The following is a 57,671-nucleotide window of genomic DNA, read 5'->3' as shown; positions in this document are numbered from 1 at the left end:
TACGTGGCCTTGCGGGGCATCCTGCGGCCCGCCGCGTGCACCGCCAGGACGTCGGCGTAGGCCACCGGGGCGAGCAGGACCACGGCGTCCGCGTCGTGCGGTGCCGGGCGGCCGGCCGGGAGCGGGTGGACGTGCGGGCCGTCCGGGTCGACGTCGAGCGCGTCGGCGAACAGGACGCGCTCGACGATCTCGTGGTCGATCACCGGGTCCGGCCAGGCCTGCTTCGGGAGCGGGATCCGCAGCACCGCCGAACCCGCGTGGACGACGACCTCGCCCGGCACCGGGACGGCGTGGTCGTCGAAGCGGACGTCGAGGCCGGCCGCGCACCAGCGCGACACCAGCTCCTCCGGGCCGAAACCGGTGCCCGTCAGCACCCGGTTGATCGCGCCGATCCGCAGCTGCGGGCCCGCTGTGACCAGGGCGAGGAGTGCGCCGTGGCCGGCTGCCGCGGCCGCGGCCACGCGGTGGTTGCCATCCGCGACCAGCAGGTCGGCGCCCGCGACCGCGGCCAGCAGCCGGTCCTGCAGCGGCCCGGCGGGCACCGCCCACAGCTCGTGCCGGCGGCCCGCGGCGTCCGAAGTGGACAGATCGGGCAGGCCGAGGCCGGCGCAGGCGCGTTCGACCTGCTCGGTCAGCAGGTCGCCGCCGGTGGCCGGGACGAGCAGCGCGGCGCTGGTCGCGCAGCCCAACCCGGCCAGCACGGCGGCCCGCTCGGCGACGACGTCCGGGTAGACGTCCTCGGTGTGCCGCACCCGCGCGGTGCCGTCGTCGGTCACTGCGGCCGGGTCGACCAGGCAGAGCAGGCCGGACGCGACGCCGTCCGGGCCCTCGATCCGGTACGGCGCGACGAACCGCCGCATCGGCCGGTAGTAGCGCTTGCGGAGCCGTTCGAGCATGGCCCGGGCGATCGGGACGGCCGCGGTCTGGTCGAGCCCGTGGGCCAGCGCCGCGGGCGTGCGGGCCGGGTGCTGCACGGCCAGCAAGGTGTCCGCGGCGCCGGGAGCGGCCAGCGCGGCGATCACTTGGTCGGGCTCGGCGAACTCGTCGACGTCGGGGCCGGGGACCGCGTCGCGGACCACCCATCCCTGCTCGATCGGCCGGATCCAGTCGCTCATCCTCCCATCTTCCGCGCCGGGGACTGTGACGGAAATTCGCTGGGGTGCGGACCACCGCGATGGAATGCTTAGGACTGCAAAGCAGTTGACTCCGGTCATGGCCACCCCGAGGAGCACGCCACCGATGACGACCCCGGCCCCCACCAGCGTGAAAGGGGTCGGCTTCCGGTCCGAACGCGGCCCGGTGCTGATCGCCGTCATGCTCAGCACGGCGCTGGTCGCGCTGGACAGCACGATCATCGCGACCGCGGTGCCCTCGGTGGTGCGCGACCTGGGCGGGTTCTCGCAGTTCCCGTGGCTGTTCTCGGTCTACCTGCTGACCCAGGCGGTCACCGTCCCGCTCTACGGCAAGTTCGCCGACGTGCTCGGCCGCCGTCCGGTGATGTTCTTCGGTATTGCGGCGTTCCTCGTCGGCTCGGTGCTGTGCGGGGCCGCGTGGAGCATGCCGGTGCTGATCGCCGCCCGCGCGGTGCAGGGCATCGGCGCGGGCGCGATCCAGCCGATGTCGATGACGGTCATCGGCGACCTCTACACGGTGGAGGAGCGCGCGCGCGTGCAGGGCTACGTCGCCAGCGTGTGGGGCGTCGCCTCGGTCGTCGGGCCGACGCTCGGCGGCGTCTTCGCGGAGTACCTGGACTGGCGCTGGATCTTCTTCATCAACCTGCCGCTCGGCGCGATCGCCGCGCTGATGCTGCACCGGAACTTCGCCGAGCGGGTCGAGCGCAAGGCGCACAAGGTCGACTACACGGGCGCGGCGCTGCTCACGGTCGGCTGTTCGCTGGTGATCCTCGGCCTGCTGGAAGGCGGCGTCGCCTGGGGCTGGGGCTCGCTGCCGAGCGTGGCGATCTTCGTGGTCGGCGCGCTGCTGCTGGTGGCGTTCGTGCTGGTGGAGAAGCGCGTCGCCGAGCCGGTGCTGCCGCTGTGGGTGTTCACCCGGCGGGTCCTGGTCGGCGGCAACCTGGTCGCGGTGGTCGTCGGCGCGGTCCTGATGGGCCTGACGTCGTACCTGCCGACCTACGCCCAGGGCGTCCTGGGCGCGGGCGCGCTGGTGGCGGGCTTCGCGGTGGCGGCGCTGACGGTCGGCTGGCCCCTGTCGGCGTCCCTGGCGGGCAAGATCTACCTGAAGATCGGCTTCCGCGACACGGCGTTGATCGGCAGCGTGTTCGTCATCGCGGGCGGCGTCCTGGTGGCGATGCTGAACGCGTCGTCCTCGATCTGGGCGGCGGCGTTCGCGGCGTTCGTCCTGGGCATCGGCCTGGGGTTGTCGTCGAGCCCGACGCTGGTGGCGGTCCAGTCGGTGGTCGGCTGGGACCGGCGCGGCGTGGTGACGGGCACGAACCTGTTCAGCCGCTCGCTGGGCAGCGCGGTGGGCGCGGCGGTGTTCGGCGCGATCGCGAACGCGACGCTGGCGTCGCGGTTCGCGAACCCGCCGGCGGACGTGGCGGGCAAGCTTCCGCCGTCGGTGGACGCGACGAGCCTGGTGCTGGGAAGCCACGAGGACACGCCGGTGACGAGGTTCGTCCGCGGAGCGCTGGCGGACGCCACGCACTACGTGTTCATCGGGCTGCTGGTGGTGGCGGCGCTTTCGGTGGTGGCCCTGCTGCTGATGCCGCGGAAGACGGAGCAGCTGGAGTTCTAGTTCTGCAGCGGCACCAGTTCGGACTGGAACTTCTCCAGGAACCCGTCGAAATCACCGTGCCCCGGCCGGATCACGAACTTGCTCAGGCCCGACTCGATGTGCTGCTCCACCAGCCGTCGCGCCTCGGGCCAGCTGGTCGCGATCAGGTCCGTCACCGGTACTCCCGGACGACGGCGCGCCGCCACCGCGGTCAGCTCCGGGGAGAGCCCGTGGTCCGCCACCGCCAGGCTCAACCCGAAGTGGTCCTCTTCGATCTCCCGCCCGGCTTCGGATGCCGCCCGCTGGATGGCCAGACGGGCCGCGAGGGACTCCGCCGGCGTGTGGAAGCTGCCCAGCCAGCCGTCGGCGAGGCGGCCCGCCCGGGCCAGGGCCGCCGGGGCGGTTCCGCCCAGCCAGACGTCCAGGGGCTTCGCCGGACGCGGGCCGAGGGTGACGCCCTGGACCTGGAAGAACTCGCCCTCGAACGTCACGTCGTCTTCGTCGAGCAGCCGACGCAACAACGTCAGGGACTCGTCGAACACCGCCGCGCGGCGGCCCTCCGGGACCGGGAACAGGTCGTGCTCGGCCTTGCGCGCCGGACGCAGGCCGAACACCGGGAGCACGCGCTTCGGCGCCAGGCCGGCCAGCGTGAGCAGCTGCTTGGCGACCAGGACCGGGTGGCGACCGGGCAGGATCGCGACGCCCGTGCCGACCTTCAGCTTCGACGTCCGCGCCAGCGCGTGCGCCATGCCGATCATCGGGTCGACTTCCGGCGAGTAGACCAGCTCCGACAGCCACAGCGAGTCGACGCCCGCCGCCTCCAGCCGCTCCGCCAGCCCGGCGAACTCCGCAGGCCCGGAACCCTGCGCCGGTGCGACGCCCAGCCTGATCTTCAGCACGACTGCCCCCTAGCTCGACTGAAGAGGACAACGCTCCGGGACGGCGGGGGCATTCCGCCGGAACTCAGGCCGTGGCGGCGATGACCCGGCCCAGCGCGGCGTGCAGCGCCTCCAGCTCACCGAGGTCCATGCCCAGCTCTTCGACGACACGGTACGGGATCTTCTCGGCTTCGGCCCGCAGCGCGCGACCTTGGTCCGTCAGCTCGACCGTCAGCCGGCGCTCGTCGGACCGGCTCCGGGCGCGCGTGACGTAGCCGAGCGCCTCCAGGCGCTTGAGCAGCGGCGACAGCGTCGCCGGCTCGTGGCGGAGCGACGCGCCGAGGTCCTTCACCGACCGCGGCGACCGCTCCCACAGCGCGAGCAGCACCAGGTACTGCGGGTGGGTCAGGCCGTGCGGCTCCAGCAGCGGGCGGTAGATCGCGATCACGCTGCGCGAAGCCACCGACAGCGCGAAACACACCTGCCGGTCGAGCTTCAGCGGGTCCTCGCCCAGGTCGATCATGCCCCGATCCTACCGTGTCGCTGGTCGCACTAATGATTAGTGCACTAACGATTAGTGTACTCTGAGCCTCATGGAACGACCTGGTGTGCTCCGCTGGTCCGGTTACGCGGTCGGCGTCCGGTTACCGGACCGCTACGGCGAATGGGTCCTGCACGACGCGACGTCGAAACACTGGCGGGCCCGGTTCGTGCTCCAGCGGTCGATCGGCATCGTGCCGCTGTGCCTCGTCTGGCTGCTGCTGCCCGGCCCGATCGGGCTCCGGCTCTCGCTGGTCCTGATGGCCGCGCTGGTCGCGTACTTCTACTCCTGCGCGTACATGGAGGAGAGCATCGAGCACCGGCTCGGCCGGCACGGCTTCCCGCACGACACCGGCCGCCGCACCCGCGCCGAGGCGGCCGCGGCCGCCAACGCCGAGGCCACCGCCCGCTACATCGCGCGCTACCGGACCCCGACGGACGGTTAGCTACAGTCGGGGCACGATGAGACGCAAGCTCCGGCCGCCGATCCCGCCCCGCCACGGGCTCGACCCCGCCCGGCTGAAACTGCCCGCCGAGGGCGACTGGCCGACACTGCTGGCCCACCTCGTCGACCGGCTGCCGCGGGAGACGCCGGACCGCATCGAGCGGATGCTGCGCGAAGAACGCATCCACGGCCTCGACGGCCCGCTGGGCGTCGACACTCCGTTCGAGCCCGGCTCGTTCATCTGGTTCCACCGCGACCTGCCGGACGAGGTGCCGGTGCCGTTCACCATCGACGTCGTGCACCGCGACGAGCACCTGCTCGTCGTCGACAAGCCGCACTTCCTGGCCACCATCCCGCGCGGCAAGCACATCCTCGAGACGACGCTCGTGCGCCTGCGCCGCGACCTCGACCTGCCGCAGCTGTCCCCCGCGCACCGGCTGGACCGCGTCACCGCCGGGCTCGTGATGTTCGTGATCACCCCGGAGGTGCGCGGCAAGTACCAGACACTCTTCCGGGATCGCAAGGTGCACAAGGAGTACGAGGCGATCGCGCCGTACGACCCGACACTGGAGCTGCCGCGGACCGTGCGGAGCCGGATCCTCAAGGAACGCGGGGTGCTCGCCGCGCGGGAGGTGCCGGGCGAGCCGAACGCCGAGACGTACGTCGAGCTGCTCGAGCACCGCGACGGCCTGGGCCGCTACCGGCTCGCGCCGTCGACCGGCCGGACGCACCAGCTGCGCGTGCACCTCAGCGGCCTGGGCATCCCGATCCTCGGCGACGACTTCTACCCCGACCTGACCGAAACCCCGCTCGACGACTTCACCAAACCGTTGCAGCTGCTGGCGAAAGTGCTCGACTTCGACGACCCGCTGACCGGCGCGCACCGCCGGTTCACCAGCGGACGCCGGCTCACCGCCTGGGACGACCTCGACGCGTGGGCGGCGCCCCCGGCATAAGACGGCCCGGCTCCCGGCCGCTCCCTTCGCACGAGAGATCTCCCGAGTCGGACGCGTACGCGCTGTGCAGCCAGGTCCGCGGACAGGTGCGGCCGGACGCTCATCGAGGGACGAACCCCGACCGCGGGCACCGTCATCCCGGACCATCGGGATGGACGAGGTCGTAGGCGCGGGAGACCTTCTGGGGCACCACCATCCGCCACGCGTCCACTACGAACTCGCGAGCCTCGGCCGGATCCAGCGCGGCGAGCTCGGCGTGGACCCAGTTGAACCGCATGTCCGACTCCGACGGCAGCCGGAACTTCCCCGGCTCACCGGCGACGAGCGCGGCGCGCTCCTCCTTCGGGTACGCGAACCCCATCACCAGCTCGTCGGGCGAGAACGCCACATAGACGATCTGCTTGACCCGAAACTTCAACCGGCCGCGCACGTACAGCGGATACGAACGCTCGAGCTCCGAACCCAGAGCAAGAACATCCCCGAGAACCGCCACGACACCTCCCCCACCTCAGGACGGAGGCTGCCAGGTCGCGCGGAAGCCGGTGCTCCTGGGTCACTCCGCTCACCAGCGTGCCCTCGATCAGCAGACGAGGCCAGCCGCCCTCGGGGCCGGCCGGGTGAAGACATACAGCGCGCGGACCAGGCCGGCCAGGTCCGGGTCCGCGGTCGGAGTGATCGCGGCGGCCAGGTCACGCGTCTTCCGGGGAGGCCCGCATCGCGTCCTTCGCGCAGAGAAGCGCGAGTGTTCTCGCGGCCGTCCGGTTGCCTCGCCGTCCGGTGCCGTTTCTCGCAGTATCGTTGCTGCTCAAGGCTTCCAAGCTCGGCTGATGGACCCCTTCGGCGGTTTCGTCAAGCGGCAGTGGGTGTGGTTCGCCGTCCCTGCGGCCGTGGTGGCCGTTTCGCCTTTCTCCCGATGTGGTGACGGCTTTCGGGCTCGTTCCCGCCGTTGCCGTCCTGCTTGCGGTGGGGTCCGGCGGCGCGGTCTGGTGCCTGCGGGTGTCGGTCCGGAACCGCGCTGCCGCGAGCGAGGACGGTTTCCGGGGCTGGCTGCCGCTGCCGACCGGCCACGACCACGACCGCCGGATCGGCTTCGCGGCCGAAACCGGGTGGCGCGTCGCGCGGCGGCGTTCGTCCTCGTCCGGATGGCACTGGCCGGAGCCGGGCCCGCGCGGTCGCGGCCACCGGGTGGCGGAACGCGACGGTCGACATCGTGCGCGTCTTCGCCCGCGACGGCCGCTCACTGCGGCGGCCGCCGCCGGAGATCCACGTCCGCTACCGCGAGGGCACCGGCATCGTGCTGAAGGCGGTGTCTTCGACGCACGGGGCCAATGCGCCGGCGGACTTCACCGACCGGCTCGCGTGGGTGGGCGGCTGGGGACGGCACAGGGTCGTCCTCTTCCCGCACGTCACCGCCCGCCGTTGACCTCCAGTGCGGTGGAGGTTGCAGCCTGGCGACCATGAACCTCGTCGTACGCGCGGAACAACAGTCGCTCTGGCTGTGCTTCGAGCCGTGGGCCAACCAGTACACACTGCTGCCGGGTACCGCTGTACTGGTCCGGTTCCCGCCGGACAAGCAAGTCGAAGTGGTGCACCACCACGACGGCATGACGTTCTTCAGCGCGGGCCCGCACCCCGACCTCTACGCGGAGGACGGGACCGCCGTGGAGATCTTCAGCGAGTACATGCCGGAATTCCCCGCCGAACTCGAACGGCACATGGACGTGCTCCGGCAGATCTTGGAGATCACCCCGCCGATCCGCACCGAGCCGGACCGCCTCAACTAGGTGTATCGACCACAGAACGACGGGACGCTGTCCTTCGACCTCTCCCGGTGGCGGATCCGGCTACGCACAGCGAGCCCGCGAACACGGCCCCGACCGGCGGTAACGTTCTCCCGGCGACCGCCGACCTCGGGATAGGGCTCGTGTGCCGCGGGTCCGGGGGACGCCTGCTGCCGGGCCCGAGCCGCCGATCGAGAGACCATGACCGAGCCTTCCGGGGCCGAGCAAGCCGGTGGGGCCGAGGAGCCGGCCGGGTTCACGCCGGTGCGGCCGCCTGTACTGAGCCTGCCCACCGGCGGCGGGGCCGTGCGGGGTGTCGGGGAGAAGTTCGCCGCCGATCCGGCCACCGGGGCGGGGTCGGTCAGCGTGCCGCTCGCGATCACGCCCGGGCGGTCCGGGTTCGGGCCGGCACTGTCCCTTGTGTACGACTCCGGCGCGGGCAACGGGCCGTTCGGGCTCGGCTGGAAACTCGACCTGCCCGCGATCACCCGCCGCACCGACAAGGGTGTCCCGCGGTACGACGACGCCGCCGAGTCCGACGTCTTCGTGCTCTCCGGCGCCGAAGACCTGGTGCCGGTGCTGACCCGCGGCGACGGTGGCTGGGCGCGGGAGGCGCCGCGGGCGCGCACCGTCGGCGGGACCGGCTACCGGGTCGAGCGCTACCGGCCACGCGTCGAAGGTCCGTGCGCGCGGATCGAACGCTGGACCGCGGCCACCGGCCCGGCCGAGGTGTTCTGGCGCTCGATCTCCCGCGAGAACGTGACCACGTGGTACGGGCGGACACCGGCGGCGCGGATCGCCGACCCGGCCGATCCCGGCCGCGTGTTCGGCTGGCTGATCAGCGCCACCCACGACGACCGGGGCAACGTCGCCGTCTACGACTACCAGGCCGAGGACGGCGCGGGGATCGACGCGGGCCTGGCCTACGAACGCGGCCGGGACCGCCGCGCCGGGCGGTACCTCAAACGCATCCGCTACGGCAACGTGACGCCGTACCTGCCCGTGCTGACCGCGGACGCGCCGTGGCCGGTGCCGCCCGGCGACGGGACCTGGTGCTTCGAGGTGGTCTTCGACTACGGCGACCACGCCGAGGCCGTCCCCGAACCGGCGCCGTCGCGGCCGTGGCCGCCGCGGCCCGACCCGTTCTCCGTGCATCGCGCCGGGTTCGAGGTGCGCACGCACCGGCTCTGCCGCCGGGTGCTGATGTTCCACCACTTCCCGGACGACCCGGCGGTCGGCCCGGGCTGCCTGGTCCGCTCCACCGAACTGGACCACACGGCGACCGGCGGGCACGACGACCGGGTCTTCAGCCGGCTGGCCTCGATCACCCACCGCGGCCACCAGCGCGCCGGCACCGGCTACCGGTCGCGCGCGCTGCCGCCGGTGCGGTTCGGCTACTCGGAGGCGGTCGTGCAGGGCACGGTCCGCGAACTGGCCCCGGGCACCCTGCCCGAAGGCATCGACGGCCGCCGCTACCAGTGGACCGACCTGGACGGCGACGGCCTGCCCGGTGTGCTCACCCGGCAGGGCGGCGCCTGGTTCTACCAGCGCAACCTCGGCCCGTCCGCACCGCCGGGCGAGGCCCGGTTCGCCCCGCCCGGCGTCGTCGACCCGCTGCCCGCGGCGGTGGCCGCGGGTGGCGTGCAGCTGCTCGACCTCGCGGGCGACGGCCGGCCCGACGTGGTGCGTCTCGCCGGGCCCGTCCCCGGGTTCCACGAACGCGACGGCGACGGCTGGTCGGCGTTCACCCCGTTGCGCTCGGTGCCCGTGGTCGACTGGGACGACGAGAACCTGCGGCTGGCCGACCTCGACGGCGACGGCCGCGCCGATGTCCTGGTCACCGCGCAGGACGCGATCACCTGGTACCCCTCGCTCGGCGAGGACGGGTTCGCCGCGCCGCGCCGGGTCGCCGCGCCGTGGGACGAGGACGACGGGCCCGCGGTGGTGCTCGCCGAGGCCGACCAGGCGATCCACCTCGCCGACCTGACCGGTGACGGGCTGGTCGACCTGGTCCGGGTGCGCAGCGGGGACGTCTGCTACTGGCCGGGGCTCGGGCACGGCCGGTTCGGGCCCAAGGTCACCATGACCGGGGAACCGCTGGACCGGCCCGGCCAGTTCGACGCGCGGCGCGTGCTGCTGGCCGACATCGACGGTTCCGGCACCACCGACCTGATCTACCTGCACACCGACGGCGTGCGGGTGCACCTCAACCGGTCGGGCAACTCGTGGGCGGACCCGGTCGCGCTGCCGGTGTTCCCGCCCGCCGACTCGGGCAGCAGCGTGCGGGCGCTGGACCTGCTCGGCACCGGCACGGCGTGCCTGGTCTGGTCGTCGCCGCTGCCGTCGGCGGCCGGCCGGGCGCTGCGCTACGCCGACCTGATGGGCGGCACGAAACCCCACCTGCTGACCAGCGTCGAGAACAACCTCGGCACCCGCACCGAGATCGGTTACGCCCCGTCGACGAAGTTCTGCCTGCTCGACCGGCTGGCCGGCACGCCGTGGGCGGTGCGGCTGCCGTTCCCGGTGCACGTGGTCGAGCGGGTCACCACGACCGACCGCTGGCGGGGCACGACGTTCACCAGCACCTACAGCTACCACCACGGCTGCTTCGACGGCGTGGAGCGGGAAGTGCGCGGCTTCGGCCGGGTGGAGCGGACCGACGCCACCGACTTCGGCGCGTTCGCCGCGGTGAACTCCGGCAGCCCGTACGTCACCGGCGACCACCGGCTGTTCCAGCCGCCGGTGAAGACCGTGACGTGGTACCCGGTCGGGCCGTCGCTGCGCGCCGAGTACTTCGCCGGCGACCCGGACGGCTACTCGCCTGCCGATCCCGGGCTCGACGACTCCGGCCCCGACCAACGCGACGTCACGCCGGACGAGCGGCGGGAGGCACTGCGGGCCTGCCGCGGGACGCCGTTGCGGGAAGAGGTCTACGAGCTGGACCCGGCGAGCGGCCGTGCGGTGCGGCTGTTCTCGGTCACCGGGCACCGCCCGCACGTGGCGCGGCTGCAGCCGCGCGCGGACCAGCGGCACGCGGTGTTCCTGGTGTCCGCGGGCGAGTCCGTGACCGCCGAGTACGACCTCGACCTGGTGACGGCGGCGGTGCCGGACCCGCGGGTGGCGCACACGCTGAACCTCACCGTCGACGAGTGGGGCACGGTGCTGCAGTCGGTCACGGCCGGGTACCCGCGCCGCCCGGCGCCGCCGGACGCGGACCCGTCGCTGCCCGCCGGCGCCGCCGCGCTGATCGCCGCCGTGCAGGGCGAACTGCACGTGAGCTACGTCGAACGCACCCGCACCGACGAGCTGCCCGCGTCCGATGTGGACAGTCACCGGCCGCCGCAGCCGTACGAGACGCGCACCTACGAGCTGTCCGGGATCAGGCCCGCCGACGGCCGCTGCTTCACCGCGGCCGACCTGCTCGCCCACCGGCTCGGAGAGGCCTACCAGAGCACCGGCGAGCCCGTCGAAACCGTTCCCTACCACGAGGTTCCGGACGGCACCCGGCCGCGCAAGCGGCTGGTCGGGCACGTGCGGACGGCGTTCTTCGACGACGCGCTGAGCGGCCCGCTGCCGTGGGGGCAGCGGACCGCGCGGGCGCTGCCGCACGAGAGCCGGAACCTGGCGCTGAGCACCGAGCACCTGACGGCGGTGTTCGGCGACCGGCTCACCGCCGACGTGACGGCGGCGCTGGGCGACCGCGCGACGAGCGGGTACCGGCACGAGGACGGCGAATACTGGCGGTGCACCGGCGTCGCGGGCTTCTCCCCCGGCGCCGAAGCCCGCTTTTTCCTGCCCGACCGCTACACCGACCCGTTCGGCAACGTCACCGTCTTCGAGCACGACCCGCTCGGGCTGTACCCGGCCGCCGCCACCGACCCGGCGGGCAACCGGATCAGCGTGACCGAGTTCGACCACCGGTGCCTGGCGCCCGCCCAGCTGACCGACGCCAACGGCAACGGCTCGCGGGTCCGCTTCGACGTGCTGGGCAACGTCGCCGCGGGGGCGTTCCACGGCAAGGCGGGCGAAGGCGACGACGTCGCCGCGCTGACCGACGACGACGTGAACCCGGGCATCCCGGCGCTGGAGGCGTTCTTCGTCACCGGCGACTACGCCGAGCCGGCCGCGCGGGCGCTGCTCGGCGCGGCCACCAGCCGGACCCTCTACCACTTCGGCGAGGCCGTGGTGGACGGCGAGGTGGTGTGGGAGCGGCACCCGCCGTGCTCGGCGTCGATCACCCGCGAGCGGCACGCCGCCGACAGCGTCGTGCGGACGTCGTTCAGCTATTCCGACGGATCCGCGGTCACCCTGGTCACCAAGGACCAGGCCGAGCCGGCGGCGCCCGGCGGGCCGCTGCGCTGGGTCGCCTCGGGCCGCACGGTCGTGGACAACAAGGGCCTGCCGGTGCGCCGGTACGAGCCGTACTTCGCCGCCCCGGGCACCGGGCACCGGTTCGAGGACCCCGAGCAGGCCGGGGTGTCGTCGGTGCTCGGGTACGACGCGCTGGGCCGGCAGGTGCGCCTCGACCGGCCCGACGGCAGCCACAGCCGGGTCGCGTTCACGCCGTGGCGCTCGGCCGCGTTCGACCCGAACGACACGGTGACCGAGGTGGGAAACCCCTGGTACGAGCGGATGTCGACGTCGGCCGACCCGGTCGACCGGCGCACGGCGGCGCTCACGGCCGCGCACGCGGACACCCCCGTGGTGTCCGTTGTGGACAGCCTGGGTCGCCCGGTCCTGACCCTGGCGCACAACCGGGTGGACGGCACCGACAGCCGGTACGCGACGCTGCGCCGGCTGGACTCGGCGGGCCGTGACCTCTGGGTGCAGGACGCCCGCGGTCTCCTGGTCGCGCAGCACGTCCTCCCGGCCCGGACCGGGGCGCAGGCGCTCGACGATCCCCGCAACCTCGCGCCGTACGGCTACACGCCGGGACACGACGCGGCCGGGCGCGTCCTCTACAGCAGCAGCGCCGAGGCGGGCGAGCGGTGGGTGCTGCCGGACGCCGCCGGGCAGCCGCTGCTCGCCTGGACCGGCCGCGGGATGCGGTCGCGCACGACCTACGACGTGCTGCGCCGCCCGCTGGCGCTGTTCGTCACCGCGGCCGGCGACACGGCCGTGTCGGGCGCGCCCCGCGACGCGGGCGGCCCACCGGATCCCGAGGTGCTCGTCGAGCAGCGGGTGTACGGCGAGGCCGTGGCCGATCCCGCGGCCAACCTGCGCGGGCGCGTGCACCAGGTCTACGACGGCGCCGGGGTGGTCACCAACGCCGCGCACGACTTCCGCGGCAACCTCGCCGCCGTCCACCGGCGGCTGGCGCGCGACCCGCGGACCCCGCCGGACTGGTCCGCGCTCGCCGGGCTCACCGACCCCGCCGCCGTCACCGCGGCGGCGGAACCGCTGCTGGAGCCCGGCGCGCCGTTCGTCACCACCACCGAGCACGACGCGCTGGGCCGCGCCGTCGTCGTGCGCACCCCCGACGGCAGCGCGTTCCGGGCCGGGTTCACCGAGGCGGGGCTGATCGGCTCGGTCGAGGTGACGATCGAGGGCGCGGTCACGCCGTTCGTCACCGACGTCCGCTACGACGCCCACGGCCGGCGCACCCGCATCGCCTACGGCAACGGCGCCGAGACGACGTACGCCTACGACCCGGACACCGCGCGGCTCACCGAGTTGCGCACCACCCGTCCCGCCACTGTGGACACCACGGCCTCGGCGCTGTTCGCCGACCGCGCGGTCGTGCAGGACCTGCGTTACCGCTACGACCCGGTGGGCAACATCGTCCGGATCGAGGACGCCGCCACGGCGTCCACAGTGGACGCCGACGGCATCGCCGGCTACCGCTACGACGCGTTGTACCGGCTGATCGGGGCGAGCGGGCGCGAGCACACCGGGCAGACGGACTTCGCCTACAGCCCGCCGGACAGCAGCCGCCGCGACCACCCGTTCACCGGCGCGCGGGTGCACGCCAACGACCTCGGCGGGCTGCACGGCTACGTGGAACGCTACCGCTACGACGGCGCCGGAAACCTGTTGCACGTCACGCACAGCGCGGGCCGCGACGTCGACTCCCCCGGCGTGACGCGCTGGCGGCGGAGCCTGCAGTACGCGCTCGACAGCAACCGGCTGCTGTCCGCGAGCCTGCCGGGCGACCCGGACGGGCTGCCGGACTACGCCGCGACCGGCGGCTACGGCGCAGTGCACGCCTACGACGCGCACGGCAACACCACCGCCATGACGTCCCTGCCGCTGCTGCGCTGGAACCACCGGGACCAGCTCCTCGCGACCGCGCGCCAGGTGGTCGTCGCCGGTACCCCCGAGACCACGTACTACGCCTACGACCACACCGGCGAGCGGGTCCGCAAGACCACCTGCGACCCCGCCGGCCGGCCGGTGGCCGAACGCGTGTACCTGGGCGGGTACGAGCTCTACCGGGAGTTCGCCGCGGACGGCACGCCGGTCACGAAGCGGCGCACGCTGCAGGTGCGCGACGGCGACCGGCGGATCGCCCTGGCCGACGTGCCCGCGGGGGCCGCGCCGGTGATCCGCTACCAGCTCGGCAACCACCTCGGCTCGGCCTCGGTGGAGCTGGACGAGTCCGGCGCGCTCGTGAGCTACGAGGAGTACCACCCGTACGGCACGACGGCGTTCCAGGCCGGGCGGAGCGCCCTCGAGGCGGGCGCCAAGCGCTACCGCTACACCGGCCGGGAACGCGACGACGAGACCGGGCTGGAGTACCACCACGACCGGTACTACGCGCCGTGGCTGGGCCGGTGGGTCAGCTGCGACCCGTCCGGCATCGCCGGCGGGCCGAACGTCTACGCCTACGTCGAGGGCCGGCCGGTGATCGCGGGCGACCCGACCGGGCACATCTTCTGGTTCTTCGTCGCCGCCGTGGTCGTCATCGCGACGCTGACGCTGGTCAGCGAGGCCGGGGCACCGAAGGACGAACGGGAGGCGGCCGCGGTGCAGCCGCACATCTCCGACGAGGAGTTCGCCGCGCACACCGCGGTCACCGGCGTGAGCATGGCCGTCGGCGGGGGCACCGGCTCGGCCATGAAGGGCGCGCCCGTGGTGCTGCAGGGCATGGCGGGCGGCCTGACCGGCGGGGTCGTGCAGGGGGTCGGCGACCAGGCCGTCCAGGACGTGAAGAAGGGCGAGGTCAGCTCCGGCAAGCAGTACGCGACCGTGGCCGTGCAGAACGGCGCGACGGGCGCGGTGCTCGGCGGCGGGCTCGCGGTCGGCGGCAAGTTCGTCGCGAACGAGGTGGCCGGGCTCAAGGGCGAAGGCGGGCCGCCGAGCAACCCGAACGACGCGGCGGCGTGGCAGAAGTACTACGAGGCCAACCCGAACGCGAAGCGGTCCGTCGGGTCGGCCGGGCTGAACGACCCGGGCACCTTCAGCGCGGACGAGATCGCCAAGGGCAAGGCGCAGGACGCCGCCTCCGGCACCACGGGCAACGACACGAAGACCGGCTCGACCCCGAAGGTGACGAAGCTGCCCTACATCCCGCCGAAGGGCAAGCAGGTCACGGCGCAGCCGACCGGCAAGACACCGCCGACCGACCACAACGCGGCCGCGCTGGGCGACCGGGGCCGGCGCATCGCCCCCGCCTACCCGCGTGACCCGCTGCACCACGTGCTGCCGCAGGAGTTCCGGGAGTGGTTCAGCCGGGCACCGCGGGGCATCGACATCGACGCCTACGCCGTGTCGATCAGCCAGGGCGAGCACTCGGCGATCCACAGCATGGAGTGGAACCAGCGCTGGGGGGCGTGGATCAGGGCCCACGACGGCGCCTCCACCAGCGAGGTCTGGGATTTCGCGCGGCAGCTGATGCGCGAGTACCACCTCGACAACCTGCCGTTCACCCGTTACCAGAAGTAGGAGTGCCCATGCGTGCGATCACCGCACCGCTCGAACCGGGCGACACCGCCGACGCCGTGGTCTCCCTGCAGACCGCGTTGCTGGTCCTGTTGCGCCGCAACGCGATCGCGGCCGAGCCGGGCACCCAGAAGGAACTGCTCGCGGTCATCCCGAAGGAACAGGCCGACCGCACCTACCGCGACGCGACGGCCAAGGCGGTGAGCCTGTTCCAGGAGCAGCGGCGGTTCGAGGCCACCGGCGTGGTCGACGACCGCACCGCCGCCGCGCTCAACTCGCTGCTGCGCGGGCTGGGCCTGCTCGACGACGACGACGGCGAACCGGCGCCGGACCCGCACCGGTACCTGGTGCGCGGGCGGCTCTCCAGCGCGTCACGGCCCGGCGTCGGCGGCATCCGGATCGTGGTGGCCGACCGCGGGGTCGGCGGCGACACCGCGCTCACCCAGACCCGGACCGCCGCCGACGGCACCTACGAGGTCACGTTCAACTACGAGACCGCCAAAGCCGACCCGGACCTGCAGGCGCACGCCTACGCCGACCGGGAGGCGCTGCTCGGGTCGTCACCGGTGCGCTACAACGCCGGGCACACCGAGACCCTGGACATCGCGGTCGCCGACGACGCCCAGACCGCGCTGGCCGCCGAGCACCAGACGCTGACCGCCGACCTGGGGCAGCACTACGACGGGTCGCTCGCCGACCTGCAGGAGACAGCGGACCGGCCCGACGTCACGTACCTGGCGAACAAGACCGGCTGGGACGCCCGCGCCGTGGCCGTCGCCGCGCTCGCCGAGCAGTTCGGCGCCCGCACGGCAGGCACCGGCGACCCGGCGATCGCGCCCGGGCTGTTCTACGCGCTGTTCCGCGCCGGGCTGCCGCCCACCGACACCGCGATCTACGCCGCCGACCCGGCAACGGTCGACCTCGTCTGGCGGCAGGCGATCGACCAGGGCGTGATCGCCGCCGACCTCGCCGGCCAGCTGCCCGCCGCGCTCAAGACGTTCACCACCCTCGCCGCGCAGCGCGCGCTCAGCGGGCCCGCCGTCGCCGGCCGCTCGTCGCTGGGCGAGCTGCTGGACCTCTCGCTGCCCGCCGAGCAGCACGAGCCGTTCGCCCGGCTCCAGCTGGAGCACCGCGGCTCGACCGCGGCGTTCTGGCGGGCGGCCGAGCGGCAGTTCGGCCTCGGCGCGACGCTGCGGCTGCAGGTGGACGGCCGGCTCGCCTACCTCACGCTGAACAACGCGCCGCTGGTGGCCAAGCTGCACCAGCCCGGCCGGGTCACCGACCCCGCCCAGCTGCTCGACCGCGGTTTCCACCACGCGCAGGCGTGGCTGCCGCTGATCGACACCGCGCCGGCGGAGATCCCCGGCGACGACGAAGCGGCCCGGCGGGCCAACTACGCCCAGGTCCTGGCGACGCAGCTGCGGCTGAGCTACCCGACCGCGGCGCTCGCCGCGATGGTCGGGGCGGGCGAGACGCCGGTGCGCGCGGCCGCGGGCGTGCGGGACTTCCTCACCGCGCAGGCCCACCGGTTCGACGTCGGCGTGCACCCCATCGACCAGTTCCTGCACCGCAACGCCGACGTCACCGTCGATCCGGTGGTGCGCGCCGACATCGCCCGCGTGCAGCGCGTCCGCCAGATCACCCCGTCCGACGAGGCGATGAACGCCCTGCTGACCCGGGGAATCGACTCGGCCTACGCCGTGGCGGGCCACGACCGCGCGGAGTTCGTCGCGGGCTACGCCGGCGTGGTCGGCGGCGCCGAGACAGCCGCGCTGATCCACGCCCGCGCGCAGCAGGTGCACCTGGCGGTGCTGAACATCGCGACGTCGTACGTGCTGGCCGGCAAGGCCCCCGCCATCGGCGTGCACACGACCGCGCAGATCGTGGACCCGTCGCCGGTGGTGCCCGCCGAGGCCGGGGACGTGATCGCCTACCCGACGCTGCAGGAACTGCTCGGCGACCAGGACTACTGCGACTGCGATGAGTGCCGCTCGGTGCTCAGCCCGGCCGCGTACCTGGTGGACCTGCTGCAGTTCCTCGACCGCGACGACGCGCGCTGGGCGCAGTTCACCGCGGCGTGGCCCGGCGCCCACGGGGACGCGCCCTACCCGTACGCCGACCTCGCGGCGTGGACCGCGGCCGGGTCACCCGCCGGCGTCCCGCCGACACCGCTCGGCGTGCTGCTCTCGCGGCGGCCCGACCTGCAGTACCTGCCGCTGACCTGCGAGAACACCAACACCGCGTTGCCCTACATCGACCTGGTCAACGAGACGCTGGAGTACTACGTCACCCACGGGCTCACCCTCGACGGCTTCACCGGGCACAGCACCGACGACCGGGTGAGCACCGAGGAGCTGCTGGCGAACCCGCAGTTCGTGCAGGACTCGGCCTACGACGTGCTGGCCGGCAAGACCACGCCGGCGCCGCTGCTGCCGCCGAGCCCGCTGCTGCCGCTGCACGAACCGCTCAACCGGCTGCGCCGCCTGTTCGCCGCGTTCGGCACGCCGCTGCCGCGGGTGATGGAAGTCCTGCGGGCTGGGGACGCCGTCGAACGGCCCGATGAAGCGGGCTACGGCTGGCGCGACGTGTGGCTGGAGCAGCTGCGGCTGTCGCGCCCGGAGGCCGACCGGCTGACCGACTCGACCCTGACCCTGCAGACGCTCTACGGCTACCCGTCGTCCACACCGGACAGTGCCGTGCTCGCGGATCTCAGTGGCGCCAAGGACTTCTGCCACCGCGTCGGCCTCGGTTACGACGACCTGATCGCCGTGCTGCGCACCCAGGCGATGAACCCGGCGGGCACGCTCATCCCGCGGCTGGACCGGCTCGGTGTCCCGCTGGCCACCCTCGCCGCGCTGCACGACGGCACGCTGCCCGACGCGGACTTCGACGCGGCCCTCGCCCCGCAGCTCGACCCGGCCCAGTACGGCGGCGACATCAAGGCGTGGGTGCGCACCCCGGCGGTCTACGCGCGGATCATGGATCTGGTCGTGCTCACCGACCCGGCCGGCGGGACCGGCTTCGCCGCACTCGCCCTGCGCTACGCCGACCCCGCGCGGCTCGCCGACCCGGTGCGACCCAGCGTGTTCATCCGGCTGCTGCGGTTCCTGCGGCTCTGGCGCGCGCTGGGCTGGACGATCGCGCAGACCGACGCCGCGATCGCGGCCCTCTACCCGGCCGCGGACGTCCCCGCCGGCACCGACGACGAGGCCACCGCGCTGGCCAAGCTCGATCACGGGTGGCGGACGCTGCTCCCCCGGCTCGGCGTCGTCTCCCGGGTGGCCGAGCGGCTGAACCTCTCGCTCGCCCGGGACCTGCCGTCGCTGCTGGCCTGCTTCGGGCCGATCGGCACCTACGGCGAAACCTCGCTCTACCGGACGTTGTTCGCCCCCGCCAAGGACCCGGTGTTCGCCGACGACGGCTACGGCGGCGTGCTCACCGGGTCCGCCCGGCTGCTCGACCACGCCGAAAGCGTGCGCGCGGCGCTGTCGCTGACCGGTGACGAGTTCGCCGCCGTCACCGCCGCGCTCGGCTTCGACGCGACCACCCCGCTCACCGTCGAGGTGGTCAGCGAGGTCTTCCGGCGCGGCTGGCTGGCCCGCAAGCTCAAACTCGGCGTCACCGAACTGCTGCGGCTGCTCGCGCACACCGGGCTGGACGTCTTCGACGCGCGCCCGGACCGCCCGGACCTGCCGGCGCTGCTCGACCTGCTCGACGGTCTGCGCGCGGCCGGGCTCAAGCCGGCCGCCGCGCTGTACCTGGTGTGGAACGACGACCTCGGCGGCGCGTCGGCGCCGCCGGGCACCGAGGTGAACGAGTTCGCCCGCGGCCTGCGCGCCGCGCTCGCCGCGGTGGACGGCGAGTTCGGCGTCGTCGACGACCCGGACGGGCAGATCACCCGGGCGCGGATGGCGCTGGTCTACGACGCCGCGACCACCGACGTCTTCTTCGGCCTGCTGGGCAGCACCCTCGGCACCGACGTGGCCTACGCCCACCCGGAACCCGTGCTGCCGGACGCCGTCCTGGCCGCGGCGCCCGGCCGGATCGGCTACGACGACTTCGGCAAGCGGCTCTCGTTCGCCGGGGTGCTGAGCACCGCCGTGCGCGACGCGCTGAAGGCGGCCGGCGCCACCCCGGCGTTCCAGGCCGCGGTGGACGCGCTCTACACCGCCAACCGGCTCGTGGTCGATCCGTTCTTCGACCGGTACCCCGAACTGCGGCCGCTCCACGACACCTACGTCACGTCCGCCGAACCGGAGGCGGCCCGCCGGACGGCGCTGCTCGCCGCGTTCCTGCCGGACCTCCTCCGCCACCGCAAGCGACAGCTCGCGGTGGCCGCGATCGGCGGCGCGGCCCACACCGACCCGGTCTTCGCCGCCACCGTGCTCGACGACCCGGCCGTGCTGCACGCGGCCGCCGACGCGACGGCGCCCGCGCTGGACGACCTGGTCGCCGTACAGCGGCCCGGCCTGTCCGCCCGGTTCCACACCGGCCCGGACCTGACCGGCCCGGAGCTCGGGGCGAGCGACGCCGAAGCGGTCGTCGGAGTCCTGCCGCCCGGGGCCGCGGGCCCGGTTTCCGCGGTGTGGAGCGGTTTTCTGGAAGCCCCGGCGACCGACACCTACAACCTGCGGATCGAGACCGGTGCCGCCGCGGCCGTCACGCTCACCCTCGACGGCACGGCCATCGCCCTGTCCGGTGTGGACGGCCGGTGGGCCAACACCGAGCCGGTCCGGCTCACCGCGGGCACGCTGCGCGCGGTCGAGCTGACCGTGCTGGGCACCACCACCCCGGTCCGCGTGAGCTGGCAGTCCCCCGGCCGCGGCTGGGAGACCGTGCCCGGCCGCGCCTTCTACCCGGCCACGCCGCGCGAGCACCTCGCCGCCACCTACACGCGGTTCTTCAAGGCCGCGTCGCTGGCCGCCGCGCTGCGGCTCACCCCGGCCGAACTCGCCCACCTCACCGGCGGGCCCCACCGGATCGGCGGCGGGAGCTGGCTGAACGCCCTCGCCGTGACCGGGGTCCCGGACGGGCCGACGGCGACCGCGCTGACCTCGGTGCTCACCGGCCTGCTCGGCCACGCCGCGCTCAAGGCCGCCTACGCCCCCGACGACGAACGGCTGCTGGCCGCGCTGACGGCGTTGCCCGACACCGCGCCGCTGTGCGCGCTCACCGGCTGGCCGGCCGGCACGGCGACCGCGTTGCTGGCCCGGATCGGTGCGAGCCCGGCCGACCTGGCGGACCCGGCCGTGCTCGCGCGGCTGACCGCCGCCGCCGGGCAGGTGCAGCTGTTCGGCGTGCCCGCGCCCGCGCTGATCGCGGCCACCGGCAACGACCCCGACGGCGCCGCGGTGCGCGCGTTCACCGGTGCCCTGCGCTCGCGCTACGCCCCGGCCGACTGGCTCGCCGTGATCAAGCCGGTCAACGACGAGCTCCGCGCCCGGCAACGGGACGCGCTGGTCGCCTACGTGCTGCACCAGATGCGGGCGAACCCGGCGTCGGCGCACATCGACACCGCGGACAAGCTGTTCGAGTACTTCCTGATGGACGTCCAGATGGACCCGTGCACGCAGACCTCGCGGATCCGCAACGCCCTCTCGACCGTGCAGCTGTTCACCGACCGGTGCCTGATGAACCTGGAACCGCGGGTGGCGGCGTCGGCGCTCGAGGCGGCGCAGTGGGAGTGGATGCGCCGCTACCGGGTCTGGGAGGCCAACCGCAAGGTGTTCCTGTGGCCGGAGAACTGGCTCGAACCCGAGCTGCGCGACGACCAGTCGCCGTTCTTCCGGGAGATGATGAGCGAGCTGCTGCAGAGCGACATCACCGACGACGCCGCGGAGATCGCCTTCGGCAAGTACCTCGGCAAGCTCGCCGACGTGGCCCTGCTCGAACCGTGCGGGATGCACGTCGTCACGGGCGGGGCGGGCACGGCCGACGACGTCACGCACGTCGTGGCGCGCAGCGCCGGCACCGCGCGGAAGTACTACAGCCGCCGTCGCGAGGCCGGCTCCTGGACGCCGTGGGAGGAGATCGGGCTCGACATCGAGGACACCCCGGTGATCCCGGTGGTGTGGCGCAGCCGGCTGTTGCTGTTCTGGCTGCGGATGGTGCCGCAGCCGGACCTGAGCACCGCGACACCGATCAAGGACCTGCCGGACCGCAACCTCACCGCGCTCCGGACGGGCGACCTCAACGCGGCGCCGCCGAAGCTGACCTACCAGGCGATGCTGTGCTGGAGCGAGTACGCGAACGGCGCGTGGAAGCCGGTGCAGACGTCCTCGGCGACCGCGCCCACCACGCTCGGCACGTTTTCCGCCGACAGCTTCCTGCGCTCCCGGCTGCGGCTGAGCGCCCACGAGGAGGGCACGGCGCTGCGCATCGGGATCACCGGCCAGGGCGGCTCGTCGTTCCTGCTGTACAACACGCACAGCCTGCCGGTGCGCGCCGAGGACCAGCCGCCACCCTCGAAGTGGGCGGTCGAGGTGGTCCCGGCGACGCGCTCGCTGAGCACGGCCGGCGGCACGCTGAGCGCCGAGTACTCGCGGGGGCTCAGCCTGGGGGCCGCCCTCGGCCTGCCCGGCGCGGGCCCGCTGAAGCGCCCGGTGCTCCGCACCGGGATCACGGCGTCCACTGTGGAACCCGCGCACGACCTGGCGAACCGGTGGGACGCGCCGTTCTTCTTCCACGACAGCCGTTCTTCCTTCTACGTCACGACCGCCGAGGAGCAGGTGAGCGTGCCCGAGTGGGGCGGTTATGTCGTGACGCCGCAGCCGGCGGGCGTCGTCCCGCAGCTGCCGCCGATGGTCTACCAGAAACCCGTGTTCGAGATCCCGGACCGGGTCGGGCCGGTCGCCGTCGGGCCGGACGCCGGTGTCATCGACCCGGTGCAGATGCAGCACTACGTCACCGAGGACGCCTACATCACCCGGGGCATCGCGACCCTGGGCACCGTCCCGTTCGGCGACGGCCGCATCGGGCCCGCCGGAATCGTCGTCACCACGCCGAGGAGCTGACCCGTGAGCTCGAAGAACGTCTTCCACGACTTCACGCAGCAGGCCGTGGTGAACACCGCCCTTGGCCAGTGGCGCTACACCCAGGACACGCGGTTCACCTACACCTTCGAGAACTTCTTCCACCCGTTCGTCACCGAGCTGACCGAACGGCTCAACACGACGTCACTGGCCGGGATGCTGGACCCGGCCTTCCACGCCGGGCTGACGAAGGAGTTCTTCGACTCCTACTACACCGAGCTGACCTCCGCCGTCGTCGGCATCGGTCACGAACCGGAGCGCATCGACCTCAGCCCGGGCGGGTCGTACTCCGGCTACAACTGGGAACTGCTGTTCCACGTGCCGCTGACCATCGCGGTGCACCTGAGCAAGAACCAGCGGTTCGCCGAGGCGCGCAAGTGGTTCCACCACGTCTTCGACCCCACGTGCACCGACACGAGCGTGCCGGTGCCGCAGCGGTTCTGGCGGTTCCTGGCCTTCCGTGACGCCGGAGCCGCGCGGCAGATCGACGAGCAGCTCGCGGTGCTGAGCAAGCCCGTCGACGAGTGCACCCCCGCGGAACTGGCGCTCAAGCAGCAGATCCTCACCGGGTACGAGGCGATCCGGGCCAAGCCGTTCCAGCCGCACGCGGTGGCCCGCACCCGCCAGGTCGCCTACCAGTACTGCGTGGTGATGAAGTACCTGGACAACCTCATCGCCTGGGGCGACAGCCTGTTCCGCCAGGACACCCTGGAGAGCGTCAACGAGGCCACCCAGCTCTACGTGCTGGCCGCGAACCTGCTCGGCGCGCGGCCCGAACGGACCCCGAGCGCCGGCTCGGTCCGTCCGATGACGTACGCGGACCTGCGCAAGCGGGGGCTGGACGCGATGGGCAACGCGCTGGTGGAGCTGGAGGGCAAGTTCCCGCTGAACCTCGGCGTGCCGAAGACCGGCGGCGGGGACGGGGACGCGGCGGGCCCGCTGTTCGGCATCGGCCGGACGCTGTACTTCTGCGTGCCGCGCAACGACAAGCTGCTCGGCTACTGGGACACCGTGGCCGACCGGCTGTTCAAGATCCGGCACTGCATGACCCTCGACGGGACGGTCCGGCAGCTGGCGCTGTTCGACCCGCCGCTGGACCCGGGAATGCTGGTCAAGGCGGCGGCCGCGGGGCTCGACCTCGGTTCGGTCGTCAACGGCCTGAACCAGCCGGTGAGCCCGGTGCGCGCGCCGGTGCTGATCGCCAAGGCGCTGGAGCTGTGCGCCGAGGTCCGGTCGCTGGGCCACACGCTGCTGGCCGCGCTGGAGAAGTCCGACGCCGAGACCGTGGCCGCGACGTGGCAGCGGCACGAGGTGGCGATCCACCGGATGCAGCAGGACGTGCGGTTCCTGCACTGGACGTCGGCGCAGGAGACCACCCGGTCGCTGGTGACCAGCCGCGGCGCGGCCCTGGAGCGGCTGGCCTACTACCAGCGGGCGCTCGGCCTGGCCGCGGACCCGAGCGCCCCGGCGGACCTGACGGTGGACTTCGAGAACCTCGACCTGACCGAGGAGGGCTTCGCCGGCGCCTACGCCGCCCTGGTCGGCCAGTACGACCTGCCGGTCACCGTCCAGCCGTTGCCGCCGTTGCCGACCTCCGAAGACGACGATCCCTCGGCGCAGTCGGGTGCGGCGGGCGTCGGCAAGCTGCACCTCACCGACCACGAGAGCGGCGAGCTCAACACCCACCTGCCCACCGCCCGCGACACCGGGCTGACCGCCGGGGCCGCGAACGCCATCGCCTCCGGCCTCGCACCGGTGCCGGACTCCGATGTGGACGTCCACTTCTGGGGCATCGGCGGGAAGGTCAAGCTCAACGTCGGCACCGCGCTCGTCGCGGCCGCGCGGATCGGCGGCGACATCGCCGGCATCACCGCGGCGTGGGAACGCGACCAGGCCGGAATGGCCGCGCGGACCGCGGGCTACGAGCGGCGCACCGACGAATGGCTGCTGCACCACAACCTCGCGGCGCACGAGCTGAAGCAGATCGGCAAGCAGATCCTCACGTCGCTGATCGGCGAGCAGCTGGCCCACCGCGACTACCTCACGACCAAGCAGCAGATCGCCGACGGCGAGGAGATCGAGCAGTTCCTCAAGGACAAGTTCACCAGCGCCGAGCTGTACGGCTGGCTGCAGGGCGAGGCGTCGCGGCTGTTCTACGAGTACTACCGGTTCGCCTACGACACGCTGCGCAAGGCGGAGGCCGCGGTCAAGCGCGACCTGATGCGGCCCGAGGTCGACGCGCAGGACTTCGTCAAGTTCAACTACTGGGACGCCGGGCGCAAGGGCCTGCTCTCGGGCGAAGCGCTGTACCTGGACGCGAAACGGCTCGAAGCGGCGTACCTGGACAACAACAAGCGCGACCTGGAACTGGTCCGGCACGTGTCGCTGCGCCAGCTCGCCCCGGCGGCGCTGCTCACGCTCAAGGCGACCGGCTCGTGCCAGGTCACGGTCCCGGAGTGGGTGTTCGACCTGGACACCCCGGGCCACTACCTGCGCCGGATCAAGACGGTCGGCCTGACGATCCCCTGCGTCACCGGGCCGTACGCCGGGCCGCGCTGCACCCTGACGCTGACGAAGAGCACGCTGCGCACGTCCCCGCTGACCGGTGACGGCTACGCGCGCCAAGGCAGCGACGACGGCCGGTTCACCGACTACTTCAGCGCGGCCGGGTCGATCGTGACCAGCAGCGGCCAGAACGACAACGGCCTGTTCGAGGTGAACCTGCGCGACGAGCGCCTGCTGCCGTTCGAGGGCGCCGGCGCGGAGAGCACGTGGACCCTGGAGCTGCCGAAGGAGTTCCGCCAGTTCGACTACGCGACGATCAGCGACGTCGTCCTGCACATCCGCTACCAGGCCCGCGACGGCGGCGCGCAGCTGCGCACGGCGGCCACCGGCAACCTCAAGGAGCTGGTGGCCGACAGCGGCGCGTCGGGCTGGGCGCAGCTGCTGGGGCTGCGGGCGGACTTCCCCGGCGAGTGGGCGGCGTTCCTCGGCGGCACCGGCGCGTTCACCGCGAAGCTGCGTCGCGACCACTTCCCGTACCACACCCACGGGATGCCGATCACGATCACCGGGATCGAGCTCTACCGGGTGGACGCCACGGGCACGCCGAAGCACCACGCGGTCGCCGCGAGCACGGACCTCGCCGCCCTGTCGACGGCGTTGAACGACACGGGCACGGCCACGCTCGACCTACCGCCGGACCCACCCGGCCCGGCCACGGTCCTCACCCGCACCGCCGGCGCGGACGTGTGGCTGGTGCTGCGCTACGCACTCGGCTGAGGGCTGGTTCCGGCCGGCCTGTTCGGGAGCTTGGCGGTCCTGCCGCAGGACCGCAGAGCTGTTCACCGGCGCCACGGGCGACGGGCTCTGGTGGCCGGCGCAGGAGAGGCACTCGGCGCTTTCGTCGTGCCCGTCCGGTCGTGCGGGTCTACGCCGGGTTCTCCGCGACGGCGAGGTAGTCCGTGTAGATCTGCGGCGAGCCCGAGAACGAGGCCAGCCGCTTCCACTCCTCATACATCTGCTTGGTATCGCGGTGGGCGGACGCGAACTCCGCAGCCTCGCCGGTGGCGATGTCGGGCTCGGGGTAAAAGACGTCCAGCGCCTCCAAGCTCTCGATCTCCATCATCATCACGTACTGGTCGAGACGGTTGCCCCGCTCACCCTTGAGCACGTGGAACCGCCAGTCCGGGTAGTCGTCGATCCGGTGGTGGTTCTCGGCGATGAAACGGTCGAACACCTCCTCGGTCACCCCGGCACGCAACGCCAGGTTGTGGATCCCCACGACCCGGGCCACGGGCTCCTCCCCCGGGCGGTCACGGTAGCGAGGGCCGGGCGTGACCGTGCTCCGCGGATTGTCGGCCAGCAGCCGGTAGTCGGTGAACAACGTCGGCAGCTCACCGAACGTGCCCAGCCGCCGCCACCGCGCCAGCACCGCCTCCGCCTCCGGGTGACCCGCCCAGAACAGCCGGGCCGCCTCGGTCTGCTCACCCCGGGCCGTGACGTACCGGTCGCGCTGCTCGGCGCTCTCGATCTCGTACAACATCAGGTACTGCCCGGCCCGCTCGCCACGCAACCCGCGCAACAACGTCCACCGCCACCCCGGGTACACGGGCAGGTGAACGCCTTCACCACGCACGAACGTCTCGAACTCCTCCGCCGTGACACCGGCCTCGGTGTCGATGGCGATGTACTGGAAGGTGAACACCGACAAGCGTCCCAATTTTGCGCATCCAATCCTCAGGCCGGGAAAGGGATCGCGCGTCCGGCAAGCACGACTCCCCGCACCACATCCTGCCCGCTCCAGAGCCACGGGGCCCGCCAGCCCTCCCCCGGCTGGACACGATCCGACGGGTCCCACACGTCCATGCCTCGATCGCGGCGCGGGAAGCAGCCGACGGGATCTTCAAGTCACGCCACACGGGGGCAGCACGGCTTGAAGATCCCGAGACGGCCTGACCAGATCAACAACCACAAAACAGCAGGTCAGACCCGATCTCGCCTACTTGTGCCAGAACTTAGGACATCATTTCCCGAGCTGGCATCTTCGGTGGCCAGATAGGGTTTGACCTGCACTTTCAGGCCGGTTGGGGCCGACTGAGGTTGATCCGGGCCGGACGCGTGACGGCCTGCAGACGGCCTGGCTCCCTGCCGCTCCTATGCACATACGGCCGATGACAGCCGTCCCCCGTCTTATGGCCTAGGTCGCCAGACCGACGCGAATGCTTAACTGCTTCCGCAGCTGGCGACCCAGCCACAGCGCGAGGTCCCGCTCGCTCGCCTCCGGGTGCCACAAGCTACCTACCACCCAGTAAACGACATGTGCGGATCGAGGCAATCTCGATCCGCACATGTGGGGTTGTGGTAAGTGTCCGAGGACCGAGCCGACCCATAACCCCACGCTCAAGTTCGCCACGGACCTGCAGCTCTAGTGACTGCTCCAGGTGGCGAAATACACGGTTCCGGCGACAGAACCATCGCCGATCGCTTCGCCGAAATCACGACGGCGACGCGGGATATTCCCACGTCTGCGTGCTCAAGGGGACTTGAACCCCCACATGTGGGATATCTCCCGCGTTGGGGAGATCATGCACATTCTGTAGCTCAGAGTGACCTCTCATGCATCTCAAGGGATCGAATCATCAGCCGACACTGTGCTATGAGTGCACCGAGCACCGTCCAACCGCGGCAGCTGTAGCTCATCGTCGTTCCGCCACCCGTCCACGCCGGGATAGGGCTGTTCCAGGTGCGGACGGTGCCATGGTTTACGGCCGGGTGAAGCTGTCGCTGTGCCCCGGTCGACCAGGGCAGTCTGCTGCTCGGCTTGCGCGTCGAGCCCAGGCGTCGCGATGCCGCCTGGGCGGCGCCTCGTCGGTTCGAGGCGCCGCCCAGACGATGCCGAACGTCAGAGGCCGAGCTGTTCGACCACCCAGTCGAGCACGGCCCGCATCAGCCCGGAGGCCAAGCCGCCTAGCACTGCGCGAACGTAGGGACGAGGTTTGCAGTCACGAGTTTTCGACATCGACGCCTCCAAGGGTCGTGGTGGATGGGGGCTGGCCGGCCTGCCAGCACCGACGATCCAGGACTGCGCCGTTCGGGTCCGGATCTCCGATCAGACCCGTTCGCTCGGAGAGTCCGCCCAGGTAGGGGCTATGTTGGAGACGCGACACACCGAACGATTCCGAACAGGGGGACGCTGCTTGGACGGGTTCCAGACGTCGTTCGCGGCAGAACTGAAGAAGCTCTACAACGCCTCGAGGATCTCCTCCTACCGTGACCTGGCCACCAAGTCCGGCGTCCCGCCGGCAACGATCTCCGAGTGGTTCACGGGCAAGTTCCGCAGAACACCAGACTGGGAGAAAGTCAAGGCGATCGTCAAAGCGTGCGTGGCACACGCACCCGACGATCCCGAAGTGCTCCGGTTGGGCGATGTCGACTGGTGGCGCCGCGAGCACGGAAGGCTGCAGAGCAACCTGGACCGGCTCCCCCAGCGACCGCGGCACCCCCGCACGCGACCCACTGACCCGGTCATCGGGCAGTGGACACCTGAGCAGCTGGGCGTGCATCGCGTGGTCGCGATCGACGGAACCGACGCCGATCACGCTCCGCTCACCGGCTACCTGTTGCGCACGCATGACGAGCGGCTGCGACAGGCCCTGCGGGAGGGATGCCGGTTCGTCGTCTTGACCGGATCGACGTGCACGGGAAAGACGCGTGCGGCGTTCGAGGCCGTGCGGGCCGAGCTCCCCGAGCTGCCTCTACTGCGTCCGTTCAGCCCAGACCAGCTGCTGCTGCGCGCCTCGGCCGGCGATCTCGAGCACCGTGGAGTGCTGTGGCTCAATGAACTGCATTCTTACCTGAACCACGCAGCCGGGCCGCAGGTCGTCGACGCTCTTGCCGCCGCGGTCAACCACCCAGGTGGCGTCGTCGTAGTGGGTACGACACAGACGGCGAAGTGGGATTCGGTGATGGACGACGGCTGCCAGCACGACGCCGTGCGCCAGTTCCTGATCAGCGTCCGCCACATCGAGGTCCCGGAGTCCTTCGTCGACGATGCCGACAGCCGGGCCCGACTGCAGGCTGCGAGCCGCGACGACCCTCGCTTCGCATACGCCGTGGAGGCCGCCGCGAACGGGCGCGTGATCCAGGCCCTGACAGGAGGGCCTGCGTTGCTGGCCATGCTCGCCAAGCCGACCAACGCAGTGGCCAACGCACTGGTCGAGGCGGCGATCGACGGCGCGGTCCTCTGCGGTACGCCGGAAGTCAGCGAAGCCTTCCTCCGTCGGGCCGCGCCGGGCTACCTGACCGCTGCGCAGCGGGCCGCCGCCGACACCTGGTTCGACGACGCGATCATGACGGCCACGAAGCCCGTCAAGGGCATCAGCGCGTTGACCCCGTTGCGCCTGGCACCCGATCCGGGGACTCCGGATGCGTTTCAGCCCCACGACTTTCTGGCTCACCACCATGACACGGAGCACGCCCGAGTCCCTGCAACGACGTGGTCTGCACTGGTCGACCACGCCCCGGAGTCGGAGGCCCGGCTCGGTCTGGCCGAATCCGCGAAGCAGCGTGGCCTCTACCAAACCGCCGCGCTGGCACTCCTTCCCACCGTTAACGCCCGGGCAGGAGCGGAGGCGATGTCCCACCTGCTGAACCGCGATGAAGAATGGCTGCGGTTCGCGGCCGAGCGAGGCTCGGAGCACAGCATTTGGCGAATGGCGTGGCGAGCCGGCGAAAGCGGTGACCGGGACGGCGCCGCGTCATGGTGGCGTCGGCATCTCGAGTTGACGCACGGGTACGCGATGTCCGACCAGGTCGGCACGCTGGCGGAACTTGGTCTTCTCGACGACGCAGTGGACTGGCTTCACCCGGCGGCCGACGCCGGGAACAGAATCGCCCTCTTCGCCACATACGACCTTCTGTGCTGGGCAAATCGCCACGGCGAGGCTATCCGAACCCTCGACGGCCTGGCGATCGGCGGCGACCGGGACGCACAGCTGCGAGTGGCCTGGGCCTACGCCGACATGGGAGACCAGTCCGAAGCAGTTCGACGGATGACGGCTATCGCCGAGACCGGGGACACCTACGCAATGCACTGGCTCGCCGACGCAGGCGCAGACGCTGAATTGTGGACTCGCCGCGCTGCTGACCGAGGCAGCAAGTGGGCGATCAGGAAGCTCGCCAGCGACGAGGATCCAGTCGCGTCGGCAAAACTGTGGCTCAACCGCGACATCTTTCGCGCATCCTCTCTGTACGCGGCCGGCGGCGAGCTCGCGAAGGCGCTGGCATTGTGGAAGCCCGGCGCCGAAGCCGGCGACCGTTTCAGCATGAGGATGTTGGGCGAGTTGCTCGCCCAGGCCGGTGAGCGTGGCACCGCTGAATCCTGGCTGCGAAAGGCGGCCGAGGAAGAAGTCGCAGTCAATGTCATTGCGCTAGCGGAATTTCTCGCCCAAGAGAGCCGATACACCGAAGCGGCCGGGCTCGTCACTGACGCGGCAGAACGCGGCGAAGCATGGGCCATCGACAGCTACGTGAAGACGTTGACCACCGCCGGCAAGCGCAGCGACGCGATCGAGTGGCTCACGGACCACGCGGTACGCGGTTCCGTCCACTGCATGCGACAACTCGGCGAGATACTTGACTCCGCCGAATGGCGCGAGAGAGCCGCGCGGGCCTCGGGCAGCGCCAGGTCAATTCGCCGGATCGCCCGCGAGTATCGCGACTGCGGCCGACTAGCCGAAGCCATCGAATTGCTGCGACCGAGTGCGGCGCACGATTCGCGCTCCACAGGAATGCTGGTAAACATCCTTGAGGAGATGGGCGAACTCGACGAAGCAGAGCAACGATTGCGAGACAGCCTCGAACGAGGCATCGTAGCGATGTCCGCACTCGAACATTTCCTGAGCTCACATGGCAGAGAGGCCGAGGCCGCCCAGCTCGAACGCTACGGCATCGACGTCGGCGGCCAGACAGCAGAACCGTGGCAGGTGAGCCCGCCCTCGTGACGATCTCGTAGGCAGGTATTCGCCTCATTGCCCTCCAGCTCGGTCGTCAATTCAGCGATCGCACGTACTCGTCGAACAGCAGGAGGTCCAGGACACCGAGGCTACCGGCCGCGCTGAGCCGCCCGCTGATCCACGCCTCACGGTATAGGCGGTGAGCCTGGCCTCAGCTGGAAGTCAGACGTGCCTGAACAACGTCTGCAGCACTGTCGAGCGGGACGCGGTTCTGCTCACCGGTCTCCATGTCCCGAATGGTGATTTCCCGCGCCAATTGTTCATCAGGGCCGTAGATCACGACCAGCCGTGAACGCTGCTCGTTGGCCCATTTCAGCTGCTTCGCCAACTTGCCCGACGAACCCAGGTACATTCCCGTGCGTAGCCCACGGCCGCGCAGCTGACCGGCGAGACGCGCGAGATCCTCTTCAGCACCGAGCACGGTCAGCGCCACATCAAGCCGACTGACCATGGACTCGTCGGCGGTCTGCATCGCGCGGATGCGTTCGATGCCGATGGACCCGCCGCAGGCCGGCATGTCCGGCCCGCCGAGCTTGGCGACCAGGTCGTCATACCGGCCACCAGAGGCGATCGAACCCGGATACCCAGCAGCCTCCACCTCGAAGATCGGGCCGGTGTAGTAGCCCAGACCGCGCACCATCCGCGGAGTGAATCGCACGCGCCCGGCCGGGAGCCCTGCCGTCAAGCTGATCAGCCGGTCCGCCTCGGCCAAGCCCAGCCGTCCCCCGCTCGGTGCTGTCGAGCTGCTTGCGCACACGGTCGGGTGTCGGTGGCGATGACGTCCCCTACCACGCCCTCGGCAGCCGAGCTGGTGAGGCCGCGTGCCGCGAGCTCGGCCGCCACGGTATCTGAGCTGCTCTTGTCCAGCTTGTCCAGCTTGTCCAGCTTGTCCAGCTTGTCCAGCTTGTCCAGCGATCTGAGCACCGCGCTCGTTGCGCACCTTGTGCAGGAAGCTGCCGTGACGTCGTCGGCGAATAATACGACCCGCTCTTGGTATGCGGTGGCGATCGGGGAGTCGGCGTCGAAGTTGTGCTTGATGAACCGGCGGAGTTGCCCGACGCGCGTCGTCGTCGCGGCGAGTACGCTGTGCAGCAGCCGTTGACTCTCGTCGAGCACCTCCTCAAGGACATCGGCACTTGCGACATCCCTGACCGGGGGGTGTCTCCCCTGCCATTGCAGCGTGTCGATGAAGTGCCGGTACTCGGCGAAGTTGGCTTGGAAGACGTAGGCAATCTGTCGCACTTGCCGCTGCAGAAGCAGCGTGCGAGAACCTGGCATACCTCGCAGGCGCCGCTCCCAGTCGGCTACGGACAGCCGCCTGTCAGCGTCGTCGGGCTCCAAGGGCGAACCGCGAAGGATGTCGACCATCCGACGAGCCTGCCAGCATCGTCTGCGCGGCTCATATCCGACTCAATAGCAGTTACCGTAAGTAGACAAAGCGAAGTACACGTCGTTATACGCAGCGCCCGCCTCGGCGTCGCCAGCCGGTGGGCAGGTTTACATACGGGTCGTTATGTCAACAACCGCTGGAGCGCCATGGCAGTCAGACCGAGAGCCCGCTGGGCGTCGGCCGGTTACCAGCGACAACGCCCGCAACGACCCACCGATCGGTAACAGTCCCTTGCGGTTTGTGCCGCGCCACCCACACCGATTCGTCTAGCCTCGGCGTCCCGTCGAGATGCGGAGTCAGGTCCAGGACCAGTAGTTGCCCGAATGGTACGTTTGTGTTCCCATATTCAGTTGCTTGTTGCAAGTAGGCGGCTTCGACGCTCACGGGGTCCGCCCGCTTTAGCTCACGTTTGATCTCCGTGAGGTAGCGAATGGTTCCGAAGGTGATGACCACATCCGCGCGCCCCCTGGCGATATCGCTGATCTCGACCGCGCATTGACCAGCCAGCTGCCCAGTGGCCAGCCATTGGTAGTAGTCCTGCTGCAAGTCCCCTTCGAGTGGTTTCTTGGAGCCTTTCTGTAATAGTCGACGATAGTCCTTGTCCTTCTCCTTGTGCAGACCCCACGTCTTCGTAGTCAGATCAGCTCGACTGAAGAGAAACAAGATGGTTTGTTCGACAAGGAGGCTGAAGGTCGTCCTGACCCTTCCCGTGAACGCCGATGATTGGCCCAGGTCGAGAAGGACCTTGTCCAGGAGTGGGTCGAGGACCGGGTGAGCAGTTCTGGACCGGCTGAGTTCGCCGCTGTGGACGAGTCCTTCCACGGTTCGGAGCTTGTCGTCGTCGAGGTCCTCGGCGAGCACAGCAGCCTGCTGCTCGCCCAACGCACGGGTCAATGCGGGAGCAAGTTCGTACAGCCTCGACGTGTCCGGCCGATGGGGTTCGTCGTCACCCCGGTCACCGTCTGCGATGTCAGACGACGGCGACCGCGGTTCGCGGTCCCGCGAGATAACGCCAAGACCCTCAATGCAGGCGAGCAGCTTCTCCGCTGTCGTCACGTCGAACATGGGTGATCCGGGCTTCGCGGCTTCGACGATGGATCGGCTGAGCCCCGCGAGGTGACTTTGCCGCTGGAGGATCGCGCCTCCGATGGCCGGCTCGATGATCGCTGCGAGTCCTGCGCTATTCGCGCTGCTCGGCAGTGGACGCATGGTGCGGGCCTGCCGATAGGCCTGGAGAACCGCGTCGAGGGCTTCCCACACGTTGAACCACACTGGCTGGGACAGATAGTCACCGGCCGACTCCAGCACCAGGACCAGTCTGTGCCAAGCGAGTTCGGCGGCCAGTCGTGGACGAAGCCAGGAGGGTAGGTGCATGGCGCTCAGCCAAGCGTCTCGCTGCTGCAGCGCCTCGGTGATACGCCGGCGCGCGTCCGCCATGCGCGCTGCGTCCTGCGCACTGAAGGCGAGAATCGCATCACAGGCGGCGGCGTAAGCTCGGGCGTCATGGCGGGCTTCGTCGGCGGCGTCCGCCGTGGTGAAACTGCCCAACGCGGTCGTGAGCGACTTCATCGCGGACGGCAGCGTCTCAGCAGCCAGGGCAGTCCGTAGCTGGTCACAGCCGAGCTCAAACATCGCGTCGGCGGCCGCTGTCTCGTGGTGGCGAAGCTGGTCCAAAGCTTCACGGATCGTCTCCACAAACGCGGAATTATCCGCCCAGCGATCCATCGCGGCGCCGAGTAGCCGTGGAAGGCGCTCGGCGTACTCCTCAGGAATGTCATCGCTGATCGAAGTGAGGATACCGACAACCGCGAAGGGGTTCACCGCGTTGGCGACGGCCAGCCGAACTGCGCCTTCCAACCGGCCAGCAGCTAAGAGCGGGTTGGTCCTTATCGCACTGCTGAGACCCTCAAGAAGGGCATCGTGCAACCGCTTGCCCTGTGTTTGCAGCGTGGCGGGACTTGCCAGCAGTGCCTCCACGCTGCTGACGAGAGCCAGCAAGCTGGTCTGATTCACCAGCCCGGCAACGAAGCCTGCGGACGCCAGGTCCCAGCCGTCGGGCCGTCTGTCCGCCGAAGCCACCAGCGCCTCGGCGAGGATCGGAGCAAGCGACGACGCCGCAACCTCTCCGGCGTGCTCGGCGACCGAGAGCTCGTCGAGCTCAGCCCACGACATGACGTCGCCGTTGCTCGCCGTCATGGCCAGGCGATCAGCGAGCGCGGTCATCGCCAGCTCCGCGGGACTGCAGCATGCATCGCTTCCATATTCACGTCACCACAGCGGTTGGCCGCGCTTGGCCGCGATGACGCTGTCGGCCGGCAAGGTCTCGGCGGCGAGGTCGAAGTCGGCCGTGGTGATCAGCACTTGAATTCCTTCCGCTTTGGCGAGGCGATTGAGTTCGCGGAAGATGATGGTGGCGTCGGCGGGTTGGATCTCCTCGGCCTTAGGACTGTCGACGAGGATCAGGCCGGGATGCGTCGAGATACCGTGTCGCGTGCCAACCCTGAGCAACGCGACGATGACGGCGATCCGGAGGCGTAGCTGTGCGCCGGGATCCTGATCTCCAAACGGTTTTTCGACTCCTCCTTTGACCACCTTGAGCTGTGCGGATCGGTTGATCTCCACGCTCTGCAATGAAGTCATGCCGAACTGGTGTGCCAGGCCCACGATCTCGGCATTCAGATCAGCGAAGAGCTGCGATGCGGCGTCTCTGCTCTCGTCCTCCAGTACCTTCGCAGCGGCTTTCAAGACCGTCTGCGTGATGTCTTCGCTACCTGTCGCTGTCGGCGGCAATTCGGGCAGGACCTCGAGCGCACCCTTCCAACGAGCCACCTCAAGTTCCGCTGCGGCTCGATCATGCGACTCCCTGGCTGTTGCTGCGGTTCTCAGATCGGTCTGGACTGCGGCCAGCTCGCCGGTCAAGCGGGCGAGATCCGCCTCAGCGGTTTCGAGCTCCTGCTTGGCCGCCTTTTCCGCTGCTTTGCTGCCTTTGACCCGTTCACGTGCTTCGGCCTCGACTGCCTCGTCCTCGTCTTGCACGGCGGTCACCTCGGTGGTACACACGGCGCAACGATGCACGTCTCGTTCGGCTTGGCGCCGCTCACCACCGATCGGAGTCTCGCAGCGCGGGCAAGCACTGGGGTTCAGGCCGTGGAAGAGCAGCCGAGCGACGTCACTTTCAAGGACATCGTTGAGTGCCTTGTCGTCGAGTTGCCGAGTCCTGCGTGCCTCGCGATAGGCCCGGCTGACCTCGTCACGTTCGTCCTGGGCGTCAGCGACCTGCCCCGCAAGCTCGGCGGACTTTCTCGCGAGTTCCCTCAGGTCCCGGCCAGGCGCCGCTGACCGCAGCTCAGCGAGTTTCCGGCGTGCATCTACCAAGGCGACCTCGACGCGCGCTCGTTCTTCTGCGCGTTCGGCGACTGCTCGTTCTGCACCTTTGACTTGTTTGTCGGTCTCGGCGTGGAGCACGTCGTACGTTGCCTTGACCCGCGCGAGGACCGCGGTTGCCGGAAGATCGAGGAAGACCTGCAGAAGCCGCCCGGCAAGCCCGGCCATCTTCTGGTTTCCGAGCAGCGGCCGGTCTCGCCCGAGTTGCAGGTAGATCGCGGAGTAGTAGGAGGGCCAGCCGTGCGTCTGAGTACGGACGTCCTCCCCGGCCGTGAACTTGTTGACGATCGGCTGGAGGTCGAGGCGATCCAGCATCAGCTCCGCCACCTTGGCGGTGAAGTCAGCCTGATTATCGGTGACGATGAGCTTCGACGCATCGGCACTGCCCAGTTGTTTGACGTCCGGCGCCGTGACCACGACTCCGGACAGTAGAGCCTCTTGGGACAGGCTGAGCCTGAAGCCCATGGGCTGACCCGCGATCGTCGCGTCCAGTTCGACGCGGGTCAGCCAGCGACGGACGTCTCCTTGCAGCTTGGGCCGGGGCATCCCGCGGAGACACCAGGTGATCAGTTCGAGGACGCTGGTCTTGCCCTTCAGGTTGGAGGCGACCAGGGCGGTGAGCCCGTCGTTGAAATTGAACGTCCGGTCGACAGAGCCTTCCGGCTCGATGCCTGAACGCCTGCCGGCGACTCGGAGGCGGTGGATGCGAACAGGACGGGGCCGTGCGGGCGGGTACGCCAGCGGTAACCCACGCGTTGTGAAGACCTCTTCGACGTCAGAGCGGTCGGTCTTCGCCCGCCGGGCGATCAGCGCAGCCAGCGATCCATCCGGCTGCGTGGGCGGGTCGACAGCGGCGGGGCTCATCCGATGCCCTCCTCGCGGCCGAGGGTGAGGTTCGCCGATCGCAGTACCGTGAGTCGTTCGCGGGCCCTGACGCTGATACTCCCGATCCGCGTTCCGCGCTCCGCGGCGGCGTACTCGGCCTGCAAGTACTGACGCTCCTTCAACTCGTTGCCGCCCCGTCCGTCCGCTAGGTCCAGTACTAGATCGATCCGCTCCACGTAGTACCGGAACGGCGGCGCTTCCGCGATGACCGTCCGGGCGACTTCGCGGCCGCGTTGCAGCAGGTAGTAGTCGTGGCGCGAGGTCCGCCCCAGCGTGCCGCGACGTCGACGAACCACGAGACCAGCCGCGCGCAGCACCGCCAGCGCGTCGTCCAGTGGCTCATATGCCCCGAAGTGATGCCGCAGCATCGGGTACCGGCGGACTTCCGGCTCCTCGGAGTCCAAGATCTGACCGGCAAGCTCAAGTAGCCGCGGTTCGCGACTTTCCTCGAAATCGTTCAACAACTCGTCGGCCAGAAAGTCGGGATTGCGCACCCAAAAGTCAAGCTTCTGCAGCCGAACCTGACTCTCCACCACTCCGACAGCGCTCGCAAGCGCAGTGTCGTCGGCAATCGGTGCCGGAAGAGGTTCGGCCGCACCGTCGATCAACAGGAGGATTCGAACCGCGTCCTGTTCGCGACTGGTGACCCGACCATCATCACTTATCTCTCCGCCCCTGAGATTGCCCACGGTGCATCACCCTAGTTGTCAGTGCAAGACCGTGAAATACGGAGCTACAATCGTTACCTGGGCGTGAACTGCTGCGCGCGGCGGAGGGCCGGGTCGCACTATCCGTACTGTCGTCCGAACGGAATCGAGTGAATTGACGACTCAGGGATCGGCCGTTTGACCCGCAACCGTGGACGGGAGCGCAACGGCCTGGAGATAGGCCTCGAAACGGCTGACCCAGGATACTGCCATCTGAGCACTTCCTCGACTGCAGCCTGGTGTGCTGGTGGCCGATCCGCCGACGGCCCGTGGTGAACCGGTTCGCGAAGCAGCACCAGTCCAAAACTTTCCGGACGGCTCCGAGAAGTTCACCCATTCAGGTCAACTTCAGCCGACCGCTGTCACTTGGAAGTCGGCAGCATTCACCACAAAGAGCCCAGCGATCCCGAGCGCGCGGGCACCACGGTGCTGAGGCCCAAGACGGCCGCGAGGGACTTTGAGCTCTTGGCAGGTCGTATTGCGGATCGGCCAACTCGGCGATCGTGGCGTGCAGAACGACTGGAGGATACTGGCGGACTCGCCGATCAGCGGTGCGCGCCGGCCCCTCCGCGCCGAACTGGATACCGTCGACCAGCATGCGCACCAGCTGATCCACGTCGACCTGCCATTTGTCCTTCGCCAGGTGACCACTAAGTTCCATGCCCGCGACGCCGCGCGCACTGGACATCAGCAAGGCGCAGTACCGAGGTGCGGCGGACTCGCCGACGACGTCCGCGACGACGGTGAGGAGTTGGTCTCGAGGCGGCCGGCCGCTTCGACGGCGGCCGGGGTGTCCGCCGGCGTGCCGAACATCAGCACCCACTCGAATTCAGCCTCGTCGCATAGGTCGTTATACGGCCTGCGTGCGCCCGATCCGCTACTCCGAACGGGCGGATGAACTCGAACACGCCGTCATAAGGCGTCAGCCTCGCCATCGGTCCAGCGTGCATCCACGTCGACCACACCCGGCTCAGTACTCGTCTCCGAAAGATGCTGTGGACTTGCTCGCACAGTGGATGAGCAGAAGAAGCCAGACCGGAGCAGCATCCACAGAAGTCCAGTTCAACGGCCTGCGGTTCGCCTTCTACGGCCGCACCTCGACCTCGCGCCATCAAGACCGCGTGCCATCACAGGGCTGGCAACGCGACATGGCGGAACATCTCATCACCGGTCACGGCCAGATTGTCGCCGCGCACTTCGACGTCGGCACCTCACGCCGCGTCCCATGGCGGCATCGACCGCAGGCTGCCCGGCTGTTGGCCTCGGTCTCCGCCCCTGAGCCCGCGATCGATGCGATCGTGGTCGGCGAGTGCGACCGCGCCTTCACCGGCAGCCAGGTCGGCAACCTTTATACGGGTGCGCCCGCCACGGTATCCAGCTGTGGCTGCCCGAACCGGCGGCCCGGTCGATCTCGGCAACCGTGACCACCGGGCATTGATGACGCTGCTGGCCACCCAGTCACAACGCGAGGTCCTCCGTGTCCGCTACCGCGTCCTGGCCGCGATGCATAGCAGGCCACCAACACCGCCGCTACATCGGCGGACGGCCACCCTACGGCTACCGTCTCGTCGACGCGGGGCCCGCACCCCAACCCCGCCGACGCGCGCTGGGGCCGGCGACTGCAACAGCTTGCTCCCGATCCCCGAACCGCGCCGCACGTGAGCTGGATGTTTCGGCAACGTCTCGCCGGGCACAGCGTCGCCAGCATCGCCCGGCACCTCAACGAACGCGGTGTCCCCTGCCCCTCCAGCGCCGACCCGGACCGCAACCGCCACTGAACCGCGCGGCGCCTGGACCTTGCGCACGGTCGCCGCGATCCTGGCGAAGCGGCCTGGGTTATGCGCGCGTCGGCTTGTCGCCGGTGCCCAGCAAACCCATGGTGCGGAACAGAGCGGAAACCTGCTTCTCCGCCAAGACCGCCGCGGTGGGACCGCGCAGACTTCCGTCAGCGTGCGGGTGCAGGCCGAGCACCGTGCCTTCGGCCGGTTCGTCCTGCTGCGGCAACTCCTCGATCAAGCCGCGGAGAAGGTCCTGCGCAGCGGTCAGCAGATCGCTCCCCCAGCGCTCGACAGCCTCGGCGCCAGTGTCCAACCGCTCTGCGCCATCATCGCCGGTGAGCACGCCGTCCTCTGCGAGCATGTCGAGGTTGAGCTGCAATTCAGGCTTGCCGTCGACCAGCCGCAGCCGACGGGTGACCGGGTCATACATCACAGTGAGGCACTGCTCGGCCCTGCGCAGGAGGACCTCCTCCAAGCCGCCCTCCCACGTCGAGCGTTTCAGCGCAACCCACCCCCAGCTGCTTAGGGCCGTCTCCACAACGTCGAGCACGACGTCCGTGTATTCCTCGAAGCCTGTGGCTCCATACAGGTTGAGGTAGGCCTCCCGGACGTCGTCCGCATTCGCCGCGGCGTCCGCCGCGCTTCCTGCCTCGACGAGCGACAGCAGCAACCAATCAAATTCAGGTATCTCCTGCTCGGTGCAGCCGCCACGACAGCACCAGAACTCCCCCGGACACGACAGCGTCACCCGGTGCACGGCGTCGATCGTGTCGCTGCCGGTACCTGACCTCGTGACGCACAGCAGATAGCTGTGAAGCGTGCCGGGAAGTCCGGATACCCCTTCGTGAGCATGGAATGCTCCGCCGCCCACGTGAAGCACCAACCCGCTGCCTCCCTCGCTCGCCCAACCTGCCAGCGCGGCGCGAGCCGAGACCAAAACACGGGCATCGACGGACGGATCCCAGCTCTCGAGCTGCCACTGCCGGCTGAACCGCCAATCCCCGGCCGACGCAAGAGCCGTCGTGACCGCTTCAGCTGAACCGTCGACCACCAGCACGCCGCCGAGTGTCGTGCCGGTGGCAAGCAGCTCACTGGCCACGCCCGGATCCTCAGCTGCCGTCACGGGGACGGCCGTCTGTCGCGGCCACCAGCACACCTCGTCCGGCACCAGCGCTTCGTTGGCCGCCGTGTCAAGCCGCACGTTCCCGAATGTGCCTTCGCTGCCGACGGTGCCCAGGACGGCGTGTAAGACCATCTCGAGTTCGCCTACGCCTCCGGGCACGACAGCAAGCTCCGGTCGGTCCTCGCCGTCCGTGGGCAGTTGGACGGTTACCTCGCCGAGTTCCGGGAAGCTCGTGACCTTCGAGGAAGTCAACAAGAGTTCCCCATCGGCGCCCACGGTCGGCTCGTCGGCCGGAATGGGGCGGCCGGTTCGGTCCACCGTCGGAACCCAGGCGGGGCGGCGTTCCTGGCGGCGCTTGATCAGCTGGAGGTGCTTAAGCAGGTCGGTCTTGGTGGGATACGACTTCAGGAACCCCACCTCGGCTGGTCTGACCAGCTCCTCCAGATCCTTCTTGGTCAGGTCTTCCGGACGTTCCGGGATGTCGATGACCACTTCGGGCTTGGCCAGCCGCGCGATCTGCGCCTCGATGGCCGCAGCGAAGCGAGCTGCGAAATCGCCTGTCGTCGTCTCGAACGCGATCCGCGCCGGTTCCACATCCACATCTGCGCCGGCCAACGTTGTCAGCATCGCCAGCAACAGATCATTGTTCGCAGCAGGACCGATCATCGGGTGATCGTACTGCCAGTCGAACCGGCTCCAAGTGACCGGTGATAGGTCAGAATTGCCATTCCCAGCCCTTGACGTTGTCGATACTCGCGCCGTTTAGCTGCAACTTTCCCGAGAATCTGCCGTCGTAAGGGCGATCTGGCCGGTGTAAGTGCTGTTCAGCGCATGGACGTTCGGCAGCCGCTTCACCTCCGAGTGGCAGAGTCCCACTCCGCCTGGTTCTCACCTTGCCACCTCAGCCAAGCCGGAACAGTGACTGTCCAGGTGAAGGCGTCAGGAGCGCACATGGTCCACCGGGCTGGTCGACGGTGACGTAGAGGTTTCGTCACCGCGATCGAGTCCGAACACCACGCGCATCTCGTCTCATGGCCGCCAACGAGCCACCGTTCTCTCGGTGCTACCCGCGCCGAAAAGGCGGCCGAGCGCGCCGAGCGCTCCGGGCGGGTTGAGTCACTCGGCCTTCACCGTGTGCTCGAATGAACCGTCCGGACGCTTGATTGTGCGTTCTTTCTTACCGCCCGTAGCCAAAGGTCAGCGACCAGGCCGTAGAGCCCGGTCGCACCGCTGGCACCGCAGGCCCGTCGAGGGTTGCCGCGCAGCCGCCGGTCAGCCGCACGCGCGGTCCGATTGGCCAGGACTATGGCGCGGTGGGAGCTCGCGCAAATCACGGCGCCGATCCCGACCAGGGCGTACTGCCCGATCTCGACGCCGGGTGCAAGGCATGCCCCGGAGGGCCTTCCTGCCGCTGCTGGTGAGCGTAGACGGCGCCGTGATCCAGGTCCCCAAGTGCGCCGGCAGCCAACCTTCGTTCATCCAACTAGGCGCTGGGCGTGCTGCTCTAAGACCCGTGGTAACTGAGCGCGGCCCAGTCGGCGGGGTGCCGGTAGGCCCGCTCGTCCGGGTCACGCAGGTACAGCGCGCGGACCAGGCCGACCAGGTCAGGATCCGCGATCGGAGTGATCGCGGCGGCCAGGTCACGCGCCTTCTCACCGTTCGTTGTGTCCCTGAGCCAGCGTTGGGCGGCCTGCAATGCCGATGCGGGCTCCCGCCCTTCGGCTCGCCACAGCTGGTAAAACCGCGCCAGGAGCAAGCTGACAGCCTCGCTGCGGACAGCCCACCGCGTCGCGACGACACCTGCGACCCCCGCCTGGATGAGGCCGGTGGGCAGGCTGATGACCTCGTCCGGTAGCACGCTTCCCGGCTGATCGGTGTCGCAGGCGGACAGGACGGCGAGCCGGACGCCCGGCCCGGTGTCGGCGAGCCGGAGCGCGAGGATTTCGCGCAGGGTTAGCTCGTCGTCGCCGGCCAGGACGAGCGCGCTCTTCAGCGGCTCGTCCGGGTGGGCCTTTCCGTGGCAGATGAAGTGGTGGACGTCGGCGGTGGTCAGGGCGGCGCGCACGGCCGGGAAGTTCGCCTGCTCGCCGGCCAGCACATCGGACGTCGGGAACCAGTGACGGGCCCACGCGGTTTCGGCGCGGGTGTACCCGATCGGCTCCCACGCGCTGGGCCGCGGGTCGGCGATCACGGCCAGACGCGTGGCCGGGGTGCGAGCGGCGATCCGGTCGGTGACACTGAGGCTGCGGGCGGTCGGCGCGTAGGTCACCACCTGGTCGTCGAGCGCGTACCGGCGACCGTCCCGCTCCGGTGTCCACGCCGCGTGCAGGGGCAGCATCGTGACTCTTCCCGACGGCACCAGCACGATCCGCTGGGCGGTCCCAGCGAGCAACCTCACCGGCGCCATGATCGCCGGCCACGCCCAGCGCGTGACGGCGTCCAGCGTTCCTTCCCAGGCACCGCCCCTCGAAACCATCCCGCGGCGAGACTCGAGCAACACGTTCGCCCGCTGCTGGACCGCGGCGGCGGTGGCCGAGGGCAGCTCGACCGCCCGGACGTCTCCACCGGAGCCGACGCCGAGGGCCACCCCGGCCGGACCTGCGGCGGCGACGTAGACCACGACCGTGCCGTCGGTGATCACGTCGCGGACGTCGGAGATGGTGGGCGCGCGAAGGAAACGTTCGTAGCCGGGAACTCCGCGGATCCCGTCGATCACCTCGTCGATCGCTTCGCGGTGCGCACGCAGGACGCGCGACTCGGCGCCCTGCCACAGCGCGCCGTCCAGCGCCGTGGTCGCCACCCGGTAGCGCCGGACCAGATCGGCGTGCTCGGTGCCGGCCAGCCCGTCCAGCTCGATCCGTTCACGCTCCAGGACCTCGGACAGCAGCAGGCTGCGGCCCGATTCCAGGGCCAGGACGGCGTCTTCGAGCCGGCCGGCGCGAAACATCGCGTAGGCCGCGGCGGCGGGAAGTCCTTGGGACTCCGCCAGCCACGTCTCGCGGTCTTCGCGCAGCACCTGCGTGCGGAACAGCCGGCGGGTCGCCTCCAACGCGCTCTCGTAGGCCGTGCACGCCTCGTCCCACCTTTCCCGCCGGGTGGCCCAGTCACCCCAGGCGCGGCCCGCGGACAGCGCCCACTCCAGGGAGCTCTCCAGCCCGTGGCGCAGGGCATCCCGGTAGAACCCCACGGCCTCCGCGGCCGTCGCCGTGTCGCCGGACCGGTCGCTTTGGGCTTGCAGGAGGCGCCCGAGGTTGTACGACCGAGATGTGCGGTTCGGCGCGGTGCCGGACGTGAGACGCAAGGAGGAGCGGTAGTGCTCGACTGCTTCCGCACCGGTCTCGGGGTCACCCGTGATCCGGCTCAGTGTTTCCAATGCGTTGGCGAGGTTGTTGTGCGTGGCGGCCAGCTGCCAGTTACCCGGGGAACTGCGCGCCAGATCCAGCCGGTGCAGGTCGATCGCGGCGTGCACGTCGCTCTCGTCGCCGAAGTCGTGATAGCGGGTCAACAACGCGCTGCCCAGACTGTCCACAGCCGTCGGCTCACCGTCTTCGCCCAGGTCCACGTCATCCTGGAGCAGCTGGATCGCCTCTGCCAGATCAGCCGGGGACCGGGTCCGGAGATACCGGTCGCGCAAGTACATGCCCAGCGACGCGCCGTGGTCCGTGCTGTTCCGGGCGACCCCGTCAGGACCGGGCTTGCCCGTCGCTTCACGCAGCAGGGTGATGGCCCGGTCGAGGTCGTCGAGCGCACCGTGGACGGTGTACCGGGTGAACAGCAGCTTCGCCAGGCTGTACCGGTAGTCGAACCGGGCGGGGGCTTCCGACATGCACAGCTCGGCGAGGTGGACAGCCTCAGTCAGGAGGGCTGCCTCGCCACTCGCGATGAACTGGGCCTGCAGCACGGAGCCCAGGTGAGAACGGCCCAGCGCGAGGAGCGTGGCATCGTCGCCCGCCGCGGCCATACTCCGCCGCAGGTGCCCGGTGGCGCGGACGAGGAACTCCGCATCGCCGTATTCCCTGTAAAGGTGAATGAAGGAGCTGCCGAGGTTGCACTCCATCCGGGCCTGCTCCGGACTGCCGTCCGGCGCGAGCCGAAGTCCCTCGGTGAGCAGGTCGACCGAGGTCTCGATGTCGGCGATCTTCCCGGTATTGATCCCGCGCCAGTTGTGGGCGATCGACGCCCGGTTGAGCACCGCCTGCTGGAAAGCCGGGCTGCCGGACGCGAACCGCCGGTCGGCGACGAGCCGGTCCAGAATCTCGACGAGCACGGTCAGGCCGGCGGACTCACCGTCGTCGAGGTGGTGGCCCAGTGCGTCGTCGGCCTTGTCCAGCAACCGCCGGAACCGGCGGGGGACGTCCGGGATCGGGCGCCAGCCCAGCCTTTCCGCCGCGCTCATTCCGGGTCCGCCGGCAACGGAGCGCCGCGCTCGAGGTGGGCGGTCACCCGCTCCCCGAACTCACGCCCCTCGGCGGGCTTGACGCCCAGCGCCGTGTAGAGGTCGGTGCGGTAGAGGTCGTAGCAGCTCTGGACCAGCTGCCCGTACGTCGACGCGGCGGCGAGCGTGACGCGGTTGCCGGCGACCATCCCCAGCAGCGCGGGCACGAGAGCCCACCAGCTGAACGGCGTCCACACCACGAAGAGCAGGCTCCACAGCCAGAGCCGCGCTCCCTCGTCCAGCCGCGACCGGGCCGCGGTGACTTCGGCGCGCGCAGAGTCCGGCATGACCAGCCACAGCCGCGGCCAGCACACGACGGCGTCGAGCCCGTAGCGGTGCCTTGAGCGGGTTTCGGCCGCCTTCAGTACGTTGCCCAGCCGCGTCGGCATGCGGTCGTGGGGGTCGGCGGGAATGCTTGCGCGCCAAGCATTCAACGCCGCATAACGTGTGCGGTCACCCGCGGTCAGGTCGGTCCGCCGGGCCAGTTCCCGCCAGCGCTCCTGCCGGCGGCTGATGCGGCGCCCTCGCAGCCGCACCAGCAGTGTCCGGAGCGGGCCGGCCCACGCCGGCCAGTAGCCTTCGAGCGTCCGTAGGACGCCGGGGGTGACGAGGTCAGCGAGCCGGGCCGAGCCCGCGACGAGCAGCAGCGCCGCCACGGCGAGGAGCACCTGCGTCGCGGACGTCGTACCGCCGAGCGTCTCCTGCCACCGGCTCCCGAGGTCCCGGCTGCCGGTCCACGCCAGCACCCCGCCGATCCAGAACACGAGGGCGGGCGAGAGCAGCAGGCTCGCCCACCGGTCGGCGACCTTGCCGCCCAGCCCCGACCACATCCCGGTCAGCACGCCGGCTTCACCCGGCCGCCGTCAGCGGGCCGTGCCCGCGCGGGCACCGCTCGGGAACCGGCTCGCCGACCTCGAACACCGGATACTCGTAGCCGCAGTCCGCACAGCCGTATCGAAGGACGGCCGAAGGCTCACCTCGCCCAGGCAAGTGTGTGTACGTGCCCACCGACTCGGTCGCCCGGGTCGTGTCAGGCTCCTTCGGCAGCCGTCGGCGCAACGCCATCCGGAGCCCGGGCTCCGCGGTCAGCAGCCGGAGAATCTCGTCGGCCACCGGCTCGCCGGCGTCAGTCCGGGCCAGCAAGCCGTCCACCTGCCGGGCAACGGGAAGCGCCACCCACTCGTCTCGGATCTCCCGCGCCGCGGCGACGATGTCCTCGTCACGCACTCTCCGCCTCCAGCCGATCCCCCAGTGTGATACCCAGGTCCAAGCTACCGCCTTCGCCGAGCACCCATGAGCCCACTCCTGACCTGGCCACACCCTCTCTGCCTTAACCGTTCACAGGCGGCGAAGTTCGACACGATCGAGGTCGAGCAGCAGACGGACGCACGCTCGTGGCGAGGCCGCAGAGCCTGACACATTGCTCAGGTCCGCGGCGCGGTGGGCGGGTGCGTCGTGCGGTGAACAACGCGGCCAGCTGCGCCGCGAGGTCGTCGAGGGACACCGCAGCCGGACGGTCGCGTCGATGGTCAAGACCTCGCCGGGCACGTCCAGCGGCTCGTAGGCGCCGGCGATCAGCGCGGCGGAGAACCTCCCGACGTTGTTTCTGGTCGCCGTGCCCGGGGTGACGGACCGCGGTGGCCGAGCGCACGGCGGTCCGCTCGAGCAGGGTCGGGCCGTAGGCGGTGAGCTGCACCTGGACAGCGCGCCGGTGTCCTTCATCTGCCGCCGGAAGTCGTCGGAGCGCGGCTTGCTAGCGAAAGCGGGCCTGTTTCGCGAGGGCGTGCTGCGCCATCACGCGCACACCGGACATCCGCATCTGAGCGAACTGCTCGCTTACGCCGTAGGTTTCGGCGACCTGGGCGTTGGTCTTGTTGTCGAACGCCGCACGCTTCGCGGCCTCGTCGGGGATCAGCAACTGCCCCGAGAGGTACTTGGCTTCCTTCTCCTTCGCGGGATCGAAGTGCCGGCAACCGTCTTCCCCCAACAGCAGCTCGGCGAACTCGTGCTCGAGCAGATGGTGCGCCAGCTCGTGAGCCAGGCTGGCACATCGACGCGCCTCGGAGTGCGCCGTGTTCTCGATGATGATCCGGCTGTTTCCGACGGGAATGATGGCGGCCGACCAGATCTTCGAGCGCACGGACGTGTAGTACCGGATCGCGGCGTTGGCCTGGGCACAATCCCCGAGCTCGTCGATCGGGTAGACCCGGATGCCGTGCTCCTCGGCGAGCAGGTACGGATCCAGGGGCGCGAGCCGGGACAGCCCGAGACCCGCTCGCTCTTCCGCGGCGACCTTCCGCATCTCTGCCTGAGTCCACCGCGTTCCCATGGCTCAGTCCGCCTGCGCCTGCCGGTCGGCGTTGAAGCGGCGCACCGCCGAGCCGATCAGCTGCTCCAAGTGCTCGACGTCCTGCGGCTGCAGATCCGGGCGGGCCCGCAGCAGGGGCGCGAGCTCGGCCACCAAGTCAGGCGGCTCCGCGGTTCGCCGTTGCAGCTCCACGTCGTCGATCATGAACTTCTCGGCCGGGACATCGAGCCACCGCACCATCGCGGCGAACGCGTCGACGTCCGGGTTTTTCCCGTTCGCCAACCTCGACATCGTCGACGGGCTGACGTCGAGCAGCTTGGCCAGCTGGCGCCACGACAGCTCCCTGGCCTCCCGGGCCGCGTCCAGCGCCCCGTGTAGAGCGATCACGTCGATGCTCGCATTGGCCACGCGGGCTCCTGTTCCTGCTGATCGTCTTCGTCTGTCGCTCATTGTTTGACAAGTCGAGCACCAATGCTACCGTTGATCACAAGTGTTCGACATGTCGAGCATCGAGTGAATGTAGGCACACCTAACCCCCGAAGGTGTGCGCCAGGCCCCAGCGCAAGGAGAACGTCATGTCCACCACCAGCGAGCGCCATGCTCCCGGCCACCACGACCAGCCTCCGGTTCGGATCTCCGTCACGGTCAACGACGACCGGGTGGTCCTCTCCGAGCACCGGCTCAGCGGTGCGCAGATCAAGGCCGTGGCCGTCGAGCAGGGCGCTGACCTGCAGGTCGGCTTCCAGCTGTCGGTCAAGCGCGGTCACCGCTTCCACGTCGTCGACGACGACGAGGTGATCACGGTCCACGAGCACGACGAGTTCGTCGCCGTCGCCGCGGACGACAACTCGTGACCGCCTTGACCACCGAGGTCGAGGCAGCCGTCGCCGCCGTCCGGGCGCACTTCGCCGGGAAACCGGTCGAAGTCGTCCCGGACGGCGCCGGCGGCGCCACCCTCGTCGTCGACGACGTCGACCTCGGCGACCACTACACGCCCCGCACCAGCTGGCTCGGCTTCCACGTCAGCTCGGCCTACCCCCAAGCCGACGTCTATCCGCACTACATCGCGCGGGTCAGCCGCACAGACGGGCAGGCCCACGGCCAAGCCGTCCAGCCGGTCGACTGGAACGGCCGGGCCGCCCTGCAGCTCTCGCGCCGCTCCGCCACCGTGAGGCCGCGCCTCGACAACGCCGCGCTCAAGGCCGAGAAGGTGATCTCGTGGTTCACCAAGGCGTGAATCCGCCCGCGCCGGCCTGGAGCCTCACCGCTCCACCCCGGCTCTGGGCCGACCTCACCCAGCACCTGTTCCGCGACGACGGCGACGAGCACGGCGCCGTCATCCTCGCCGGACATGCCGACGGCCCCCGCGGGCAGCGATTGCTCGCCCGCGAGCTCCTACTCGCCGAAGACGGCATCGACTACGTCGCCGGCACCACCGGCTACCGCGCCCTCCGACCCGAGTTCGTGCGCGACTCCGCCTTGCGCGCCCGTGGCGAGCAGCTCGCCTACCTCGCGGTCCACAACCACTTCGGCACCACGTCGGTCAGCTTCTCCCCCATCGACCTCGCGAGCCACGAGCGCGGCTATCCCGCCCTGAGCAAGATCACCAAGCAGCTCGTCGGCGGCCTCGTCTTCACCCCTGGCGCCGCAGCAGGAGACCTGTGGCTTCCCGACGGCACCCGCGACACGCTCGCCGAGGTCGTCATCCCCGGCGGGAACCTCATCCGCCTCACCCCCGCGCCGACCCCGGTCTCGACCAGCGACGCCCGACACGACCGACAGGCCCGCTTGTTCGGCGACCGAGGTCAACAGGCGTTCGCGCGGATGCGGGTCGCCGTCGTCGGTCTCGGCGGAGTCGGCTCAATCGTCACCGAGCTCCTCGCCAGGCTCGGTGTCGGCCACCTCGTCCTCATCGACGCCGACACCGTCGACGAGACCAACCTGCCGCGACTCGTCGCCGCGCGCTCCGATGACGTCGACAGGCGCAAGACCGAGCTCGCCGTCCGCAACGCCCGCCGCGCCAATCCCGGCATCGGACTCACCGTCATCAACGAGGAGGTGCAGCACCCCGACGCCCGCCGAGCCCTCGCGACATGCGACTGGATCTTCCTCGCCGCCGACACGAGCGCCGCTCGGCACTGGGTCGACCGGGCCGTCCATCAGTACCTGATCCCGGCCACCCAAGCCGGGGTGAAGGTCCCCGTCGACGATGCCGGCGCGATCGGCCGCATCCACGTCGCGATCCGCCAGCTGATCCCCGCCAGTGGCTGCATGTGGTGCAACAGCCTGATCAACCCGACCGAGCTCGCGTTGGACATGCTGCCGGACCACGTTCGTGAGCACGCCCGCTACGTCGAGGACATTCCCGCACCCAGCGTCATCGCGCTCAACGGCATCGCCGCCAGCGCCGCCGTCAACCACTTCATGTTCGCGGTCACCAACCTTCACAACGACGGTGGCGAGCACTCATTCCTCCACTTTCCCCGCAGCGGCAACCAAGTGCGCCAGCAGTCGCGGCGAGACCCGACTTGCTTCACCTGCTCCGAACACGGCCTTCTCGCCCGTGGCGACGTACTCGAAGTGGCGGCCGTTCAGCGGGCGGACAGTGCAACACGGAGCGGCGGAACATCTGACTAACTCAGATCACGGTCGCAACGGAAAGCCCGGAACCAGCAAAACCTCGCGACAACGGCATAGGGCGTCACCCATCTACAACCATGATCGTCTCCTCCAGCCGTGCACGGGTCGTCCTGTATGCGTTCACCGGATGAGCCGCGTCCGCGTAGCAGGAACGCTCGGATGTGATACGTGCGCATCGCGATCGCCGCCTGCGGGATGGTCGCCACCCCGATGGACGCCGCTGCCAACGACCGGGACAAGCCGATCCGATTCGGTGCCGAGCACGCCGCCGATGCAACGGTCGATCGGCGTCATCAGGTGCTGTCGAGAAGGCGCTCTTGCGCACCCCCGGTGAAGTCGGCGACCCGGCCCGCGTCAGAGACCATCGGCAAACTCGGCGGTGGCGACGTCGGGCACGCCCGGCGGACGCCGGCGACCGGTCAGCACCGCGTCGAAGTCTGTGCGGTTCTTCAGGTGTCGCTCGAAGAACGCGGTCACGTAGGCGGATGTGACCGCGCGCTGCCGGATCTCGGTCAGCTCGCGCTGGTCGGACTGCGGCCCGCCCGGGAACTGCGTCCGGCAGGTGCCCGGCGCAGAACCGGGGATGGCTTCGTCATGGGCGCCGACCTGCCCGCCCGCGGGCGACCACTCGGTGTTGTAGTTGTCGTGGTTTCCACCGGTGAGCGTGTAGTGGTAGATCGGGGCGTGGTTGCGCCCCGCGTTCGATGCAAAGTAGTCGCCGGTATTGACCTGGTCGCAGGTACCCCACATGATCGCGAACGGCACCTGCGTGACCGCCTCCCCGTTCCAGTTGTCGGTCGGAGCCAAGGCGAAGACGGCCCGCACCCTGACGCCGGGCGGCCATTCCCCGTGCCGGATATCGGCGGCCTGCTGCATGACCCCGCCGCCGCCCATCGAGTGCCCGATCGTCCCGACGTCGGTGAGATCCACGTGGCCGCGGAAGTCGACGCCAGCCGGGCGGCCGGTCCGGGGATCGATGAGCCGGCCACGCAACGGGCCCTGGCCGGTCGAGGCGAGCTGCTGCCACAGGCCGAGCTGGGCGTTGATCAACGCGGCCCGGGCGTAGTAGACGCTGGGCGCCTGCCCGGGCGAGGTCGAGTTGATCCCGTTGACCCCCACCGAGACCACCACGAACCCGCGGCTCGCGAGCTGCCTGCCCAGGTAGTCATAACCCGCGAAGCTCGGCAGTGGCTTCGTCCCCGGCGCGCAGGGCCACCGGTTCATCAGCGCCGAGGTCTCCGTCAGGATCTTCTCCTGCCGGGCCGCCTCCTGGTCGTCGCCCGCTTGCTGGGCGGCGTCGAACGCGGCCTGCGCGGCCGTGTTCCGCTCCGTCGCCACCCGATCGGCGCACGTCTGCCAGTAACCGTGCTGGATCATGATCAGCGGGTGGTTTCCGCGCTCAAGATCGGCCGGGTAGTAGACGATCCCGTTCAGCTCGTTCGCGCCGTCGTAGCCGCTCGACGCCGGTGGCCGGAAAGCCTGGTCGCCGAGGTCGTAGACGAGGGTGTTCACCGGCCGGTAGCCGCTTTCCGCGGCGGCGGCCGCGGAGGGACCCGTCACCGTCGCGGCGGCCAAGGCCGCGATTGCCATGATCATGCGCATGGCGGGAACCTAGCAACCGATTGTCAGGAAATCATGTTGCTTGGGCTGCGAGCGCACCGATGGCCCGATCGCTGTCGCCAGGCTGAACGTCATGTCTCGCGGAGCTGGCTACGCGCCTCGTACCGCAAGCTCGACCCGCGGCTGAGCATGGACGACCGCCGCGCCCGTCTTTCCTGCGTGTCCCGTGATCACACCGAGCCGCTGACACCCCGGACCGGCCGCATCGAGCCCTACGCTCGACCCGGCCGGTCCGCGGGCAGCTCGGGCAGCAACTCGGCTGCCGCCTCGGCGAACTCCCGGACCAGAACGGTGCCCCGCGCAGCCGGCCATGCGGCGGCCACCTGGTTGGGCCCGAGATCTTCGACGGGAAGCACCTCGACGCCCGGCCGGGTGTAGAAGTCCGCCGTGGACGCGGGAATGACCGCGATCCCCTCGCCCCCGGCGACGAGCTCCAGCTTCTCCTCGACGCTGTGGATCACCGGGACCGCCCGATGCGTGCCCGCTCGCAGCTCGAGCGCCACATCCCGCCACTCCGGAACGGCGTCGGGATCCTGCAGCAGATGGTCTTCGGCCAGGTCGGCGACGCGGACCGAGTCCTTGCCCGCCAGCCGGTGACCCGAGGCCACGACCGCCACCCTCGGCTCGGCGTACAGAGGGACGACCGCCAGCCCGGTCCGGTCGATCGGCAGCCGGACGGCGCCGACGTCGGCCCGCCCGTCCCGCAGCACCTCGACCTGGTCGTGCCACCCGGTCCGCAGCATCCGCACGTCCAGGCCGGGGTGACGGGCCCGCAGGAGCCGAACGACGGGTGTCAGCGTGATCCCGGGCATGAACCCGATGGTGAGACGGTGGGCCCCCTCGGCCGTGGCGCGCACCCGGCGCACCAGCGACTCCGCGGAGACCAGCAGGTCACCGGCGTCGGCGAGCAGCTGTTCGCCGGCCGGGGTGAGTGCGGTGCCGCGCCGGTCCCGGGAGAACAGCTCCGCCCGCAGTTCCCCCTCCAGGACACGGATCTGCCGGGACAGCACCGGCTGCGCGATGTGGAGCCGGTCGGCCGCACGGCCGAAGTGCAGCTCCTCGGCCACCGCGACGAAGTACCGCAACCTCCGCAGATCGACGTCCACGATTCCCCTCCTCCGCACTGGCGGCAGCACGCCGCTCAGTTCGACGCGAAAACCGCGAGCGGGTGGGTGTGGCGTGGTTCCCAGCCCAGCTCGCGGCGGGCTTTGGCCGGGGTGAACTGCTGGTCCAGGGCGAACGCGTCCGCGACCGGGCCCATCTCGGCCCGGGCCTGCTCCAGGGTGATCGAGGTGGTCTTGCCCTCGAGCCCCGCGCCGTTCGCCAGCGCCTCGGCGATCTCCTTCGCCGTCGGGTTGACTCCGCCCACGCCCAGGTAGACCGATCCGGCTTCGGCCTTCAGTGCGGCGACGTAGAGCGGGGCGAGGTCGTCGATGTGCACCAGGGCCCAGTGGGCGCTGCCGTCACCGAGGTAGGAGATGACACCGTTCTTCACTCCCGGTTGCACGAAGAAGACGTCGATCAGGCGGTTGTCACCGCCGTAGAGCAGCCCGGGCTGCACGATCACCGGACGGCCACCCTGCGCTGCCCGCGCGAGCACCGCGTCCTCGACGGACTTGCGCCACGCCACCAGGACGGGCGGGTTCCAGGCCGAGGTCTCGTCCTGGATGCCGTCGGTGTCGCCGTAGACCCAGCTGCCGCCGGTGTGCACGTAGGTGCCGGCGCCGACGCCGTCCTGCATCGCGGTGGCCGCGGCGAGGTCCTCCTCGGCGGTGCTCGCCTGGGCGAGGTGGATCACGGCCTCCGCGCGGGCGGCGGCGTGGTTGAGGACGTTCAGGTCCGTCAGGTCGCCGCGGACCGCCGTGGCGCCCGCTGCCACCACGGCTTCTTCGGCTCGCTCGCTGCGGGCCAGCGCCTCCACGGCGTGGCCCTGCCGGAGCAGTTCCGCGATCGTGGCCCGGCCGATGTAGCCGGAGCCGCCTGTCAGGAAGACCTTCATCGTTGCTCCTTCGTTCGTTTGGTGCCCCTCCAGGATGTGGCGCCGGCGGCGGGCGCGTCCAAGACCTATTTCGCGCTCTGTGATACCCCCAGGACATCAGACGTCGACCGTCACGCGGGGGTATCACAGACGACCGGCGAGGTATTGGACGTCGTTCGCCCGGCGGGGTGACGCTGAGGACCGTCCACATCGCATTGCCGGAAAGGAACGTCTCATGCGTCACGATGTCGAGTTCGACGCCGAGGGTGTCACACTGCGGGGCTGGTTCTACGAAGCCGAGCGAGCCGCCGGCCCCGCTCCGTGCGTGGTGATGGCGCACGGCTGGTCGGCCACCCGCCGGCTCTACCTCGACCGGTTCGCCGAAGTGTTCGCCGCGGCCGGGTTCTGCGTGCTGCTGTGGGACAACCGCGGGTTCGGCGACTCGGACACCGCGCCGGGCAAACCCCGCTACGAGATCGACCCGTGGGAGCAGATCCGCGACTACCAGCACGGGATCACCTGCGCCCAGAACCGGCCCGAGGTCGACCCCGACCGGATCGCGGTGTGGGGCAGCAGCTTCTCCGCCGGGCACGCGTTCGTCGTCGCCGCGATCGACCAGCGGGTCAAGGTCGTGGCCGGGCAGGCGCCGTTCGTCAGCGGCCGCGCGACCTACACCAACGTCGCCCGGGAGGACAACCAGGTGATCGACCCGCAGCGGTTCGCCGCCGACCGCCGGGCTCGTGCCGCCGGCAAGCCGGCGGCGATGATCCCCGTGATCGGTACCGACCCCGGGCGAGTCACCGGGATCCCCACCCCGGACGCCCACGACTGGTTCAGCCGGGCGCACGAGGAGCTGGCGCCTGAGTGGCACAACGAGGTGACACTGCGAAGCCTGGAACTGCTGCGCGGCTACGAGCCCGCGCTCTACCTGCCACTGATCACCCCCACCCCGACGCTCATGATCGTCGGCAGCCACGACGGCCTGACCGGCGGGAACCTGGCCGCGGCAGCCTACGGGACGGCCGCGGAGCCGAAGAAGATCGTGTTCGTGCCAGGCGGCCACTTCGCCGCTTACACCGGCTCCGGGTTCGACGTCGCTTCGGCGGCCGCCCGGGACTGGTTCGTCCAGCACCTCAGCTGACGCGCCGCGGTCATTTGACAGTCACATCTGACCGTGAGAGTGTGGATCTCACAGTCACTCATGACTGCAAGATCGTCGGGAGCCACCGCTGTGACGAAGAGGGACGACCAGCGCCGCGAGACCTGGGCGCGTATCGTCGACGTTGCCGTGCGGTCCCTTGTGGACAACGGCTACGCCGCGACCACCGCTTTCGGCGTGCAGCGCGAAGCGGGGATCAGCCGCGGCGCGCTGCTGCACCACTTCCCCACCAGCGAGGCGCTTTCGGCCGCGGCGGTGGCCAAGCTGGTCGAGCTCAACCTCCAGGCGGTGCTGGACGAATCCGCGCGCACACCGCCGGGCCCCGATCTCGTGGCGCGCGGGGTCGGCGTGTTGTACCGCGCCAGCCGGCAGCCTTCGTTCGCGGCCGAACTCGAACTGTGGGCCGCGGCCCGCGCCGACGAGCCGTTGCGCGCGGCGTTGCTTGCGGCCGAGCGGACCGCCTTGGTCCGGCTCTACGAGGTCATCGACGAGCTGTTCGGCCCCGACCTGCGTCGTCATCCCCGGTACCGGGCGATGGTCGAGCTCACCGTCCAGCTGATGCGCGGCCTGACCGTCAGCCGCTCTCTCGGGCAGGACGGGCAGCAGCGGGCCGTGCGGACGTGGACCGTCGTGCTGCGCGGCGCCCTCGCCAACACCGCGCCATGAACCCGTTCCACCGACCTCGGAGGTGCCACGTGCCCGCCACGCATACAGTGTTCAACCAGGTGCCACCGCTGCACGGCCGTGACGTCTCGACGTTCCCCGCGCTCCTCGAGGGTTTACGGCGCGAAGGCGCGGCCTGGGCCGAGCAGGAGGTACGCGACCTGGGCGCGCTGGCCGGCGGCGAGCAGGCGCAGGCCTGGAGTGTGACGGCCAACGAGCACACCCCGGTGCTGCGGACCCACGACCGGTACGGGGTCCGCGTCGACGAGGTCGACTACGACCGGTCCTACCACGACCTGCTGCGCACGGCGCTCGGCGCGGGACTCGGCGGCGCGGCCTGGACCTCGGACCAGCCGGGCGTCCACGTCGCGCGCGCGGCCAAGATGATGTCGTGGAGCGCCACCGATTTCGGGCACCTGTGCCCCGTCTCCATGGCGTACGCGGTCATCCCGGCGCTACGCGCGAACCCGGAGCTGTCCGCGCGCTACGAACCCTTGCTGACGACCACCGGCTACGACCCCCGGACCGGCCCGCCGGAGGGCAAACGAGCGCTCATGGCCGGCATGTCGATGACGGAGAAACAAGGCGGCTCCGACGTCCGGGCCAACACCACCACCGCCACCCCGGCACCCGACGGAAGCCACCGCCTGATCGGGCACAAGTGGTTCACCTCGGCCCCGATGTCGGACTTCTTCCTCACCCTGGCGCAGGCCCCTGGTGGCTTGTCCTGCTTCCTGGTTCCCCGCGTGCTCGCGGACGGCACTCGCAACGCCGTCCGGCTGCAGCGGCTCAAGGACAAGCTGGGCAACCGCTCCAACGCGTCGGCGGAGATCGAATACGACAGCGCGACCGGATGGCTCGTCGGCGAAGAGGGCCGCGGCGTCCGCACGATCGTCGAGATGGTCAACCTGACCCGCCTCGACTGTTCGCTGTGGGCTGCCGCCGGCATGCGGATCGGCACCGCCCAAGCGCTGCACCACGCCTCGCACCGCCACGCGTTCGGCGCGCCACTGGTCACCAAGGCCGCCATGACCAACGTGCTCGCCGACCTGGCAGTGGACTCCGAGGCCGCCACCACCGTCGTCCTGCGGCTGGCCGGCGCGGTCGACCGCGCGGCTCGCGGGGACGCGGCCGAAGCGGCCTTCCGCCGGTTCGGGCTCGCGGTGACCAAGTACTGGCTGTGCAAGCGCTGGGCGACGCACTCCGCAGAGGCCCTGGAATGCCTGGGCGGAAACGGCTACATCGAGGAGTCGGGGATGCCGCGCCTGTACCGCGAGGCACCGCTGATGTCGATCTGGGAAGGCTCAGGCAACGTCGCGGCGCTCGACGCCCTGCGCGCCATGCGCCGCGAACCCGAGACCGTCGAGGCGTTCTTCACCGAGCTCGGCCGCGCCGGCGGCTGCGACAGCCGCTACGACGACCAGGTCGCGTTGCTGGCCAAGGACTTCGCCGACGACGCGGACGTCGAATACCGCGCCCGCGGGCTCGTCGAGCGCGCGGCGATCCTGCTGCAGGCGGCACAGCTGCTGCGCCACGGCGACCCGGCCGTCGCCGAAGCTTTCACCGCCACCCGGCTCGACGGCCGCTGGGGCCACGCCTACGGCACGCTGCCCACCGGCCTGGACACCGATTCGATCCTGGAGCGCGCCGCGGTGCGGTGACAGACACTCACTGGTGGTGCGCGTCGAACCGTCCCGAAACTCGTGATCGTCCACAGTACAAGGAGTGTTGATGCAGTTTTGCTTGGTGCACGGCGGTTGGCAGGGTGGCTGGTGCTGGGACGCCGTCGCACGATCTCTGCGCGACGGCGGGCACACGGTGCTCGCGCCGACCCTGCGCGGTTCGGAGAGCGGTGACGTGGACCGCGCCGAGGTGAACCTGACAGCCATCGGCGAGGGGCTTGTCGAGGAGATCAGGCGCGCGGGCCTGCGTGACGTGGTGCTGGTCGGCCACAGCGGCGGAGGACCGGCGATCCAGTACGCCGCCGACCGGCTGCCCGACCTCACCCGGCGGGTGGTTTTCGTCGACGCGTGGGTGTTGCGTGACGGCGAGGCGATCCACGACGTGCTGCCCGACCCACTTCCCGAGGCCGGGCGGGCGGCCGCCGCGGAGACAAAGGACGGCACCGTGGCGATGGATCCCGGGCTGTGGCGGGCGCACTTCATGAACGGCGCGACCGAGGAGCAGGTCGCCGCCGTCACCGACCGGCTGGTGCCGGTGCCGCTCGGCTGGCTCGAGGAGCCGATCTCGCTGCCGCGGTTCTGGAGCGCGGGCCTGTCGTCCTCGTACGTGTTCCTGCGCGATGACAAGGGCGTGCCGCCGGAGCTCTATCGGGAGATGGCGCAGCGGCTCGGTGACCCGCGGGTCGTGGACTGCGAGGGACCGCACGAAGCCATGCTGACCCACCCCGAAGCCCTCGCCGAGGCGCTGATCACCGCGGCGAAGGAGTGACCGAAGGGAAGACAGCCTCTGGGCCCGGTGGCTGTCTTCCTTTGCCCGTACGTGGGCGCTGATGCCCTGCGGGTGCCACAGGAGACGAAAGGAGTCTTGGACAGGATCCAGGTCCGGAGTCCACTGTGGTACGGAAGGCGGGAGTTCGTTCCGCTCGGTGTGGAGGTTGTGTCATGGCACGGGTATTGATCACAGGATCCTCGGACGGCCTGGGCCTGATGGCGGGCCGGCTACTCGTCGACCAGGGGCACTCGGTCACCCTGCACGCCCGCAACACCAGGCGAGCCGGTGACGCCCGCGCGGCGCTGCCGGGCGCCGATGAAATATTCGTCGGCGATCTGTTGTCTCTCGACGGAATCCGCTCGGTAGCCGGGCAGGCGAACGCCGCG

38 protein-coding genes and 1 pseudogene (2 of these 39 cut by a window edge) are annotated in these 57,671 nt (G+C 70.3%); 21 read left to right on the top strand and 18 right to left on the bottom strand.

What is annotated here, in order from left to right:
• Positions 1–1,115, bottom strand: partial view of a DUF1015 family protein gene (locus tag MUY22_RS32280; RefSeq protein WP_247050931.1) — the 5' portion only. It extends 46 nt beyond the left edge of the window; 1,115 of the gene's 1,161 nt are visible here — the first part of the coding sequence; the start codon lies at positions 1,113–1,115; the stop codon falls past the left edge of the window.
• Between the two features lie 124 nt (positions 1,116–1,239).
• Here MUY22_RS32280 and MUY22_RS32275 point away from each other — a divergent pair, with 124 nt between their 5' ends.
• The gene (locus MUY22_RS32275) at positions 1,240–2,754 is read left to right on the top strand and encodes an MDR family MFS transporter (protein WP_247050929.1); all 1,515 of its coding nucleotides are present in this window, start codon (positions 1,240–1,242) and stop codon (positions 2,752–2,754) included.
• Here the strand turns inward: MUY22_RS32275 and MUY22_RS32270 are convergent.
• Positions 2,751–3,632 carry a TIGR03854 family LLM class F420-dependent oxidoreductase gene (locus MUY22_RS32270; RefSeq protein ID WP_247050927.1) on the bottom strand — a complete coding sequence of 294 codons (882 nt, stop codon included), beginning with the start codon at positions 3,630–3,632 and terminating at the stop codon, positions 2,751–2,753. The two genes, MUY22_RS32275 and MUY22_RS32270, sit on opposite strands and share 4 nt — an antisense overlap.
• A gap of 64 nt (positions 3,633–3,696) precedes the next feature.
• Positions 3,697–4,134, bottom strand: a complete 438-nt coding sequence (locus MUY22_RS32265) for a MarR family winged helix-turn-helix transcriptional regulator (protein ID WP_247050925.1) — start codon at positions 4,132–4,134, stop codon at positions 3,697–3,699.
• A 70-nt stretch (positions 4,135–4,204) separates the two neighbouring features.
• Between MUY22_RS32265 and MUY22_RS32260 the strand changes: the two genes are divergently transcribed.
• Entirely contained in the window at positions 4,205–4,597 is a 393-nt protein-coding gene (locus tag MUY22_RS32260; protein ID WP_247050923.1) for a DUF5313 domain-containing protein, read from the top strand.
• A 16-nt stretch (positions 4,598–4,613) separates the two neighbouring features.
• Positions 4,614–5,552 (top strand): RluA family pseudouridine synthase, encoded by a 939-nt coding sequence (locus MUY22_RS32255; protein WP_247050921.1) that lies wholly within the window; start codon positions 4,614–4,616, stop codon positions 5,550–5,552.
• A 133-nt stretch (positions 5,553–5,685) separates the two neighbouring features.
• On the opposite strand, the gene MUY22_RS32250 is transcribed toward MUY22_RS32255, so the two are convergent.
• Positions 5,686–6,045, bottom strand: a complete 360-nt coding sequence (locus MUY22_RS32250; RefSeq protein ID WP_247050919.1) for a hypothetical protein — start codon at positions 6,043–6,045, stop codon at positions 5,686–5,688.
• 717 nt (positions 6,046–6,762) lie between these two features.
• On the opposite strand from MUY22_RS32250, the gene MUY22_RS32245 reads away from it, so the two are divergent.
• From MUY22_RS32245 to MUY22_RS32225, 5 genes are all read left to right on the top strand, one after another.
• The gene (locus MUY22_RS32245) at positions 6,763–6,975 is read left to right on the top strand and encodes a hypothetical protein (protein WP_247050917.1); all 213 of its coding nucleotides are present in this window, start codon (positions 6,763–6,765) and stop codon (positions 6,973–6,975) included.
• Between the two features lie 34 nt (positions 6,976–7,009).
• Entirely contained in the window at positions 7,010–7,336 is a 327-nt protein-coding gene (locus tag MUY22_RS32240; protein WP_247050915.1) for a hypothetical protein, read from the top strand.
• Positions 7,337–7,534: 198 nt separating this feature from the next.
• A complete protein-coding gene (locus MUY22_RS32235) occupies positions 7,535–15,217 on the top strand; it encodes a SpvB/TcaC N-terminal domain-containing protein (protein WP_247050914.1) in 7,683 nt (2,560 codons plus the stop codon).
• A gap of 8 nt (positions 15,218–15,225) precedes the next feature.
• On the top strand, positions 15,226–22,227 hold the full coding sequence (locus MUY22_RS32230) for a neuraminidase-like domain-containing protein (protein ID WP_247050912.1): 7,002 nt from the start codon (positions 15,226–15,228) through the stop codon (positions 22,225–22,227).
• Between the two features lie 3 nt (positions 22,228–22,230).
• A complete protein-coding gene (locus MUY22_RS32225; RefSeq protein ID WP_247050910.1) occupies positions 22,231–25,527 on the top strand; it encodes a hypothetical protein in 3,297 nt (1,098 codons plus the stop codon).
• Between the two features lie 148 nt (positions 25,528–25,675).
• Here MUY22_RS32225 and MUY22_RS32220 read toward each other — a convergent pair whose 3' ends face one another.
• Positions 25,676–26,452 (bottom strand): hypothetical protein, encoded by a 777-nt coding sequence (locus tag MUY22_RS32220; RefSeq protein WP_247064227.1) that lies wholly within the window; start codon positions 26,450–26,452, stop codon positions 25,676–25,678.
• Positions 26,453–27,944: 1,492 nt separating this feature from the next.
• Here MUY22_RS32220 and MUY22_RS32215 point away from each other — a divergent pair.
• A complete protein-coding gene (locus MUY22_RS32215) occupies positions 27,945–30,749 on the top strand; it encodes a hypothetical protein (RefSeq protein ID WP_247050907.1) in 2,805 nt (934 codons plus the stop codon).
• Positions 30,750–30,912: 163 nt separating this feature from the next.
• Here MUY22_RS32215 and MUY22_RS32210 read toward each other — a convergent pair.
• From MUY22_RS32210 to MUY22_RS32195, 4 genes and pseudogenes are all read right to left on the bottom strand, one after another.
• Positions 30,913–31,646, bottom strand: a pseudogene (locus MUY22_RS32210) (ATP phosphoribosyltransferase regulatory subunit); the annotation flags it as partial.
• A 658-nt stretch (positions 31,647–32,304) separates the two neighbouring features.
• Entirely contained in the window at positions 32,305–34,374 is a 2,070-nt protein-coding gene (locus MUY22_RS32205; protein ID WP_247050905.1) for a hypothetical protein, read from the bottom strand.
• A 45-nt stretch (positions 34,375–34,419) separates the two neighbouring features.
• Positions 34,420–36,399 carry an ATP-binding protein gene (locus MUY22_RS32200; protein ID WP_247050904.1) on the bottom strand — a complete coding sequence of 660 codons (1,980 nt, stop codon included), beginning with the start codon at positions 36,397–36,399 and terminating at the stop codon, positions 34,420–34,422.
• Positions 36,396–37,109: a hypothetical protein gene (locus MUY22_RS32195; protein WP_247050902.1), complete on the bottom strand. Its 714-nt coding sequence runs from the start codon at positions 37,107–37,109 to the stop codon at positions 36,396–36,398. The genes MUY22_RS32200 and MUY22_RS32195 overlap by 4 nt, the downstream gene beginning before the upstream one ends.
• 526 nt (positions 37,110–37,635) lie before the next feature.
• Here MUY22_RS32195 and MUY22_RS32190 point away from each other — a divergent pair.
• The 3 genes from MUY22_RS32190 (at position 37,636) to MUY22_RS49525 (ending at position 38,905) form a co-directional block, all read left to right on the top strand.
• Positions 37,636–38,025, top strand: a complete 390-nt coding sequence (locus MUY22_RS32190; RefSeq protein WP_247050900.1) for a hypothetical protein — start codon at positions 37,636–37,638, stop codon at positions 38,023–38,025.
• Positions 38,026–38,122: 97 nt separating this feature from the next.
• Positions 38,123–38,551, top strand: a complete 429-nt coding sequence (locus MUY22_RS32185) for a hypothetical protein (protein ID WP_247050898.1) — start codon at positions 38,123–38,125, stop codon at positions 38,549–38,551.
• A gap of 243 nt (positions 38,552–38,794) precedes the next feature.
• The gene (locus MUY22_RS49525; protein ID WP_371827513.1) at positions 38,795–38,905 is read left to right on the top strand and encodes a hypothetical protein; all 111 of its coding nucleotides are present in this window, start codon (positions 38,795–38,797) and stop codon (positions 38,903–38,905) included.
• A gap of 58 nt (positions 38,906–38,963) precedes the next feature.
• On the opposite strand, the gene MUY22_RS32180 is transcribed toward MUY22_RS49525, so the two are convergent.
• From MUY22_RS32180 to MUY22_RS32165, 4 genes are all read right to left on the bottom strand, one after another.
• Entirely contained in the window at positions 38,964–40,694 is a 1,731-nt protein-coding gene (locus MUY22_RS32180) for a hypothetical protein (protein WP_247050896.1), read from the bottom strand.
• Between the two features lie 838 nt (positions 40,695–41,532).
• A complete protein-coding gene (locus tag MUY22_RS32175; protein ID WP_247050894.1) occupies positions 41,533–44,424 on the bottom strand; it encodes a CHAT domain-containing protein in 2,892 nt (963 codons plus the stop codon).
• Positions 44,421–45,305 (bottom strand): hypothetical protein, encoded by an 885-nt coding sequence (locus MUY22_RS32170; RefSeq protein ID WP_247050892.1) that lies wholly within the window; start codon positions 45,303–45,305, stop codon positions 44,421–44,423. The genes MUY22_RS32175 and MUY22_RS32170 overlap by 4 nt, the downstream gene beginning before the upstream one ends.
• 7 nt (positions 45,306–45,312) lie before the next feature.
• Entirely contained in the window at positions 45,313–45,690 is a 378-nt protein-coding gene (locus MUY22_RS32165; protein ID WP_247050891.1) for a hypothetical protein, read from the bottom strand.
• 193 nt (positions 45,691–45,883) lie between these two features.
• On the opposite strand from MUY22_RS32165, the gene MUY22_RS32160 reads away from it, so the two are divergent.
• Positions 45,884–46,027 (top strand): hypothetical protein, encoded by a 144-nt coding sequence (locus tag MUY22_RS32160; RefSeq protein WP_247050888.1) that lies wholly within the window; start codon positions 45,884–45,886, stop codon positions 46,025–46,027.
• Between the two features lie 189 nt (positions 46,028–46,216).
• On the opposite strand, the gene MUY22_RS32155 is transcribed toward MUY22_RS32160, so the two are convergent.
• The gene (locus MUY22_RS32155) at positions 46,217–46,765 is read right to left on the bottom strand and encodes an ImmA/IrrE family metallo-endopeptidase (RefSeq protein WP_247050887.1); all 549 of its coding nucleotides are present in this window, start codon (positions 46,763–46,765) and stop codon (positions 46,217–46,219) included.
• Positions 46,766–46,795: 30 nt separating this feature from the next.
• Positions 46,796–47,179: a helix-turn-helix transcriptional regulator gene (locus tag MUY22_RS32150; protein ID WP_247050885.1), complete on the bottom strand. Its 384-nt coding sequence runs from the start codon at positions 47,177–47,179 to the stop codon at positions 46,796–46,798.
• 167 nt (positions 47,180–47,346) lie between these two features.
• Between MUY22_RS32150 and MUY22_RS32145 the strand changes: the two genes are divergently transcribed.
• From MUY22_RS32145 to MUY22_RS32135, 3 genes are read left to right on the top strand one after another with little or no spacing between them, the layout of a single operon-like run.
• Entirely contained in the window at positions 47,347–47,625 is a 279-nt protein-coding gene (locus MUY22_RS32145) for a multiubiquitin domain-containing protein (protein WP_247050883.1), read from the top strand.
• Positions 47,622–48,008, top strand: coding sequence for a hypothetical protein (locus MUY22_RS32140; RefSeq protein ID WP_247050881.1), 387 nt, complete (start codon positions 47,622–47,624; stop codon positions 48,006–48,008). Before MUY22_RS32145 ends, MUY22_RS32140 begins: the two co-directional genes overlap by 4 nt.
• The gene (locus MUY22_RS32135; RefSeq protein WP_247050879.1) at positions 47,990–49,408 is read left to right on the top strand and encodes a ThiF family adenylyltransferase; all 1,419 of its coding nucleotides are present in this window, start codon (positions 47,990–47,992) and stop codon (positions 49,406–49,408) included. The genes MUY22_RS32140 and MUY22_RS32135 overlap by 19 nt, the downstream gene beginning before the upstream one ends.
• A gap of 357 nt (positions 49,409–49,765) precedes the next feature.
• On the opposite strand, the gene MUY22_RS32130 is transcribed toward MUY22_RS32135, so the two are convergent.
• The 3 genes from MUY22_RS32130 to MUY22_RS32120 form a co-directional block, all read right to left on the bottom strand.
• Positions 49,766–51,013 carry a hypothetical protein gene (locus tag MUY22_RS32130; protein WP_247050877.1) on the bottom strand — a complete coding sequence of 416 codons (1,248 nt, stop codon included), beginning with the start codon at positions 51,011–51,013 and terminating at the stop codon, positions 49,766–49,768.
• 230 nt (positions 51,014–51,243) lie between these two features.
• On the bottom strand, positions 51,244–52,137 hold the full coding sequence (locus MUY22_RS32125; protein WP_247050875.1) for a LysR family transcriptional regulator: 894 nt from the start codon (positions 52,135–52,137) through the stop codon (positions 51,244–51,246).
• Between the two features lie 35 nt (positions 52,138–52,172).
• The gene (locus MUY22_RS32120) at positions 52,173–53,030 is read right to left on the bottom strand and encodes an NAD-dependent epimerase/dehydratase family protein (protein ID WP_247050873.1); all 858 of its coding nucleotides are present in this window, start codon (positions 53,028–53,030) and stop codon (positions 52,173–52,175) included.
• A gap of 214 nt (positions 53,031–53,244) precedes the next feature.
• On the opposite strand from MUY22_RS32120, the gene MUY22_RS32115 reads away from it, so the two are divergent.
• From MUY22_RS32115 to MUY22_RS32095, 5 genes are all read left to right on the top strand, one after another.
• On the top strand, positions 53,245–54,150 hold the full coding sequence (locus MUY22_RS32115; protein ID WP_247050871.1) for an alpha/beta hydrolase: 906 nt from the start codon (positions 53,245–53,247) through the stop codon (positions 54,148–54,150).
• A 90-nt stretch (positions 54,151–54,240) separates the two neighbouring features.
• On the top strand, positions 54,241–54,834 hold the full coding sequence (locus MUY22_RS32110; RefSeq protein WP_247050869.1) for a TetR/AcrR family transcriptional regulator: 594 nt from the start codon (positions 54,241–54,243) through the stop codon (positions 54,832–54,834).
• 29 nt (positions 54,835–54,863) lie between these two features.
• Positions 54,864–56,492, top strand: coding sequence for an acyl-CoA dehydrogenase family protein (locus MUY22_RS32105; RefSeq protein WP_247050867.1), 1,629 nt, complete (start codon positions 54,864–54,866; stop codon positions 56,490–56,492).
• 70 nt (positions 56,493–56,562) lie between these two features.
• Complete coding sequence (locus tag MUY22_RS32100; RefSeq protein ID WP_247050865.1) at positions 56,563–57,282, top strand: alpha/beta fold hydrolase; 720 nt, start codon at positions 56,563–56,565, stop codon at positions 57,280–57,282.
• Between the two features lie 173 nt (positions 57,283–57,455).
• Positions 57,456–57,671, top strand: the start of a protein-coding gene (locus MUY22_RS32095) for an SDR family NAD(P)-dependent oxidoreductase (RefSeq protein ID WP_247050864.1). The gene runs 561 nt beyond the window's last position; 216 of the gene's 777 nt are visible here — the first part of the coding sequence; it begins with the start codon at positions 57,456–57,458; its stop codon lies beyond the right edge, outside the window.

It is taken from the genome of Amycolatopsis sp. WQ 127309 (genome assembly GCF_023023025.1).
In the GTDB taxonomy this organism is placed as follows: domain Bacteria; phylum Actinomycetota; class Actinomycetes; order Mycobacteriales; family Pseudonocardiaceae; genus Amycolatopsis.
Note: the sequence above shows the minus strand (reverse complement) of the source record. Positions and strands in the feature narration are given on the sequence as shown.

Excerpts from the sequence above, each read along its gene's own strand:
- MUY22_RS32180 (WP_247050896.1), bottom strand. The coding sequence starts at position 40,694 with ATGATCGGTCCTGCTGCGAACAATGATCTGTTGCTGGCGATGCTGACA.
- MUY22_RS32145 (WP_247050883.1), top strand. The coding sequence starts at position 47,347 with ATGTCCACCACCAGCGAGCGCCATGCTCCCGGCCACCACGACCAGCCT.
- MUY22_RS32235 (WP_247050914.1), top strand. The coding sequence starts at position 7,535 with ATGACCGAGCCTTCCGGGGCCGAGCAAGCCGGTGGGGCCGAGGAGCCG.
- MUY22_RS32175 (WP_247050894.1), bottom strand. The coding sequence starts at position 44,424 with ATGAGCGCGGCGGAAAGGCTGGGCTGGCGCCCGATCCCGGACGTCCCC.
- MUY22_RS32120 (WP_247050873.1), bottom strand. The coding sequence starts at position 53,030 with ATGAAGGTCTTCCTGACAGGCGGCTCCGGCTACATCGGCCGGGCCACG.
- MUY22_RS32275 (WP_247050929.1), top strand. The coding sequence starts at position 1,240 with ATGACGACCCCGGCCCCCACCAGCGTGAAAGGGGTCGGCTTCCGGTCC.
- MUY22_RS32240 (WP_247050915.1), top strand. The coding sequence starts at position 7,010 with ATGAACCTCGTCGTACGCGCGGAACAACAGTCGCTCTGGCTGTGCTTC.
- MUY22_RS32205 (WP_247050905.1), bottom strand. The coding sequence starts at position 34,374 with ATGACCGCGCTCGCTGATCGCCTGGCCATGACGGCGAGCAACGGCGAC.
- MUY22_RS49525 (WP_371827513.1), top strand. The coding sequence starts at position 38,795 with ATGTTTCGGCAACGTCTCGCCGGGCACAGCGTCGCCAGCATCGCCCGG.
- MUY22_RS32130 (WP_247050877.1), bottom strand. The coding sequence starts at position 51,013 with ATGCGCATGATCATGGCAATCGCGGCCTTGGCCGCCGCGACGGTGACG.
- MUY22_RS32265 (WP_247050925.1), bottom strand. The coding sequence starts at position 4,134 with ATGATCGACCTGGGCGAGGACCCGCTGAAGCTCGACCGGCAGGTGTGT.
- MUY22_RS32200 (WP_247050904.1), bottom strand. The coding sequence starts at position 36,399 with ATGAGCCCCGCCGCTGTCGACCCGCCCACGCAGCCGGATGGATCGCTG.
- MUY22_RS32155 (WP_247050887.1), bottom strand. The coding sequence starts at position 46,765 with ATGCGGAAGGTCGCCGCGGAAGAGCGAGCGGGTCTCGGGCTGTCCCGG.
- MUY22_RS32255 (WP_247050921.1), top strand. The coding sequence starts at position 4,614 with ATGAGACGCAAGCTCCGGCCGCCGATCCCGCCCCGCCACGGGCTCGAC.
- MUY22_RS32230 (WP_247050912.1), top strand. The coding sequence starts at position 15,226 with ATGCGTGCGATCACCGCACCGCTCGAACCGGGCGACACCGCCGACGCC.
- MUY22_RS32115 (WP_247050871.1), top strand. The coding sequence starts at position 53,245 with ATGCGTCACGATGTCGAGTTCGACGCCGAGGGTGTCACACTGCGGGGC.
- MUY22_RS32100 (WP_247050865.1), top strand. The coding sequence starts at position 56,563 with ATGCAGTTTTGCTTGGTGCACGGCGGTTGGCAGGGTGGCTGGTGCTGG.
- MUY22_RS32260 (WP_247050923.1), top strand. The coding sequence starts at position 4,205 with ATGGAACGACCTGGTGTGCTCCGCTGGTCCGGTTACGCGGTCGGCGTC.